The following is a 57,671-nucleotide window of genomic DNA, read 5'->3' on the forward strand; positions in this document are numbered from 1 at the left end:
AGGCGACAACAGAAGATCAAGCGTTGACAGAATTGGAGCGCTTTAGCCAGCAATGGGGTGAACAATATCCGCAAATTGCGAAGTCATGGTCGACCCACTGGGTCAACCTGAGGACGTTATTTGAATACCCACCCGAGATTCGCAAAGCGATTTACACGACAAACGCCATTGAGTCATTGAACAGCGTGATCCGATCCGCAACCAAGCGTAGGAAGTTATTTCCAAGCGATGACTCGGCATTAAAAGTCATCTACCTTGCCATTTCGCAGGCAGCTAAAAAATGGACAATGCCTATTCAAAATTGGCGTATGGCGTTAAATCGTTTTATGATTGAGTTTGGTGACCGCATTCAAAAATACGATCACTAATTTGTTCCGTGGCATTTACACAGAATTTCTTACAGGCTCAGAATTGAAATTAATATTTTTTTCATTTGTACACGCTATCTATTTCATTCTGTTTAATCTCGCCAGATTGAAACTGTTTGAGTGTAGTAGCAAAATTCTTTGCATCATCAGCACTTAATACAAAGCCTGAATCATTAAGGCATGTTCCCATAGCACAAAATTTCAACGCTAAAAAATGATGTGTGGCATTGCCGCTATGAAACGTAAATTGAACATCTGGTCGCCCAAAGCTCCCCCAAACTTCAGCCTTGCCTATGTCTTTTGTGAATGAGTCCCCTCTGGTCGTTGCGAGAGCTTCCCATTCGTTAAACTTGTTGATGAGTACAAGATAGTCATCAACTTTAGTTTTAAGAAAACGAATTTCTGTGTAGTCTAATCCGTACTGGTCACGAACTAACTTTGTAACACGTACCACCAAAACCATCTCATCGCCGCTTCTTTTCTCGATTGAAACAAATGTTGGTCGCTCTAAGTAATCTGAGGCAACCGAGTTAAACATTCTTCCATGAAATGAAACTGAAATTCTGGTTGACTCCTCAGCCTTTACAGGGGCGACTATAGAGATAATGCCAGCAAAGAAAATTGCTAGAACGGAGACTGGTTTTATTAGGCTCATAGCAGTTAATTAAATAATTGATATTGCCTAAATATTACTACAATATTTAATTTTTGACTCTTACGGTTCTCATTTTACTTCTTGAAAATATCAATTGCTTAACAAGCTCCATCAGAGTTATAATGCCAGCCTAGCTTAATTTAACTTAAGCTAAACCAGCCGCTGAAAAGCCCGCACATTGTAAGATTTTCTTACGAGCGGGCTTTTTTGCTTTTGTTTTTTGAATTTGCTTAATCTTTAAGGAGAAACGGCACAAAATAGGAGGGTTAATAATGACATTTATTGCAACAAATGCTCGATTGATCAAAGTAGGACAGGTAGCTGAGATTTTAGGAATTGGTACTTCCACAGTTTGGAAATACTCAAAACAAAATGCAGGATTTCCTCAGCCACTTTCGATATCGGCAAGGAATACAAGATGGCGATTATCAGACGTAGAGAAATTTGTAGATGCGAAAGCAGATTCAATTCATTAAAATAAAAATGCCATTACAAACTTAAATGTAGTGGCATTTTTTTAGTGCATCATTAGTGCAGGAGAACTTAAACTAGGGCGAGATGTTCTGCTAAGTCTTTGATTTTATTGGTCGGGACGGCAAGATTCGAACTTGCGACCCCGTGCACCCCATGCACGTACGCTACCAGGCTGCGCTACGCCCCGACGAGCGAAATATTATAGTGTATAAAAGCCATTTTTGCTATGGTTGGGTATTAAGCTTGCAAGACTTTTCTGCGTTGAAAATATAAATTAATTTATTTTGCAAAATATGACTAAAATATTTTCATATTCTCTCAAAAACAGTGAGAATAGTGGTTCAAGGTCGCAGCGCAAATTCAATGCTATGTAGCGTTAAAAAGCGCTGCGGTACGTACAAAACAAAATACCTTTGGATACTATGACAATTAAAATCAGTCAAAATTTTGATGCGGGTGCTATTGAGGTCGTTAAAGCAGAGCAGGCCGATGCGATCGAATTGAATTTGCGCAAAGACTCTCACGCAGATATCTGGCAATGGTTCTATTTCCGTTTGCAAGGTGCACGTGACCAGGAAACTGTAATGCGTGTTTTGAATGCGGGTAAGGCGACTTATGCTAAAGGGTGGGAAAACTATCGTGCAGTGGCGAGTTATGACCGCGAAACGTGGTTTAGGGTTGAGACCGAATTCGATGGCGAAGTGATGACCATCCGCCATACGCCTGAATCTGATAGTGTCTATTACGCTTACTTTGAACCATATAGCTGGGAACGTCATCTTGCGTTGCTGGGCAGTGTGGAGCATTCGCCATTGGCGCGTGTGGTTGATCTGGGTAATACCGTTGACGGTCGTGATCTGAATATGGTTGTCGTGGGTGACCCGGCTGCTGAAAAGAAAGTCTGGATCATCGCGCGTCAACACCCAGGTGAAACCATGGCTGAGTGGTTGGTCGAAGGTGTGTTGGATGCATTGCTTGCCCCTGCAAATCCGATCGCTCGCAGCATTCTGGATAAAGCGGTGTTGTACATTGTGCCGAATATGAATCCAGATGGCGCTTATCGCGGTAATTTGCGAACCAATGCTGCCGGCGCTAATTTGAATCGGGAATGGATGACGCCGTCATTAGAAACTAGTCCTGAAGTATTTCATGTAAAAAATAAAATTCATGAAACTGGTTGCGATTTGTTCCTCGATATTCATGGTGATGAAGCATTGCCATATGTATTTGTGGCAGGTAGTGAAATGTTGGCTGGCTTTACTGAACAGCAAGCTCGCGATCAACAGGTTTTTGTTGATAGCTTCTGTCTCGCTAGCCCAGATTTCCAGACTAAAGTTGGCTATGCAGCGTCCAAGTACAATGAAGACGTATTGAAACTGGCATCTAAGTACATAGGCCATACCTTTAAATGCGTGTCTTTGACACTAGAATTGCCATTTAAAGATAATGACAACCTGCCTGATGCAGAAGTGGGCTGGGATGGTGCGCGTAGTGTAAAGCTGGGCGAGGCTATGTTGCAACCAATTCTGGCTTCATTGAACGCTAAGTAATTGCAATTGCGGTTTGACTGATTGAAGGTAAGAGGGTGTCAGAAATGACATCCTCTTTTTTCGTCATTTTTTAAGCGTGTAGTTTGATCGCATGTTTATGCGAAGTATCATGTGCGTCTGATATTGGCAAAAGAAGGAATAAAGATGGGTATAGAAATAGAGCGCAAATTCTTGGTGACGAATAATGCCTGGAAGGAGTTCGCTGTTAGCAGTTACCTCAAGCAAGGATATATTAGTTCTGAGCCAGGTCGTATCGTACGTGTGCGTATCGAAGGGCAAGCTGCAATGCTAACAATTAAAGGTCTGAACACCGGCATATCCTGTGGGGAATGGGAATACCCAATTCCTTTAAATGATGCGCAAATGTTGCTCGATACCGTCTGTCAGAAACCACTGATAGAAAAATACCGTTACCGGCTTCCGATGGATGGTTTGACGTGGGAAATTGATGAATTCTTAGGAGACAATGCAGGGCTGGTCGTAGCGGAAATTGAATTGCCTTCAGAGGGGTTCGAATTCCATCGTCCAGAATGGCTGGGTGAAGAAGTCAGCCATGACCGACGTTATGCAAACGCTAATTTGCTCAAACATCCTTATAAATCTTGGTAGGGAATGGTGAAAATTGGGTCTGAGCTTCAATAAAACACAGACCCAAAAAACGGTTACACGGCTTTTACTCCACGATTGGCTGCCTTGCGGTACAAAATTAAAGTCGCAGTCAAACCACACGCAGCAGCAAACGACATCCACATGCCTGGCGCTGCTTTGTCGTGCGTTACTTCAATCAACCACGTAGCAATCGCAGGTGTAAAACCGCCAAAAATCGCCGTCGCCAAACTATAGGCTAGAGAGAAGCCAGCGGTGCGAACTTCTACCGGCATCACCTCCGTCAGCGCCACGACCATCGCACCGTTGTAGCTCGCATATAAGAACGACAGCCACAATTCTGCGATCAACATCTTTTGAAAACTCGGGTCGTTAGTCAGCCAGACCATGACAGGGTAGGCTGTCAGAATCGTTAAAACGGTGAAGGTCAGCAATAAAGGCTTACGACCAATTTTATCTGACAAATTTCCCATGACTGGCAACCAAAAAAAGTTGGAAATACCAATGCATAAAGTCACGATCAGACTGTCTGTTGTAGTTAATTTAAGGACGCTTTTACCAAATGTTGGTGTGTAGACGGTAATCAGGTAAAACGATACCGTCGTCATCGACACCAATAACATCCCGCAAATTACCAGTCCCCAATTTTTAATCATAGACTGGAAGATTTCGCGCGCATCTGGCCTATGTTTGCGCTGCATAAACTCTTCGGTTTCTTGCAAAGAGCGGCGAATGACAAAGAGTACTGGAACGATCATGCAACCAATAAAAAACGGAATACGCCAGCCCCAATCAGATATTTCGTCTCTTGAAAGGAATTTATTAAGTGCATATCCCAAGGCTGCGGCAACGATAATAGCCACTTGCTGGCTCGCGGATTGCCAACTGACGTAAAATCCTTTGCGCCCTGGCGTCGCCATCTCAGCCAGATAGACCGATACGCCACCCAACTCCACGCCTGCAGAAAAACCTTGCAATAATCGTCCAACCAACACCAGAAAAGGTGCAAGATATCCGATGGTGGCGTAACTTGGAACACAGGCGATCAGAATGGTACCCAGTGCCATTAAAGCCAACGTGACAATCAAGCCCTGACGACGTCCAACTCTGTCGACATAAGCACCCAGAAAAATTGCGCCCAATGGACGCATTAAAAAGCCAGCGCCAAAGGTCATAAAGGTCAACATTAATGATGCAAATTCATCACCGGCTGGGAAAAAAGCTTTAGAAATGTAGGTGGCGTAAAAACCGAACAGGAAAAAATCAAACATTTCCATGAAGTTACCACTGGTGACGCGCAGTACGGTCCCGAGTTTAGAGCTGGGTTTGATTGGAGAGTTTGTCATATTTAAATTTATAATAATGATGAAAACTACGCTGAAAAAATGAAGGCTGCGATCATTACTTGCGCAACATTGTTCATCAGGGCGATGTCAAAAACAACACTTTTAAAAATCGCTGTCTTGATCACTTCTGCTTGAAATACTTGTATAGCAGATTTTTTATTTTCTCTGCCGAGGTTTATTGTCTCACGCAAATGAGTTTAGCAGCTCTTAGCTCGATTCAACAATGTGCGGGAGGTAACGAAAGTTTTTGTTTTAATTTCGTGCGCCCATGGGTAACTGAAACTTGTTGCTTTCAGCTACCCATGTGTATCTGGCGAAAATAGGGGAGCCGTTAATAACAACGAGCAATCGATTCAGCAACACATACTGGCTTGTCTGAGCCAGCTCGTTCTATGCTGACTTCCCAGGTCATTTGCGCTCCATCCTTGATGTCTTCAATCGAAAGCAATTTCAAATGGGCGCGCAATTGGCTGCCGACCGGAACCGGCGCGGGGAAGCGAACTTTGTTCAGACCATAATTGACACCCATCTTGACATAGCTGAGATGTATAGCATTTTGCATTAAGGCTGGAAGCAAGGACAAAGTCAGAAAACCATGGGCGATAGGTGCGCCAAAAGGTGACTCACGCTTTGCCCGTTCTACATCTATATGTATCCATTGGTGGTCGCCCGTTGCTTCGGCGAACATATTGACCCGTTCTTGGGCAACCTCCACCCAATCGGAAGTGGCAACTTGTTGCCCGACCATATCTTTGAGCTCTTGTAAGCTTTGAATTTCACGCATCATCTCTCCTTAGTCTTGTGGACGACGACCAAACATACCCATGCCGTCAATCGTGCATACGACTTGTCCGTGCTGATTGACTGCTTTCCAGACGGTATTAACGACGCCACGGTCAGGTTTGGAGGTGGATGCTTTGGCGCCGGTCGTTTCTGCTGTGACTGTTAGTGTGTCACCGGGGCGTACCGGGGCTGTCCAACGGATGTTATCAATACCGGGGGATCCCATACTAGAGGAATCGCCAATAAAACCATCAACCACCATGCGCATCATCATGCTGCAGGTATGCCAGCCGCTGGCAATGACGTCGCCGAAGATGGATTCTTTGGCGGCGACTTTATCGACGTGAAAGGTTTGCGGATCAAATTGCTGTGCGAAGGCGATAATTTCTTCTTCTGTCACGGTACGCTGGCCTAGCTGTATCGATTCGCCTGGGATAAAGTCTTCGAAGTACCATTTAAATCTTTTATTTGTCATCATCAATTTCCTTTCGGTTCGTCCTTCTAATTGAAGCTACATATCTACCTTAAGACCCCAAATTTATGACCAAAAAAATCCCGGTATTAGCCGGGATAATTCAAAAAACTTAGTTGTTATGCGCTGACTTTAAATCCAGGTTGTGCGACAAAACGAGCCAGATGATGATCCGTATCACCCAGCGACAATTCTATTGTCGTCAAACGTTTGAACATATGTGCCACCGGCAACTCGTTCGTGACACCCATCCCACCATGCAATTGCACCGCTTGCTGGCCGATATAGCGCGCTGCTTGCCCGATCCGTGCTTTAGCCGCAGACAGAGTACGGCGACGTTCTTCGACATTGGCTGATGACACCTTCACTGCCGCCAACGTTGCCATCGATCGGGCTTGTTCCATTTCCATAAACATCTCAGCCATGCGATGCTGTAAAACCTGGAATTTGCCAATAGGTACGCCAAACTGTTGCCGGGTTTTTAGATAGTCCAGCGTGGCTGCAGTGATTGCTTCCATGATGCCTATGGCTTCGGAACACAATAAAGAAACGCCATAATCCGCAATTTCATCGATGAGTTCCCAGCCATCGTTTTCTTTACCTAGCATATTGATCGGTGCGACTTGGACCTGATCAAAACGGATATCCGCGGCACGATAGCCATCAATGGTGCGGTAATCCGTTCTATGAATGCCGATGCTGTTGGCATCAACCAGGAACACATGGATGCCCGATTTATCACGCTGGTTTTCATTTGAGCGTGCTGACACGATCAGCATATCGGCTTGTGCGCCATGCAAAACGACGGTCTTGGTCCCATTGAGTACAAAACCATCTTTATTGGGGGTGGCAGTCGTTGCTATATCAAACAAATCGTAACGGGATTGTTTTTCTGCCAGCGCAACGGCGAGTTTTTTCTCGCCAGTGGCAATTTGTTCGAGCACGTCAAAATGTGCTTTGGCTTTTTTCAAAAACTCTGCGGCCAACACCGTTGCGAAATACGGTTCAACCACCAATCCACGCCCCAGCTCTTGCATGACCACCATCATATCGACCGCTGACCCGCTAAATCCTCCCAATTCTTCTGGAATTGGCAGCGCGGTTGCCCCGAGCTCGGCTAATTCAGACCATGCCTTTGAGGATGTACCTTTAGGAGAGCCGATGATGTGCTTGCGCTGCTCAAAGCCGTAATCTTTTTCTGCCCAGCGACGGATTGCTTCAGCAAATTGTTGCTGTTCTTGCGTTAGTTTGAAGTCCATTGCGTTTTCCTCACAGTCCCAAAATCATTTGTGTAATGATGTTTTTCTGAATCTCGTTCGAGCCACCGTAGATGGAGGTCTTGCGGTAGTTGAAGTAATACGAGGCGAGGGCAGCCGCGTCGTCGTCACTGACGAGACTATGTTCAGTTTCACCTTCGAGAAATTGTGGATCAAACGGAAGACCGTAAGGACCGACGGTTTCCAGCATCAATTCAGTCAGTCTTTGTTGAATCTCTGTGCCTTTGATTTTAAGTAAAGACGCTTCAGGACCAGGGCGACCGCTATCTTGTGAGATCACGCGTAAGACGGTGATTTCCAATGCCATCAATTCGATTTCCAGACTGGCGACTTTATGGGCAAAAACAGGGTCATCGATTAAGGGCTTACCGTTCTTTTGATGCTCGCCAGCGATGCGTTTTAAGAACAATAATTCGCGCTTGGCACGTCCAACAGCAGCGATATTGGTACGTTCATGGCCTAAAAGGTACTTTGCATAAGTCCAGCCTTTGTTTTCTTCGCCGATCAGATTTTGTACAGGTACTTTGACGTTGTCGAAGAATACTTCATTCACTTCATGGTCTTCATCGAGCATGATAATAGGGCGCACGGTAATGCCTGGCGTTTTCATGTCGATCAGTAAAAATGAAATGCCTTCCTGCTTCCGTGCCGCTGGATCTGTGCGCACCAGGCAGAAAATCATGTCCGCGTGTTGTGCTAACGTCGTCCAGGTTTTTTGGCCATTGACGATGTAAAAATCACCATCTCGTTCAGCACGGGTTTTGAGTGAGGCAAGATCAGAGCCAGAGCCAGGTTCAGAATAGCCCTGACACCACCAGTCGTCGCAATTCAAGATGCGTGGCAGGTAGTAATCTTTTTGTGCCTGATTGCCAAACGCCATAATCACGGGTGCAACCATGTTCACGCCAAATGGCAAGATCGCAGGTGTGCCAGCGCGGGCGCATTCTTCTTCAAAAATATGTCTTTGCGTTGGCGTCCAACCCGTACCGCCGTATTCCACCTGCCAGCCTGTACCAACCCAGCCTTGTTTGGCAAGAATTTTATGCCAGCGAACAAAGTCTTCTCTGTTCATGCGCTTGTGGTTGCGAACCTTGTGTTGCAAATCAGCCGGAAGGTGCGCTTCTAAGTAGCTGCGCACCTCATCACGAAAAGCCAGGTCTTGCGCGGTGTAGTTCAAATCCATGTTGTCTCCTGAGATAAATGCCCGTTGATTGGCAACCTGAGAGATTCATGCAAGATCATGAGTGATGCCTTGCTATATTTTTTGTATCTCTAAGGGAGTAAAACTAAAAAAGCACGACCGTTCAAAACAATTGTACAACGGATTTAAATTTTAGGCAGAGTATTCAGCTTCGTTGTGTGGCGATTTGAGAAAATGCCCGGATTTGGCTTCTGGGAAGAGCCAAATCCGGGCATTTCAAGCCGTTCTTCACGCTTCGATAAATCAGTGAAAATGCGCTGTACCCGGGGCAGGTGTGTCCTCAGGCATTTCGGGGTGCACCAATTCCGCCTCTCTATCCGCAAACAATGGTGTGCCACAATCATCACAAAATTCCATAGCAAAAATTTCTTCCAGCTGGATGATGTCGGTGATCCCGCATTCGACCAAAATATCCGGGATGTCGCCACTCAGGCTCCCATTTTCATCCGAACCCATCGCGGCTTCCTGATCCTCAGCCTGATACAAGGGCCAGACCACGCCATAAATCACCTCTGGCGCCTGACGCAGGCAGAAACTAATCCGGAATTCATCGATTTGCCCTGGCGTTTCTTGTACACCGCAAGCGGCAATGACAACACTCAACTCAGTTGGCTCTTTACCCAAGGTTTGCGTTAAGTAAAATGCTGCCGAACGTATCGATGCAGGCCGGATTTTGATATCCGCCTCACGACAAGCTGTGTAATACGCCTCTGGTAACAGCAGTTCTACACCACAACCTGGTAACAGATTCTTCACCAAAGGCTCTACCTGTTGCTGCCACTCTTCTAATGCTGCGCTTTTGGCTTTGACGCAATCATACGGCGCATCTAAGGTTTGCCACTGAAATAAGGGTGCGTTCATTGGAACGGTAACGACACCGAGCAAATAGCGGATATCGGCCAGAAACGGTACGGTTTGCGCACGTTCTGCTTCTACCGGATAGGTGCTGTTTTTGAGTAAAGCCATCGCGTGACGCTCCATCAAAGCATAGGTTTCACTGTGATTGCGTGGCAATTGATCGATGGAATACAGATTAGGTAGCAAACGCAATTTGGCTTGATCGACCAATAAATGCTGGTAAAGATGCTTTGAAAGTGACGCAAGTACATCAGCTGGTATTGCACCAGAGGCGATTTCAAAACGTGTCCAGGCAAGGATGGGGGCTGCGATAAACAGGGCGCAATATTTCTGCCCATGAACCTCAAAAATAGCGCTGGTACTGATGGTTTCCAGTGTTTCAACCAACACCTCGTAAGCATTTGCCTGAGCAGAGAATAAATTTTCTGCGGCGGCATCTAAAATCTCCTGATGATGTTGCTTCAGGTTTTTAGCTACATACAAATCCAACTTTTCTTGCCAGGCAAGGTCTTCAAGACGGCTGGCGGACTGGGCGACGGCCAGCGAGAGATTGACCAGTCGTTGACTTTCTGCTGCCAGTTTCAGTCTATTTCGTTTTATAGGACGGCGCATAATTGTATTCGTCAGAGATTGATCAAATGTTGAGCAAGCAATTGTGTACCCAAATGATGTCTGAAAAGTGAGACGCCTGTCGTAAAGCACCAATCAGGGCGGGCTATCTCACACTCCATTTATCCATTCGAGTAGCTAATTTGTCTGACTCGCTTATTTTTTGGCATATTGCGTTTTGCCAAACAATACCTCTTTCGCTTTATCATCAGTCAATGGTTTGCGTAGGTCGGCCAACACGGTGACCCCACGTTGTACAGCAGGACGCGCGCTGATTTCATCAAACCAGCGTTTCGCATGCGGAAAATCAGCCCAATCTATACCCTGATTCGCAAACGAGCGTGTCCATGGGAAGGTGGCGATATCTGCGATTGTGTATTCGTCACCGGCCAGATAAGGTGTATAAGACAATTGTTTATCGATGACGCCATATAAACGCTTGGCTTCATTGCTGTAACGATCAATTGCGTAATCTATTTTGTCTGGTGCATAAATGCGGAAATGATGCGCCTGACCTAACATAGGACCAACGCCGCCCATTTGAAACATCAGCCATTGCAAAGTCGTGTATTTTTCACGATCTGTTTTGCCTAGGAATAAACCCGTTTTACCTGCTAGATACACAAGGATGGCGCCAGACTCAAACAAAGAGATCGGTTTGCCATCCGGTCCATCAGAATCTACGATAGCGGGGATCTTGTTATTCGGAGAAATCGCCAGAAATTCAGCAGAAAATTGGTCGCCAGCACCAATATCAATCGGAATTGCCCGATAATCCAAACCACATTCTTCGAGCATAATGTGTACTTTATGACCGTTTGGGGTAGGCCAGGAATAGACATCTATCATCGCGATCCTCTTCAAAAAGTGAATAAAAATGCAGGATCCCATTATGCAGAGATTTCGGAGATTTTGCAGGTTTTAGTCAATACAAAAAATTATTTCTGGATTTTTATCAATTACTTGACCGGACTTAACGCTTATTTCATTTCCGGAAACCCTTAAAAGACGTATGCAAACCACTATATTTCGCTCTTTGTTATCCTTGCATCTCGCCGTCATGTTATTCGGCGCGGCTGGAGTCATTGGCAAATACATTTCTGTGGGAGCGTTAAGTCTGGTTTTTGGTCGCACATTATTTGCAGCGGTGTCCCTGGCACCTTTAGTCAATTGGCACAGCGTCAAGGCAACTAAAAATCTTGCCGGTACGATAGGAAATGGCGCCTTATTGGCCGTGCATTGGCTTAGCTTCTTTGCCTCGTTACAATATGCGGCGGTTGCCTTTGGTTTGATGGGATTTGCGACGTATCCCATTTTTGTGGCCTTGCTGGAACCGTGGATATTCAAATTGCCTCGCCATCGCAGAGACGCTTGGATGGCCGTGATGGTGGTTGTTGGGCTGCTAGTGATGCTCAGCGACGCACATTGGCAAGGCGGCTCGGTGAAGGCGGTAGGGATGGGCATATTATCTGGCCTGTCCTTTGCATTACTAACCTTGAATACGCGTGATCAAAGCAAAAGCCTATCTGCGACACAAGTCGCGTTTATACAAAATAGCGTCGCGTGTCTCTTGTTGCTGCCGTTGGTGCTGTATCAAGGTGAACTGTATACGATCAACATCAAGACCTGGTTCCTGCTGGCACTATTAGGGAGTGTCTTTACCGCTTTGTCACATAGTCTGTTCGCTTATAGTTTACAGCGGCTACCTGCGACTCTGGTAAGCCTCACTGCTTCGCTAGAACCAGTTTATGGCATGGGTTTGGCTTATATTTTTTTGGGAGAAACTGTTTCTGGCAGGACTTTATGCGGAGCAGCAATTGTGCTTTTGACTACTAGCTTTGCCACCTATGCGCATAGATCAATAACAAACGAATCAAGTTGACTCATCGAAGAACGACGAAATACCATTCGTCGTTCTTCACGAAAAAGCGACTGATGAGGTCAAGAACGGGTAATCGGAAGACCCAGATCTTCATTAAGGCTGATATGTTTTGCCAGCTCCAGTTTAGCAATGGCGTTGCGATGTACTTCGTCCGGTCCGTCGGCGAGGCGTAGGGTACGATTGCCTGCCCATTGTGCAGCAAGAGGAAAATCACCCGAGACACCACCAGCACCGTGTGCCTGAATGGCCCAGTCCAGTACTTGTTGCGTGACGTTAGGTGCCAGCACCTTGATCATCGCGATTTCGGCTTGCGCATGCTTGTTACCGACCGTGTCCATCATATACGCCGCTTTAAGCGTCAATAGGCGAGCGGTGTCGATTTGTATGCGGGATTCGGCAATACGTTCGCGCCAGATGCTTTGTTCAGAGATTTTTTTACCGAAAGCAGTGCGGCTGTTGAGACGTTTGCACATCAATTCTAAAGCGCGTTCAGCAACGCCAATCGCGCGCATGCAATGGTGGATGCGACCAGGCCCTAAACGGCCTTGCGCAATTTCAAAGCCGCGACCTTCGCCTAGCAGTATATTGCTCGCAGGCACGCGCACATTCTCAAACAAAATTTCACAGTGACCGTGTGGCGCATCGTCATAGCCAAAAACTGGCAGAGGACGTTTGACCGTGATGCCGGGTGTTTTGGCATCGACCAAAATCATTGACTGTTGCGAATGGCGTGCGGCATTAAAATCTGTTTTCCCCATCAAGATGTACACGGCGCAACGCGGATCACCAGCGCCTGAAATCCACCATTTATGGCCGTTGATGACGTAATGATCACCGTCACGATCGATTCTGGTTTCGATGTTGGTGGCATCGGACGAGGCGACGCCAGGTTCTGTCATCGCAAAAGCGGAACGAATTTCACCGCGCAATAAGGGTTCTAACCATTGTTTTTTGTGCTCTTCGGTACCGTAACGTTCAATGGTTTCCATATTGCCGGTATCTGGTGCCGAACAGTTGAATACTTCTGGTGCCCAACTGACACGACCCATGATTTCGCATAAAGGGGCGTAATCAAGGTTAGAAAGGCCTTCCGGAGCGCGTACCGATTTAGGTAAAAACAAATTCCATAAGCCTTGTTCGCGCGCTTTGGGTTTGAGGTCTTCTATGATTTGTGTGGCTAACCAACGATTGCCCTTGTCAGTACCATTGCGGTCGATTTCTTCTTTGTATGCTTTTTCGTTTGGATAAATGTGTTCATCCATAAAGCGTAATAACTTTGCTTGCAAGGTCTGGCAGCGTTCTGAGTAGTCGAATTCCATGTTGTCTCCGGTGTGTTTTTATTGCGGTGAAAATCGATTTAATGCTGTGTCAGTTTCTTTAACGCAGGGTTTTGTTCACATAACTCCAACCTAATTCGGCCATCGGTCTTGCCGCTTCGCCGGATTTCTTCGCTTGCGCGCTCGACGCTGTGCCATCGACGTAGCGCTTCATAATGCCTTGCAAAATACCGGCCATACGGAATAGGTTATAGGCAAGGTAAAAATCAAAGTCTTCTGGACGTATGGTTTTGCCTGTGCGTTCACAATACTTGGCGATGTATTCTGCTTCACTTGGAATGCCGAGAGCCTTATGATCCAGACCTTTGATGCCGCGGAACTGTCCCGGTGTGACGTGCCAGCTCATACAATGATAAGAAAAATCTGCCAATGGATGGCCCAATGTCGATAATTCCCAATCTAAAATTGCCAGAATCCGTGGCTCGGTCTTGTGGAACATCATGTTATCAAGGCGATAGTCACCATGCACGATGCTGGTGTCGTCTCCTGCAGGGATATGATGCGGCAACCAGGCAATCAAGTTGTCCATTGCTTCAATTTTTTCTGTCTCCGAAGCACGGTACTGCTTTGTCCAACGATCAATTTGGCGCGCAAAGTAATTACCTGGTTTGCCGTAATCTGAGAGGCCTATGGCAGCGTAGTCTATGGTATGCAATTGCGCGATAACGCGGTTCATTTCATCGTAGATTTCGGCACGTTGGGTCGGCGTCATCTCTGGCAGTGACTGATCCCACAATACTCGACCGTCGACAAATTCCATGATGTAGAAAGCGCGTCCAATCACATCTTCATCGCTACAGAGTGCATATTGTTTGGCGGCGGGGAAACCTGATTTACTCAAAGCGTCCATGACTTTAAATTCACGCTCTATCGCGTGTGCTGAGGGCAGCAATTTAGCTACCGGACCAGGTTTGGCACGCATGACGTAATGCTGTTCGCCAGCGCTGAGTTTGAACGTCGGGTTGGATTGCCCGCCTTTAAACTGTGTGACCACCAATTTGTCAGCCATTGCTGCATCAAAACCAGCGACGTGTTGACGCATATAGTCAGCGAGTGCGCCGATATCAAATTTCTGGCGGTCGGCAACTGGCATGGTGCCCATGAATTCTTCAAACATTGATGTCTCCTCGCTTTTGCGGATTTTGAGTAATGTTATGTTGATTAATCTTAACGCGGCCTTGACCTGTCGAACCAAGAGGGGTTGAAAAGTATTTTAACCCAATAAATCGAACGTCCGTACTATTTTATTTGTATCGTGCTTTTTCTGCTTAACATTACTCATCATTCCTGACAATGCGTAAAAAAACGGCATCAGAGCTAAGTCAAGATGCCGTTTTTTAAACCTTAATCTATAGAGTCTAATGCAAAATATTTAATATGCCGTCTAATCCGACAAAATTCAGCGCCACATTCGCCTGTGCTCTGACCACAGGTTTGGCGCGAAACGCCACCGACATACCCGCAATGCCCATCATTTTTAAATCATTTGCCCCGTCGCCCATGACAATCGCTTGCTGAGGCGTGATTTGTAGTTCCAGACAAACACGTTCGACAGTTCTTTGTTTTTCGTCGGCGTCGACGATCGTTCCTATCACTTTGCCGGTCAGTTTGCCATTGTCAATTTCTAAGACATTCGAATGACTGTAATCGAGATTGAGCATGGCTTTCATCCGATCAGTAAAGAACGTAAATCCGCCAGAAACCAATAAAGTCTTTAACCCCGCCGCCTGAATCGCCTTGAGCATCGGTGCTGCGCCGAGCGACAATTGCAAGCGTTCGTCAAAAACACGATGCAAGGCGGAGGCATCCAAGCCTTTTAACAAAGCGACGCGGCGGATCAGGCTTTCCTGAAACTCAAGCTCACCACGCATGGCGGCTTCTGTAATTTCAGCAACTTGCGGCTTCAAGCCTTGCATATCAGCGATCTCATCTATGCATTCGATGGTGATCAGCGTCGAATCCATGTCCATCGCGACCAGTTTAAAGTCGCTTAAGGGACGTGGCGTCTCAATTGCCGTAACATCCCATGCATTAGAAAAACAATGCTGCTGAATTTCGTTGAAAGTTTGCGGCCCAATGCCGACTCCTTCCAATCGTACAGCATGACTGCTAATGGATGTCATGGCGGCTGCTTGTGTCAGTGCGACGATGGTTTGCAGTTGCGGATGCTGGAGATTAATCTCTTGCAAAGACTGAATAATGAGGCTTGTAGTTGTCATGGATAAAGGCAAACGAATTATTGTAAGGCTTTTAAAGTACTCTTAATTTGGGCCACGCGGCTCGCAAGATCTGGCATGTTTGCAGTAATGCGCAATTTGTCCTGACCATTGAGTTTGATATGCTTATTTTTTTGGATTAACTCAATAATCCGCATGGCATCGATCGGTGGTTGCGGTTCAAATTGCAGATTTGCTGCTTCGCTATGCACATCAATTTTGATGATGCCCAAAGGTTTAGCTGCCACGCGTAAGCGATGCGTTTCAAGCAAAGACTGTACTTGTTCAGGTAACTTGCCAAAACGGTCTATCATTTCTTCTTGCATATCATCAATGGCACTGGCTTTGCTGCAATTCGCCAGACGCTTGTAGATAGAAAGACGTTCATGCACGTCGCCGCAAAAGTCATTCGGCAACAGGGCAGGGATATGCAAATTAATTTCCGTCGTTGTCGACAAAGGTGCTGCGAGATCCGGTTCCTTACCGTTTTTCAGAGAGCGCACAGCCTCGCTGAGCATATCGGAATACATCTGGAAGCCGATTTCATGCATTTCGCCAGATTGATTATCACCCAGAACCTCACCAGCGCCGCGGATTTCAAGGTCATGCATTGCCAGATAAAAGCCGCTACCCAGCTCTTCCATTTGTTGAATCGCTTCCAAACGGCGATTTGCTTGTTTCGTCAAGCCTTGTACATCATGTACCAACAGATAAGCATACGCCTGATGATGAGAGCGACCGACGCGACCGCGTAATTGATGCAACTGCGCCAGACCAAATTTATCCGCTCTATGCATGATAATCGTATTGGCAGTCGGGACGTCAATACCGGTTTCGATGATCGTCGTGCACAACAGAATATTATGGCGCTGGGCGACGAAGTCACGCATGACTTTTTCCAGATCACGTTCGTGCATCTGCCCATGCGCCACCACCACACGTGCCTCTGGGAGCAGAGCCTCCAGCATGGCTTTGCGGTTTTCGATGGTTTCTACTTCGTTATGTAAGAAATAGACTTGGCCACCGCGCTTGAGCTCACGCAGACAAGCCTCGCGAATCACTGAATTATCTTCGCTGCGTACAAAGGTCTTGATCGCCAGACGTTTTTGCGGAGCGGTCGCGATAATGGAAAAATCGCGCAGACCTTCCAGCGCCATGCCCAAAGTACGTGGAATTGGCGTTGCAGTGAGGGTCAGGACATCAACTTCAGCACGAAGTGATTTCAGTGCCTCTTTTTGACGCACTCCAAAACGATGCTCTTCGTCGATAATGACGAGACCTAATCGGGAGAATTTCACATCGTCGGATAAAAGCTTATGCGTGCCGATAACGATATCTACCGTGCCATCGCCCATGCCTTTGATGGCCTGATTGATCTCTTTGCCGGAGCGGAAGCGGGATAATTCAGCGATTTTAACTGGCCAATTGGCAAAGCGATCAGCAAAAGTTTGCGCGTGTTGCTCCGCCAGCAGCGTCGTCGGCGCAAGGATGGCGACTTGCTTGCCGCCCATGACCGCCACAAATGCGGCACGTAAGGCGACTTCAGTCTTACCAAAGCCAACGTCACCGCAGATCAAACGATCCATAGGCTTGCCAGATGTCATATCGCCAATGACGGCAGTAATCGCAGCTGCCTGATCGGGTGTTTCGTCAAAGCCAAAACTTTCCGCAAAGGCTTCATAGTCTTTGCTGGAATATTCAAAAGCATGCCCTTGGCGTAAGGCACGTCGCGCATAGAGATTGAGCAACTCAGCAGCGGTGTCGCGGATTTGTTGCGCGGCTTTTTTCTTGGCTTTTTCCCACTGACCCGAACCCAGGCTATGCAAAGGTGCGTCATCCGGGGAAGCGCCGGAATAGCGCGAGATGACATGCAATTGCGCCACAGGCACATAGAGCTTGGTTTCTTTTGCATATTCCAGATGCAAGAATTCAGTATCGCCTTCGCCCAAATCCATGCTGATCAAGCCCATATAGCGGCCGATACCATGGTTACTATGCACGACAGGGTCGCCAATTTTGAGTTCCGACAAGTCGCGCACCATGTGTTCGACTTGCGTGACTGCTTCTTGTTTTTTCCGACCTATACGTTTGCCGCTGCCTGCATATAACTCGGCTTCCGTCACAAACGCGATACCGTCAGCCAGAATAAAACCAGCGTGCAATGGTGCGACACCCAGCATCAGCTTGGCATTGGACGTTACAAAATCAGTATAGCCCTCGCATAAACTCAGCGAGATTGCATATTCATTGAAATATTGTTGCAGCGTTTCGCGGCGACCTAAGGTTTCAGCACAGATCATCACGCGTTTATCGGTTTGCAACAGGAACGAGCGCAAATTGGTCAGCGGATCATCGGCCCTGCAATTAACTGCGATATCCGGCAAAAAGCTGGAGACTTCGGACGCGCCAGCGGCTTTATCAGCATTCGCAATCACCCAACGTGCTTGCGATTTTAAAGCACCAAAAAAGTCTTCATCGCGTAAAAACACGGTTTCTGGCGCTAACACCGGACGTTCTCTGTCAGATTTTAAGAACTGGTAACGTGAGCGCGTATCCGTCCAGAAGCGTTGTATCGCTTCATCAATATTGCCGACTAACGCGAAATGCGCAGCTGGCGGTAGGTAATCAAACAGAGTCGCAGATTGTTCAAAAAACAGTGGCAAGTAATACTCAATACCAGCCGAAGCAATCCCATTACCTATGTCTTTGTAAATAGAAGAACGGGAAGGATCTCCTTCAAAGGTCTCGCGCCAGCGGCTACGGAAAGCCGCACGCGCGGGTTCGTCCATAGGAAATTCGCGTCCTGGCAGCAAACGTACTTCTGGCACCGGATACAAAGAGCGCTGCGTATCAGCATCAAACGTGCGTATGGTCTCTATCGTGTCGCCAAACAAATCAAGGCGATATGGCAGTGCCGATCCCATCGGAAACAGATCGATCAGGCCGCCTCGTACCGAATATTCACCGGGGGACATGACTTGATTGACATGGCTGTAGCCAGCTAAAGTCAGCTGCGATTTGAGCTTGGCTTCATCCAGCGTATCGCCTTTTTTGAAGAAAAAGGTATAGGCGGCCAGAAATGACGGTGGCGCCATGCGGAGCAGGGCAGTGGTTGCTGGCGCTAGCAGCACATCACAATTACCGTTTTGAATCTCATGCAAACTCGCCAGACGTTCTGAGACCAGATCCTGATGCGGAGAGAAAGCGTCGTAAGGCAATGTTTCCCAATCCGGCAGCAAATGGCAACGTAGCTCGGAATTGAACCAAGGAATTTCATCACGCAAGCGCTGAGCATCGCCAGGATTGGCAACAAACACGGTTAACATGCGTTTTTCAGATTTCAGAGCTGTCGCCGCTTGCGCCAAAGCAAACGCATCGGCAGAGCCGTGCAGGAAAGGGAGTGCCAGTCTATGGCCGGGTTTTGCTAAAGATTTGTTGAAATCGAATGACATTGCGGCTGAAAATTGAAGATACCGTAAAAGCAGCTGAAGGAACCGCGTACAGAATGAAATACGCGGTTAAAATGAAACCTCATTATAAACGAATGGGCAGTTTGGCATCAGACAGCCTAATAAAGATGCATGAAAGATGCATGAAAGATGTATGCAAGAAGAAATTAAACAACAATTGGATACCCAAAAGAACGCGCAAAAGGGTGCACCAAAATACGTCGCTTTAATCCCCGCTGCCGGTGTCGGTAGCCGTATGGGTAAGAATGCACCCAAGCAATATTTAACGATTGCTGGACAGTCGATTTTGCAGCACACCGTCAACGCCTTCTTGAGTTTTGATGGGGTGTCACATACCTACGTGGTGGTGAGTCCGGACGATGCATATGTGGATGATTTTTTACAGCCGTCGTCGCGCTTAAGCGTATTGCGTTGTGGGGGAGAGACCCGACGCGATTCCGTGCGTAATGGTCTGACCGCCATCGCAAAGGAAGCACAAGGCGATGATTGGGTCATGGTGCACGACGCCGCCAGGCCTGGCCTGACTGCCGGGCTATTGAGCAAATTATTAAGCGAAGTTGGAACGAACATGGTTGGCGGATTGCTCGCCTTGCCTGTCGTTGACACGGTTAAGCGCGTCGTTGACGGCAAAGTGCAAACGATATCCCGGGATGGAATGTGGCTGGCACAGACGCCGCAGATGTTTCGCTTCCAGCTCTTGTGCGACGCCTTGGACGCGGCTGATCAGGTGACCGACGAGGCCAGTGCGGTGGAAGCGGCCGGACATATTCCATTGCTCATTGAAGGACATGTCTGTAATTTAAAAGTCACTTTGCCAGCGGACTTGGAGCAGGTAAGCCAGTATTTAAAATAATTTAAAATTACATAATAAAAGTACATAAAAGAAAGAAAATTTGATGAAGAATAATGTTCCTCCTTTTAGAATCGGGCAAGGTTACGACTGTCACGCTTTGGTACCAGGCCGAAAGTTAATTATTGGCGGTGTCGATATTCCGCATAAAACAGGTTTATTGGGTCATTCGGACGCTGATGTCTTGTTGCATGCGATCACTGATGCGATTTTTGGATCGGCTGGTTTGGGGGATATCGGACGCCACTTTCCAGATACGGACGCCAAATTTTCGGGAGCCGACTCACGTGTGTTATTGCGTGAGGCTGTGAAGCGGCTCAACGATGCTGGCTACGCAATCGGGAATTTGGATGCCACCATCATTGCGCAAGCGCCAAAGATGGCACCGCATATCCCAAGCATGGTGCAACATGTGGCTGCTGATTTGCAAGTGGATGTATCGCAAATCAATATCAAGGCAAAGACCAATGAAAAATTAGGTTACCTTGGCAGAGAAGAAGGTATTGCTGCAGAAGCAGTGGTGCTGGTGTATAAGCTAGACAATCAATAATCAAAGATAGCGACATGAAACAGCGTGCGTTGGTGTGCATCACTTTACGTCAACTTTGACATCTACAAAAAACGGAGAAATAAATGAACCAAGAACACGTCAAACAATTACTCACACAATTGCATACTGAATTAGCAGGTACCGAAGAAGTTGATGGCGAATTGAAGTCTTTGCTACAAAATTTAAACAAGGACATTCACCAGGTTTTGAATAGCGATCAACAGCACGATGATCCAGTCTACGCGGCATTGAGTGAGCGCTCTGTGTCTCTGTCAGCCAAATTCGCTGCAGAACACCCTAAGCTAGAACCAGTGTTGCGTGAGCTGGCGTCTATGTTGGCAAAGATTGGCGTTTGATATTTGGCGCTTAAATCAATTTAAAAAGTAAAACGAGATCATTGAAGGTGCCCCACACGGATGCAAGGTGATCGCTTCATGATTTCGTGACGGTTTTGTCTAACTCAAAAAATCAAATCTGAACGATTAATGATGCGCCTACCTACAATGCCATCTCTTGGCGATTCGGGATTCCTACTCAGGCCGATAGAATTGACTGATGTTCAAGCGTGGTATTGCTATTTGTCGATGCCGCACGTCATTGAACATACGAGTTGGAATCTGCATTCTGCAGATGATCTGAAGGCGATCATTACATCATCGAACACAGATGATGCCAATTCACCGCTACGTCTTGCTATCGTTGAAACGGCAACGAATAATTTTGTCGGGACAATCGGCTTTCCTCTTATTTCATCGGTCAATCGTACCGCGGAACTGGCTTATGACCTGCACCCTAACTATTGGGGTAAAGGGATTGCCACCTTATGTGCAAAAGCTTTAGTACATTGGGCATTAACCGAAGGGAAGTTCGTACGTGTACAGGCAACAGTGCTCGATACCAATCTTGCATCGGCCAACGTATTGAAAAAAATCGGATTTGTATTTGAAGGGAAGCTGAAAAACTACCGCATTGTGCGTGGCCAGCCACGCGACTATGCTATGTTTTCCGCGACCTCTTAGAAAATCGCCTCTGGCGTAAGTCTTGTTCAAAACGTATGTGTGCCGATGATATCCAGATAAATGCGTACATACATATTAAAGAAAAGGAAATATTTTGGGCGACCATCACGATCACAAAACGCATGATCATTCGCATGACCACGAACACGAACACGATCATAGCGAAGGTCACGGTCATGAGCATGGACACCATGGTCACTCGCACGCACCCAAAGACTTCGGCAAGATCTTTTTCTTGGGCGTTATACTCAATTCTGGCTTTGTATTGGCTGAATTCTTCTTCGGTATTCTCAGTAATTCAGCCGCTTTGCTGGCAGATGCCGGCCATAACCTGAGTGATGTGCTAGGTCTCTTGCTTGCTTGGGGCGCCAGTATTTTGGTCAAAAAGCAGCCTTCAGGACGTTTTACTTATGGCCTGCGCAGTACTTCAATCTTGGCGGCGCTTGCAAATGCCGTAGTCTTGCTAGTAGTGACTGGTGGTATCGCCTGGGAAGCGATTTTACGTCTACAACATCCTGAACATGTAACTGGCATGACCGTCATTATCGTTGCCGCTATTGGTGTCGTCGTTAATTTGAGTACCGCATTGCTGTTTGTCTCTGGCAGACATGATGATCTGAACTTACGTGCTGCATTTTTGCATATGGCGGGTGATGCTGCGATTTCTCTCGGCGTGGTGATTGCTGGTTTTGTGATGATTTATAGCGGCTGGGATTGGTTAGATCCTGCGGTGAGTCTGGTGATTTCTATATTTGTCGTTGTAGGTACATGGGGATTATTAAGAGATTCCATCAATCTGGCATTGCATGCGGTTCCTGCCAGTATTAATTCGGTCGAAGTTCATGCGTTTTTGACTAAACTGCCTGATGTGACAGAAGTACATGACTTGCATATCTGGGGCATGAGCACGACCGAAGTCGCATTGACTGCGCACCTAGTTGTTTCTGGCACGTACCCTGGCGATGCATTCAGAAAAATGGTTACCGACGAATTATTAAAGCGCTTCAAAATCGGCCATGCGACTCTACAAATAGAACTAAATGATTCGGGCATCCCATGCGACTTAGCGCCAACTGACGTGGTTTAACGTATGACGATCTGTAACGCGGGCACAACCCACAATACAGATTTACGCTACCGGCAAGGTGAACCAGAAGGTACTGCCTTTTCCAGAGGCTGACTCAAATCCAATATTCCCTTGCATTTGCTGTATTAATTTTTTACTTATATTCAATCCCAGACCCGTACCACCTTGTTGACGGGTATTGGAATTATTCGCCTGAGCAAAAGCTTCGAAGATACGGCTGTGAAAATGTTCTGGGATCCCTTCACCCATATCAATCACCGCCACTTTAAAGCAGCTTTCTTCCTTAATCAGGCGAATTTTCACGACATCATCGTTATGAGAAAATTTTGCCGCATTCGATAAAAGATTTGCCAACACTTGTTTGATACGTTCAGGATCGCCTTTAACTAAAGCTACGGCCGACGACCCTGCGTATTCAAAACTAACGTTAAAGGTCGATGCAAAATCTTTATTCTCATCGACCGCTTGTTCAATAATATTACTTACGTTTACGGTCTGAATATCCATCAACATCTTGCCGGACATAAGCTTTTCCATATCCAGAATATCATTCAGCAAGACAATCAAGCGTTGGCTATTTCTATGGGCGACTTTAATTAAATTCAAGGCTTGATCTGGTAGTTTGCCAAGCAACTCACTTTCAAGCAAACCGAGTGCTCCACGGATCGAAGTGACTGGCGTTCGTAATTCGTGACTTACCGTAGAAACAAATTCCGCTTTGAGTTGTTCGATGTTTTTGCGATCTGAAATATCCGTGTGCGTGCCGACCATACGCACAGGCCTACCGTTGTCATCGCGTTTAACGACCATCGCGCGATCATGGATCCAGATATAGCTACCATCCTTGCATCTGAACCGGTATTCGTGCGAAAAAGTGTTCGTCATTCCTTGAAAATTAGCTTCCACTGCAGCCATTAACTCTGCTTCATCTTCTGGATGAATACGGTCAGACCATTCCTTGATGCTATCGCTAATCTCGCTATCATCGTGGCCTAGCATCTTTTTCCATTGCGTTGAATAGATACATTTCTCAGCTGGAATGTCCCAATCCCAGACCCCGTCACCACTTCCTTCTAAGGCAAACTCCCAACGTTCTTCGCTAATTTTCAGCGAGGCAAGGGCTTTTGCCATTTCCTGTTCCAGACGAATTTTTTGAGTTATATCCATGCCGACACCACAAGTGCCTATGATTTCTCCATTAGCATCAAGTAGGGGAGAGCGAATCACCAGATAAATGTGTGGACCATCGTCTCTTTGAACAATGTTTTCGGTGCGTCGCGGTGCGCCTGAGGCAATCATCTCGCTTTCAACTTGATAGACATCATCCGCTAATTCTGGCGGCAAAACCTCGCGATAATGCGTGCCGAAAATTTCATCGTTTCTACACTTAAAAACAGTTTCATACTCTTTATTGACATACAGATAACGGCCGTTTAAGTCGCGGACATGAACGTAAGAAGCGGTGCAGTCAATGACGGTTTTAAGTAGACTATTATTTTCTATCGCATAACGACTATCGTGCGCCTGATTTTGAATTTCAGGTACGATCGACGTTGGTCGCTGGTATTGAGTTACGATTGGCGAAGACAGCTGCAGTTTCTGGAGCAAACTGGCAGTAAGAGAAATACAGCCCCTAGTTTGGCTGACGTGTTTCAGAATTTCCGCTTCAGTCCAACTTGCAAAAGCAAGTAACTGTTGATTATTTATTTCGTTGGGAGTCGATTGCCCGGGGCAGTGGATAATAAGGGCGCCAAGAATTTTACCATCTACCCATTTAATTGGAACGCCAGAAAATGACCCCGTTCCATTTTCTTTTTGCGTTAATTTTGCAGGAATCACAAACTGACGAGTGCGCCATAGAGAGTGACAAAGTTCAATAATCTCTCTTGTCTGATGTTGAGCCTGCAAGCCTAGACATTCACTCACATCAATAGCGAGGTCGGGACGAAAAACAATCAGCACGCGGCAATTGCCAAACACTTTTTCTGCCGTTTGCAGTATCGGCACAAAGCACGATAAAGAAGACAGGCAAACAGAACCGGAGGCGGGTAATTCAACGGCAGTCTGGCTACCTTGCAAGGAAATGTTTTTTTCCATACGCGTTTATCCAAAGGTAGGTGGGCACGTTTGCGTACATCGATAATAAAACATCAATGAAAATAAATATTCACTGACATTTTATATGAGAAACATTTTTATGCGCGACAAATATATCCACGCCTTAACAACGCAGCAAACTCAGCTAGCGCAGATAAGCTAAAGCAGGTAAAAAAGAGCAATCTTAGAACCAAGTCTAAATTAGGGTAAAGAAAAGAAAAATATGGCAATTTCTTAAATTTGGCTGATTTTCATATGTGGAGTAATTTTCGAACATGTCTGCAAAACCCAAATGTTCGAAAATTACTTCCGAGTGCTATTTTCTGCACACTTTCAACGTAAATCGAAAGTAGGACATTTTTGTAAATTTGACTAATTTACTTCCCAAAATGTTCGAACATTAGTTCCGAGCGCTGATTTGGTCACTTGTTGAGCCCTGATTAGAAACAGCTTTATATTCGCATAATTTATATTATGTAAAATACAGTAATAAAAATGAAACCAGAGCCTTGAACTGCACCCCAAATTTAGAGACTATTTAATAACCTAGTGGAAGCCCCGTTGCGCCCTGCGTATCGCAGTGCGCCAAGGTGCACTTGCTCACCCGCTTGGCTTTGTGTGGCTAGTTTGGAGAGCTGTTTTTTCCCTATTAATATCTGTGACGCCTCAGATTAATTCGATACAATATTTATTTTTAAACAATGGAAACGCCATATGAAATTCCTCGCATTGATCGCGTTAGCTGTTTTGGCAATACTTGCCATCGCCATAAACAACCGCATAAAGTCCAAATCTAAAAAAACACCGGGCGACATTTCTAAGAAATTGCCATTGACAAAAAATGAGCAGCCTATGTACTTCCGGTTAGCTGAAGCACTGCCAGAATATGTGGTTCTTGCGCAAGTGGCGTTCTCTGCGTTGTTGCAAACGAAAAATCGCGCTACGCGAAATAAATTTGATAGAAAAGTGGCTGACTTCGTCGTTTGCACAAAGGCATTTGAAGTCTTGGCAATTGTGGAGCTTGACGACTCGAGCCACAAAGGACGAGAAGAACAAGACAGGGCGCGTGACTCTCTATTAACGAATGCCGGATATCGCGTGGCCAGATATGCACGCACGCCAGATGTGGAAACGATAAAGCGGGACATTACTGGCCACCTTCTGAAGCCAAACGCTTCGCTTTCAAACGAAGACAATATTCCCGAACGCGTTTCCCCTCACTTTTAGTGATTTGGAGTGCGTGGGCGCCCTACTTTAAAGGCGTCAAATGTATCGCGCTTAAATTTGTCTCGTAATTGATTCATAAAACCCTCTGATCTTGCCGCCAAGGCGTATATTGTTTTTCAACGAATGCGATAATAGGTCAGACAATCTATGTTGAAAACGATAGGATCCGACTTTTTTAGGATATCTTACGTTTGTCAGGGTGTTGACAATACGATGTAAATATTTCATTGGCGATGGTTAGTTTTTGCAAGGGTATAGACAATGACGAAACAGTTTTTCTTATTTGCCTTATTACCTTTACTACTTATATTGAGCCCATCACGCGCTTGTGATGTCAACGCTCCGGCGGATAATGTGCCTCTGAACACTGATCCAAATCTTCGGGGAGTTGCCGTCTTCTTGCCCTCATTGCTAGAACGGGATGATCAAGGGCCGTTTGTTGATTTGATCAAGGTAATTAATAAGTATTACCCTGAGGGCAAGATCAGCATCACTATTGAGCCAGTAAAAAGAATTTATTCGGATATCAATAACCGGCGCGCGGATTTTGGTATGCCGACAATGAAATTAAATGATGCACAAGAAGCGACGCTGCCCACGCAATTTTCCCATGAATCGTTGGGAAAGGTGACTTTTGTCCTCTACAGCAATAAAAAGAGACCCGTTAGTAAATTGGATATGTCCGCGCGTTCAGTCAATACGTTGAACATTGAAGCGCCGCCGGTCGATTGGGGCTTTCCGGTCCAAGCTGTGGTCGATCTTGAGTTGTCAATGAAAAAGCTCAATGCGGGTCGTATAGACGTGGTTTTATGGGCGCAAGAGGAAGCGGATTACGAAATTAAAAAGCTTCATCTTAATAATATACAACGAGCCTATTTTAATGATTATCCCGATATGTTCTTTATGCCCTGCAGTAAACGAGGTGATTTTGTCAATCAAGCTATCAGTAAAGCAATAAGAGCTGCTGCACTCAGCGGTGAATTACAAAAAGCCCATGACAAGGTGCATCATTCATATGTTGATTGGCAACCGTAAGGCAAACAGGCGCAGATGAATAGTCTGTCAATTTGGGTTCTCCACTGCTCTACTTTCACATTTTTCCAGTTTCTTTGTCCTCTGTACTAAAGCAGGACAAAAAAGATATTCGAACTCCCCTCCTCGCTTTGATGTGCAACAAAACATTTCGCTGGCATTTACTAAGCATACCTTCGTTTTTCGCTTGTTTTTTTACAACAGCGCTTTTTTTGGTGTGGCGAGAAATTCTTGCCACTGTCAATACATTGCGTTACGGTAAGTCACTTAACGTTGCAAAAGATGGTGACGAAGACTATTCTCGCTTTTACTTTTCCGCAGAGTTAAACGAACTAGATTACCGACGCCCACGCCTGCATACGACACCCCGATGCCGGCCTTCAACGTCGGCCTTCCACACGATGGTAGTGCTTATTTGAGGAGACATTATTATGCAAAGTAGTCTGGATTACAGTATGAAAGAATTAGAATCCATCCTTCAGAAAACAAACGAAATTATTTTGAATCAGTATAAACAAAGTAAAGAGCAGCCTGGTTTTCGCTGTGCTAAACAAAAAGAAGTAGAAGCGTGGTTTGATGAACCATTACCCAAACTGGGAATGGATCCGATAAAACTTCTTGAGAAGGTCAAAGAAAAGGTTCTGGAGAATGCGAACGGAAATTTCGGTCCAAATATGTATGGCTACGTGATTTCCGGAGGCAATCAAATATCGACGATTGCAGATTTTTTAGCGTCAACCATCAATCAAAATGTCGCTAAATGGCACATGTCTCCTGTCATGACTGAGATTGAAAAGCGGGTCGTTGCATGGACAGCAGAAATGGTAGGTTTCGTCCCTGAGGCCGGTGGAGTCATGGTTAGCGGTGGCTCAGCGGCTACGCTCACAGGTCTTACAGTGGCGCGGAATATTTTTTTCAGACAGAAAAATATCAATAAACACGGACTCTTTGGTATCAAGCCCTTCACCGTCTATTGCTCAACCGAAACCCATAATTGTACTGACAAAAGTGTCGCCTTGTTAGGCTTGGGTACCGATCATTTGCGGCGCATTCCCGTCAAAGATGATTTCACTATTGATCTCTCCGCATTAGAGTCGAAGATTCTTGCGGATATTGCTGCAGGATATACCCCCTTTTGCGTCATCGGAAATGCGGGAACAGTGAATACGGGGGCGGTTGATGATCTGGTTGGACTTTCCGCCATTGCAAAAAAATATGGACTTTGGTTTCACGTCGATGGTGCATATGGCGGGTTGGTTGTCTCCCTTCCGGGTTTGAAACATAAATATAACGGAATGCAACTCGCAGACTCTATTGGCGTGGATTATCACAAATGGCTGTATCAGCCGTTCGAGGTTGGTTGTACGTTGGTGAAAAACTGGAGTTTGTTACGGGAGGCGTATTTTAAACAGGCAGATTATCTAGACACTTCCTTTGAAAAAGAAGAACAAAGAGTTGAATTTAACGAGCATTATTTTCAACTTTCCAGAAACGCGAAAGCTTTTAAAGTCTGGATGTCACTCAAAGCCTACGGCTTCTCAAAGATACAGGCAATGATGCAAAAAGACATTAACCTCGCCCGCTATCTTGAAAACCTGATTAACACGTCCGATGACTTTGAACTGAAATCTAAGAGCGATTTAGGCATTGTATGCTTCCGCTACATCGGTTCACGGCTGACATCGGCTGAGATAACGGAAATTAATCAAAAACTTATCATCGCGCTCGAGTCGGACGGAAGGATTTTTATCACTGGTACCAGGCTGAACGATGAATTTGTCTTGCGCGCGTGCATTATTAATCACCGCAAATCAGAGGCTTCGATCGAGTATATGCTTGACACGATTCGTGATGTGGCTAAGAGCTTGGTGGGTTCAGAAACACAAGAGTGCTATGCGTGATTTTTTGTACCATTGATAAAAAAAAGCGAGATAGTTTGAACCATCTCGCTTTTCATTTTAAACATATAATTTTTGTGAAAATTCAGTACAACTCAGTACAACCTCAGTACGATGAAGCTCGACAAAAATTAACTGGCCCGCAGCCTAATTATTTACTAACTGCCGCCAGTTTTTGCCATGTATCAACAACAGAGTCAGGATTTAACGAAATTGACTCAATGCCCTCTTTCATCAACCATTCTGCAAAGTCAGGATGATCAGAAGGACCTTGCCCACAAATACCAACGTATTTATTCAACTTAGTACATGCCGCTATAACCTTAGACAACAAAGCACGCACAGCAGGATCGCGCTCATCAAAGTCAGCTGCCAGTAATTCCATGCCGGAATCACGATCCAGACCCAGCGTCAATTGAGTCAGATCATTAGAGCCAATTGAGAAACCATCAAAGAATTGCAAGAACTCTTCTGCCAGAATCGCATTGGATGGCACTTCGCACATCATAATCAGACGCAGGCCATTTTCGCCACGTTTCAAACCATTTTTCGCAAGTAAATTGACGACTTTTTCTGCCTGACCAAGTGTACGAACGAAAGGAACCATGATTTCGACGTTAGTCAGCCCCATGTCGTTACGAACACGCTTCATTGCCTGGCATTCCATTTCGAACGATTCAGCAAAGTCGGCTGCAAGATAACGCGCCGCACCGCGGAAGCCCAGCATTGGGTTTTCTTCGTCAGGTTCGTAGCGAGACCCGCCAATCAGTTTTTTGTATTCATTCGATTTGAAATCAGATAAACGAACGATCACTTTCTTCGGCCAGAAAGCAGCCGCAATCGTTGCGATGCCTTCAGCCAATTTGTCGACGTAGAAAGCACGTGGTGAAGCATGCCCGCGAGCTACGGATTCAACTGCCTTCTTCAAATCAGGATCAATATTTGGGTATTCCAGAATTGCTTTTGGATGCACGCCAATGTTGTTATTGATGATGAATTCCAGACGTGCCAGACCAACGCCATCATTTGGTACCGATTGGAAATCAAATGCCAATTGCGGGTTACCGACATTGAGCATGACTTTCAATGGCAGCTTAGGCAATTCACCGCGCAGTTCTTCGGTGACTTCAGTTTCCAGTAAGCCGTCATAGATCTTGCCTTCGTCGCCTTCGGCACAGGACACAGTCACCAGTGTACCGTCCTTCAGCATATCAGTGGCATCACCGCAGCCAACGACGGCAGGCACGCCCAGTTCACGCGCAATAATCGCAGCGTGGCAAGTACGACCACCTCGGTTAGTCACAATCGCTGCAGCACGTTTCATGACTGGTTCCCAGTTGGGATCGGTCATATCAGCAACCAATACGTCGCCCGGTTGTACGCGTTCCATTTCGGACGGATCATGAATTACACGAACACGACCAGCACCGATTTTTTGACCGATGGCGCGACCAGACGCCAACACTGTACCGCTACCTTTGAGTTTGAAACGCTGTTGCGCATCAGTGGACTTTTGTTGAGACTTAACCGTTTCTGGACGTGCTTGCAAGATGTAGAGTTTACCGTCGCGACCGTCTTTGCCCCATTCAATGTCCATAGGGCGGCCATAATGCTTCTCGATAATGACAGCATACTTAGCCAATTCCACGACTTCAGTATCGGTCAAAGAATAACGGTTGCGCATTTCGACTGGCACATCAACAGTTTTTACAGAGCGCCCTGCTTTGGCTTCACCAGTAAATTCCATCTTGATCAGCTTTGAGCCAATGTTACGGCGAATAACAGGCAATTTACCCAGCTCCAGCATCGGTTTGTGAACGTAAAATTCGTCAGGATTTACCGCACCCTGCACCACTGTTTCGCCCAAACCGTAGCTGGAGGTAATAAATACGACGTCTTTAAAGCCAGACTCCGTATCAATCGTGAACATCACACCAGCTGCGCCCAGATCTGAGCGCACCATGCGTTGTACACCGGCAGACAAAGCAACTTCGGCGTGAGTAAAGCCTTTGTGAACACGGTAGGAAATCGCGCGATCATTGTACAAAGAAGCAAACACGTGCTTCATTGCTTCGAGAACGTTATCAATACCAACCACGTTCAAAAAAGTTTCTTGTTGACCAGCAAAAGATGCATCTGGCAAATCTTCCGCCGTTGCAGAGGAACGCACTGCGAACGACATTTCGGCGCTGGAGTCTGCAACCAGTTTGTTGTAGAACTCTTCGATTTCTTTTTGCAAACGTGGCTGGAACGGTGTATCGATAATCCATTGACGGATTTCCGCACCGGCTCTAGCTAATTCTTTGACGTCATCGATGTTTAAATCGGCAAGACGATCGGCAATACGTTGCGCCAAAGGCAAGCCGCCATTTTCGCTATACGATAAAAAATCGCGGAATGCTTGTGCTGTTGTGGCAAAGCCACCCGGAACACGAACACCTGCAGTGGCGAGCTGACTGATCATTTCGCCTAAAGATGCATTTTTCCCGCCGACGGATTCAACATCCGTCATTCGTAGATGCTCAAATGAGGCAACGTAAGTTGCTTCAGTATTTGCTGCGTTGGACATAACAACCTCTTTTTGATGGTAAGAAATCTTTGCTATTGACTGCGGTACTGCTTCGTCTATCGCTATTTTTTTGTTATTCTTGGTACGAATGACGTGCGTCGTGCTCTTGCAGCATTTTACATTGTGTCCTGCAGAATTTATCTATGCCAAAGAAGAATTTCCCTTCTTTTTTATTTGTTCGATATACAAAAATTTTTCACTTGTATGTTTGTGCTGTGTTAAGAAAACGACATGCGGGCTACAAACAAGCAGGAATTGAAGTAAAACAAAGGAAATGGCTCTCGAATTATTTGATTTCCCTTTTTATTTCCTATTTTATTTCCGACTTTACTAATTACCACAAAGCAAAATAAAAAATGCCAGAATCCCAATCACATGCACTGCCAAAAGCTAATCGTACCGTGTTTTTTGTCTCCGACGGCACAGGTATTACCGCTGAAACCTTCGGACATTCGGTGCTGACCCAGTTTGATCTGAAATTTCGACAAATCCGATTGCCATTTATTGATACTCTGGATAAGGCACATGATGCGGTCAAACGAATAAATGACGCATTCACGCAAGACGGAGTGCGGCCTATTGTTTTTTCTACGCTGGTCAAAGCCGATCTGGCGGGCGTTGTTTTTAAATCCAAAGGATTGCATATGGATTTAATTCAAACATTTGTCTCACCACTTGAACAAGAGTTAGGCGTCAAATCAACGCACACGATAGGTCGTAGCCATAATATTGCAGATTCGGAAGAATACAAGAATCGTATTGAGGCGATTAATTTCTCACTGGCACATGACGATGGTCAATCAAACAAAAACTTGTCGACCGCCGATGTGATTTTGGTTGGTGTCTCGCGCTCTGGTAAAACACCAACCAGTCTGTACCTGGCGATGCAATATGGGATTAAGGCGGCAAATTATCCGTTGATTCCAGACGATTTTGAACGTGGCAAGCTGCCATCTGTACTACCAGAGTTTAAAAGCAAGATGTTCGGCTTGAGTATCGCGCCTGAACGCTTATCGGAAATTCGGAATGAACGCCGTCCAGGTAGTAAATATGCATCAATAGAAAATTGCCGTTATGAAATTAATGAGGCTGAAGCGATGATGAAACGCGAAGGAATTCGCTGGTTATCGTCAACCGCTAAATCTATTGAGGAAATCTCAACCACGATTTTGCAAGAAATTAAAGCGGACATAAAAGTGTATTGACTGACTCACCAGTCAAAGCACTGTTGTAGGGCAGGTGCAATCCGCGCTATGCTTTTGAGTAAAACGACTGGTGAATTACACCTGCCCTACGAAATATCGTCACTGGCTTGAAATCAGGAGATGTTTATTTAAGTTGCTGACGTACTTGCTCAAAAAAACAAATCGCGGCACTGGCCGCCACATTTAAAGACTCGATAGCAGCTTGCTGAGGAATTGTCACTGTGTGTGTTGCCTTTGCCATCAAATTGTCAGACACGCCCTGCCCTTCATGTCCAAATAGCCAGACTACTGCTTGGCTCAAATCTGCCTGATAGATCGTTTTAGTTGTGTGCGAACTAGTCGCCAAAACAGGGATATTCGATTTTGAAAGCACTTCTTCGAGGTCAATATTTTCAAAAATGTTCAACAGGAAATGTGCTCCCATCCCCGCACGCATAACTTTTGGTGACCATGCAAATGCAGTCCCGGGGCTACAAAACACGTTTTTGACACCCGCAGCTGCAGCACTGCGCAAAATTGAACCCAGATTGCCAGGATCTTGCAAATTATCCAGAGCAACCGATGTTTCGCTAATCGTGTTTGGTAATACGGGTTCTGGCGTAGCGATTAAAAACATGATGCCCACGCCGTTCTCAACCTGACTGATCGCTTGATACAACGCCTCAGGCAAACTAATGCAGCGCACATTCTTTTGTTCGCATTGAGAGAGCAGTTGACTCACCTCAAAATCATCAGTTGTCGCGTCGGACACAATGCATAACTCTGGTTGTCCAAGATGCTGTAAATAAGCCTCACACAAATGGACGCCATCAAGCAAGGTCCGGCCCGCTTTGCGACGCGCCTGCGAGCTAGTGGCAATTAATTTAAGTTCTTTGTACTGCGGGTTATCGCGGGAAGTAATTGATTTCATTTCAACAAAGCCTTCACAGGCGCATAGGACTTGCGGTGAAATGGCGCAACACCATGTTCACGTAATCGTTCAAGATGTAAAGCAGTCGGATAGCCCTTATGCTGATCCAACGCGTATTGCGGATATTGTTTGTGCAGCTCGTAGAGCGCATGATCACGCGCGGTTTTGGCTAAAATCGATGCAGCAGAAATCGCAGCCACCTTATCGTCGCCTTTAACTATCGCTTCCGAGCGTATCGCCATAACTGGACAACGATTTCCGTCAATCAAAGCCAGACTTGGGGTTACCGACAACGCCTCAACAGCACGGCGCATGGCCAGCATAGTCGCTTGCAAAATATTGAGTTCATCAATCTCTTGTTCAGAACATTCGGCAATAGCCCAAGCCAGCGCATGCTGCTTAATTTCTATGGCCAAGGCGTCACGTTTTGCTTCGGATAATTTTTTTGAATCTCGCAGACCCGCTATCGGGTGTTTTGGATCAAGTATTACAGCAGCGGCCATCACTGGCCCAGCCAATGGCCCACGACCAGCCTCATCTACACCACAAATGACTTCACCTTCATAATCAAACAAATTTAAGCTTTCTTTCATATCAACCCTGAAAAAATGCCTTCAAGGCAGTGGTATCTAAATAGTAATGGCAAATTTTTTGGCTTGGTTGCCCCGGCTTGTTTCCAACCAAAACCGGAACCAATTCATCATAAAGACTCACCAGTTCGGCATCAGAATCAATGTCAATGACTTCTACCGTAAATTGAAAATCCGGAGTATGCGCTTGCAATTGCTCCAACATATCGTCGCAAAGGTGGCAGTAACTACGAGAATATAGGGTAAAAGATATCATGATTAACACCAATAAAATTTGCAGGGCTCGCACGAAGATGTTTGAGTAGCGGCACGGCTAGATCAACAACTTAAATACTGCCTGTTTCACATTGGCTTTTCAGCATAGCGTGAACGAATCGCAGCGGATGTGTTCATTATAAGTCCTGTGCCGCGCTACAACAAAATTTGTAGACGATAAAAAACCGTATCAGTAAAAACATTACTGATACGGTTCGTTTTGCAACCTATTCCTGAACGGTATGCAAATACCTACAAGTTTATTGCGCCTGAGATTTGACCAAAATAAATTGAGACAGATTGCCACGACGAACAAGCAATGCAACGGCTTTTTTTCCATCCAATTTAGCAACCATTGCACTAAATTGTTTGACGTCTTTTACATCAACATTGTTCAGCGTCAAAATGACATCGCCCGGGAGTAAGCCAGCAGCAGCCGCTGCGCCATCTACTGTCTCAATGACGACACCCCCACCAGGAAAGTCCTTTTTCTGGGCATCGCTCAACTCGGAAGCGTAGACACCTAACACATTGGCCTGGTCTTTCTTGCCCTTCTTATCGGCCTTTTGCGCAGTTTTCTCCGCTTCGATCTCAGCGATGCTCACTCCCAGCTCACGCAGAGCACCTTTGCGCCAAATTGTGACAACGGCTTTTGATCCAGGCTTAATTGCACCAACAATACGTGGCAAATCTGATGACTTGCTAATTGGTTGGCCATTGAACTTCAAAATCACGTCACCATCCTGAATACCGGCTTTTTCAGCGGGTGAGCCTGCCTCGATATGAACGACCAACGCACCTTCTGCTTTGCTCAGACCGATAGATTCAGCAACATCTTTTGATACTTCGCCAATCTGCACGCCAATGCGTCCACGCGTGACTTTACCTGAAGTTTTTAACTGATCAGCTACCCGCATAGCTTCATCGATGGGCACTGCAAACGAGATGCCCATGTAACCGCCAGAGCGGCTATAAATTTGCGAGTTAATACCGATCACCTCGCCACGCATGTTAATCAGCGGACCGCCTGAGTTACCTGGATTGACGGCAACGTCGGTCTGAATTAATGGCAGATATTCGCCAGTATCACGCGCTTTGGCAGAAATAATACCGGCAGTGACAGTATTGTCTAACTCGAATGGTGAGCCGATCGCGATCACCCATTCGCCAGCGCGGATCTTATCTGAATCTCCGATTGTTGCTTTTGGTAATTTGCTGCCTTCGATTTTGATCAAAGCAACATCAGTACGTTTATCGATACCAATCACTTTGGCTTTGAATTCGCGCTTATCAGTCAGCTTGACATAAATATCCGACGCGCCATCCACCACGTGGGCATTGGTCAGCACAAAACCGTCCTGCGAAATGATAAAGCCGGAGCCAACGCCTCTTGGGATTTCTTCTTGTTGCTGTGGAACTTGTTTGCGCCCCCGAGGTGCTGGTGCCTGTTTAGGCATGGGCATTCCAAAAAAACGCTGGAAAAACTCTTGCATTTGCTGATCGTCAGCGCCCATTTCACCCTGCGATTGCTGCGCTTTCTCGGTAGTACGAATATTCACAACAGCAGGTCCCACTTTATCGACCAAATCAGTAAAATCAGGCAATCCTGTAACCACGGGTGCGGCTTGTGGCGCAGAGGTGGCACTGAGTGCCACGGGGCTAGCCATCGATACACAAAGACCAATAATCAAACCAGATAAAATTTTTTCAGTAGGAAAATATTTTTTTTTATTCATGGACTTACTCACTTTTATTGCGTGGACAAAATAAATTCAAGTTTTTACTACCAGCGCTGCATCAATCGATTTATTTGGATTTGAGTTCAATCGAATTGATCACTTGGCGAATTGCTGCTACTGGCACCTCACCTATCACAGTCAGCCAGTAATTTCCTTGTCGTTTAGTCATAATCGCCATCGCTCCTTGTTGCAAACTTCCTTCATTACGGCGCTCCAGATCAGGTTCAATAAACACCGAGATAGTCGCCATGCCGTCGGAAAAGATCATTTGAATCACTTGGTGCGATGGGACTGCCTTTTTGTCACTCAAGCTTGACGCAGGAGAGGAAATCACCCGCTTCATTTCTTTGATCTTGATAAAACCCGCAGGCAAGGATTTGACTACCCAGCCTGACACAATATTGGATTGAACCGTCAGATTTTCAATATTCCATTGATTCAGATTTTGAAAACTCGGCTTTAACTTGTTCTTATCAACGTCACCCAATTTCAATTGAGTAAAAGCAATTTGCTCAATCACCTCATCACGACTATTGACAGTCTGGACACGCAATAACAATCCCGATTGTTTTTCTGCGCAGAGCTTGTATCCGTAGCGACTCCCGTCTTTAGGAGTCAATGTATAGGTCTGACATTCAAGACCAGCAACCCGGTTTGGCTCGCCCTTCTTGAAAGTATAGACATCCGGTAATGATTGCGCGTTATGCGAGAACAAAGCAGGAAACACTTCCTGAGTCACGTTCTTTTCTACTTGTATGGTTTTACTATCAGGCAAATAACAGGATACTTCATCATTTTTGCGGATATATTCACGAGAATTGCCATCGAGAATTTCAAGCTTTTCCAATTCACCATTCGCGTCAGCATGGTGGGTGATCTTCGATGTTCTAATCTGGTTTGCTTGTTGATAAACGAACGTCCCAGAATAGTTCAATTTCTGCGGCGATGATTGAATCATGCGTATAAGACCTTGCACTTCCAGCTTCTCATCTGCTGCGCTAGTTTGCGTGCCTGCCCAAGCTACACTTACCCCAGTGCTAAGATACACCAGCAATAATGAAAATTGAACACGATTAAACCGCATAATGATTATTTCTCCGATGCGGATTTATTGCTATTCGGCCGATTCACGTATTGCGCTGCATTGCTAATGGCGGGAGAAAACCGTTGATGCGCGAGGAGATAACTGTCAATTCTCGGATCGCGAACCATGTCAATTTGATTCTGCGCATCCGCATCTTGAGCAGCAGTTACGAAACGTGGCATATCGTCTGCCGAGGCGACTTCAGTAGATTCAGATCCAACTGACGTCGAGACGAGTTGAATCTGACGCGCAGAACTATCTGCCTTACTTACCTGCCCCGATGAAAAATTATCGCGACCAAAATGGGATAATTGTGGGCCAAATGCGAATGCAAACACCGCTGCCGCAGTCGCACTGGCAATTGCCATATAAGAACGGAAGAACTGGCGTTTGCCTGTAGTCGACTGCTCCGCCTGATACTTAGCGTGCGCTTCCGGAACGAGTAAAACGGGTTCAGATGCAAAACGATCTGCAAAGCGTTGGCTAAAATCGCTACTCATCTTTACTGCCAGATCATCTGAATGCAGAACATCCGCGATCAAATGATAGGTATCCCATGCATCTTTTTCATGCTGAGATAAACTTTGTTTCAGCATGTGTTGCAGTTCGGCGTCGCTTATTTCGCCGTCTTGCATTGCTGATAGGCTTTCGTATTTTGAGATGTCGTTGTTCATTTTATTTGCCATGGTACTGCGAATTCTAATCAATATTTTTGGTGTGACGCGATTACCAGCGATTATCCAAAGTCGTTCCTAAAACTGGCCGCAATCGTTCTGCAATTGCCTCACGCGCTCGAAAAATTCTGCTGCGCACAGTGCCGATCGGACACAGCATCACTTCTGCAATTTCATCGTAGCTCAAACCTTCAATTTCCCTGAGGGTGATGGCATTTCGTAATTCTTCTGGCAATGCAGACATTGCAGCATTCACTGTTGCAGCAATTTGTTTGCTTGCCAATAAAGACTCCGGCGTATTAATATCTCTTAGTCCATCCGCATCGGAAAAAGTTTCGGCTTCTTCTACATCACTTTCCGTCGAAGTAGGCGCCCTACGACCTTGCGTCACCAAGTAATTCTTGGCCGTGTTAATACCAATTCGGTACAGCCAGGTATAAAACGCAGCATCTCCACGAAAATTTGGTAAGGCACGGTACGCCTTAATGAATGCTTCCTGCACCACATCTTCGGCCTCAGCCTGATCATAGACGAGCCTAGACACGAGCCGCAATAATTTCCGTTGATACTTGGAAACCAGAAGCTCAAATGCCTTTTTATCACCACGCTGCACGCGCTCGACCAAAATTTGATCTATCTCGCGCTCTGTCGTCACTCAATCATCCTGTTTTTTTGCAAAAAACTATTCTATAAAAAATTATTCTGCCTTCAAAGCACAATTCATACAAACCATAGAGTCATGTATAAACTTAAAAGTTCCCGCCTATTTGGTTTTTCTGCTTACTCCCGCTCAAATGATGCTGACGCGCCCAAAGCAGACTAACACGCAAATGTTGAAAGCTCAGCGCATCAAGTGAATCCCTCATCACGATCAACGTTCTTTTAGATAAATCATTTTCCAGCATATGCAAAACCATCAAATCATTCCAGATGACGGCACTAGCGCTCAAACTCACGGCGATACTAGCTTTGAAGTGATTTTCTTTAGTGATCTGGCGCAACACCATAGCGCCATCCGAGGCAATATCTAAACGCCAAAATCCAATAAGACGCCACTTGCGCAACACGTAACCACAAAGGAGGCTAAAAAACAGAATAACGAATACTGGAAGGAATACGGAATTAGAAAAAAATGTTAGCTGCTGGTTGAATAGCAATAAGTAGAGAGCAAGACTCGCTAGTGCGCACATGCATAAACTTAACACCAATACAATGCGCGACGGTTTAATAACAACATTGAGGGTAATCGACATACAAAGCAAAAAAGGCACTTCGATTCAAAAGAAACGAAGTGCCTTCTCTTTAATGCCAATGACTTATACTTTGGCGAAAATCAAAGTACCGTTCGTTCCGCCGAAACCGAACGAATTTTTCATCGCATAATCAATCTTCATATCTCTGGCAGTGTTTGCACAATAGTCCAGATCACATTCAGGATCTTGATTAAAGATGTTCATCGTCGGTGGAGAAACTTGATTATACACAGCCAACACTGTAAATAGTGATTCCAGACCACCTGCACCACCGAGCAAGTGCCCGGTCATGGATTTGGTTGAATTCACCGTTAACTTGTATGCAGAATCACCAAATGCGGCTTTAATTGCATCAGTTTCATTTTTGTCACCGAGTGGCGTTGATGTACCATGGGCATTCAAATATTGAATCTGATCAGCACTAATACCCGCATCTTTCAACGCATTGACCATGCTGCGACGTGGGCCATCCATACTTGGTGAAGTAATGTGATAAGCGTCTCCACTCATCCCAAAACCAAGCACTTCAGCATAAATTCTGGCACCGCGCGCTTTAGCATGCTCATACTCTTCCAGCACCATCACACCAGCACCTTCGCCCAGAACAAAACCGTCACGGTCTTTATCCCAAGGGCGAGAAGCTGTAGCGGGATCATCGTTACGAGAAGATAAGGCACGAGCTGAAGCAAAACCACCCAGACCCAAAGGAGAAATCGTCGACTCAGCACCACCGGCAATCATGACATCAGCATCACCGTACTCAATCATCCGGGCGGCAGAGCCCAAACAATGTAAGCCAGTAGTACAGGCAGTCACTATCGCCAGATTCGGCCCTTTCAGACCAAATTTAATCGATAAGTGACCAGAAATCATGTTGATAATCGATGCCGGAACAAAGAAAGGGCTGATGCGACGCGGACCGCGCTCCATCAGCGTTTCTTTCGTTTCCTCGATCAGTGGCAAGCCACCAATACCAGAACCGACGATAACACCGATACGTTCGGAATTTTCTTCGGTAACAGTCAAACCACTATCGTGAAACGCCTGCATCCCGGCAGCGATGCCATAGTGGATGAAGGTATCCATGTTACGAGCTTCTTTTGCCGGCAAGTACTCTTCGACATTAAAGCCCTTCACTTCCCCAGCAAAATGCGTGGAAAAAGAAGTTGCGTCAAATTTGGTGATCGTTGCAATACCAGACTGCCCGGCCTTAATTGCTTCCCATGCAGCAGCAACTGTATTGCCAACTGGTGAAATGCAACCTAATCCGGTTACGACAACACGACGTTTAAGCGAACGACTCAAGCGTTTCTCCTGGATTTGAAAACAAGGTAACTGAATTATGCCTTAACGTGCGCAGTAGCGTAGTCAATCGCTTGTTGCACAGTGGTGATTTTTTCAGCTTGATCGTCAGGGATTTCCATTTCGAATTCGTCTTCGAGAGCCATCACTAATTCAACGGTATCTAAAGAATCTGCACCTAAATCATCAACGAAAGAGGATTCAATTTTGATGTCTGCTTCAGCAACACCCAGTTGTTCAGCAACAATTTTCTTAACGCGTTGTTCGATATCGGACATTTGTATCTCCAGTGAAAAAATCAAAAATAAGGGCCTACAGAAAGTGCGCGCATTTTAGCAGGTTTGTACCTAAAAAAAGCAAGCTCTAAATTTTCAGCGATAACTCCGGCTAATTTCGCCGAAATCACTGACAATTAACAACAAAATAAATTACGCCAAATACATCCCGCCATTGACATGCAATGTAGTACCAGTAATATAACCTGCATCTGGCGAAGCTAAAAACACGGTAGCGGCAGCAATATCTTCCGGACGACCTAGTTTGGCCATAGGAATTTGCGCCAAAATTACCGCTTTTTGTTCATCAGTTAATGCTTTGGTCATATCAGTATCAATAAAGCCAGGTGCAATACAGTTGACAGTGATATTGCGGCTACCGATTTCACGTGCCAGCGCACGACTCATACCAGCGACACCCGCTTTAGCTGCTGCATAGTTCATCTGACCCGGATTGCCCGACGATCCAACCACGGACGTAATATTGATGATGCGGCCATGCTTTGCTTTCATCATGCCACGCAATACTGCGCGTGATAAGCGTGCTACTGAATTCAGATTGGTAGAAATGACATTATCCCACTCATCTTCTTTCATGCGCATCGCCAATTGATCTTGCGTAATCCCGGCATTATTGACAAGAATAGACAGACTTCCAAATTCCTTTTGAATTTCTTCAACCAGAGCACTGCAACGCTCAACATCGTTGACGTTAAATGCAACACCTTTACCAGCATCGGCACCAACTTCAGATAAATAAGCCGAAATCGCCTCTGCACCTGATTCTGTTGTTGCTGTGCCAATTACTTTTGCACCTGCATTTGCCAGAGCAACAGCAATTGCTTTACCAATGCCGCGCGATGCTCCAGTGACCAGCGCTACCTGATTTGCTAATGGTTTCGTCATTTTAAGATTTCCAGTACTTTTTCCAAACTTGCTGCATCAAAAATCGCATCACCCAACAGATCACCATGAATACGCTTCGTCAAACCGGACAATACTTTACCTGGCCCGCATTCAATCAAGTGCGTAATACCGCTCACCTGCATTTCTTTTACAGTCTCAACCCAACGCACCGGACTGGCTGCCTGACGAACCAGAGCGTCTTTGATAGAGGCAGGATCCATCACGATTGCCACATCGACATTGTTGATCAATGGAATTGATGGCGCAGAAAAACTCACGCCTGCGAGATAGTCGCGCAACTTATCTGATGCTGGCTTCAGTAATGAAGAATGGAAAGGCGCGGATACAGGCAAAACTAATGCACGCTTTGCACCTTTAGCCTTAGCCAATTCACACGCGCGCTCAACGGCTGCTTTCGTTCCTGCGATAACAACTTGAGCTGGCGCATTAAAATTCACAGCCTCTACAACACCCACAACAGAAGCCTCGTGGCAGACGGCAGCAACATCTTCGTCGGACAAGCCTAGAATTGCAGCCATACCACCCTGCCCGACAGGAACTGCCTCTTGCATAGCCTGGGCACGGAAGCGGACTAAAGGAACCGCGTCTTTAAATGCGATAACGCCGGCTGCGACGAGTGCTGAGTATTCGCCCAGACTATGTCCAGCAACAACTTTAGGGGCAGCACCACCAGCAGCAATCCAGGCCCGGTAGCATGCAACCGCTGCCGTTAACATCACTGGCTGCGTGTTGGTGGTCAAATCGAGGTCTTCTTTTGGACCTTCGGCAATTAATTTACCAAGGTCAAATTGCAACGCATCAGAAGCTTCGGCAACAGTTTGCTGAACGACGGCATTATCAGCAAAACCATTCAGCATCCCTATCGCCTGCGAACCTTGGCCGGGAAAAACAAATGCAAATTGGGTCATGTTTTATATGTCTCTCTTGGGTTATTTTGATAACTACATTTGAACGATGGCAGCACCCCAGGTAAATCCACCACCGACACCTTCCAACAAAATTTTGTGACCAGGCTGCACGCGCCCGTCACGCACAGCAGCATCTAAAGCAAGCGGAATGGATGCTGCCGATGTATTACCATGTTGATCAACCGTAACAACCAACTTATCCATAGGCAAACGCATCTTTTTTGCAGTGCTTTGCATAATGCGGATATTTGCCTGATGAGGAATCAGCCAGTCGATATCTGCCGCTTTCAGTCCAGCAGCCTCTAAAGCTTCGTTTGCTACTTTTTCCAACACTGATACTGCTAGCTTAAAAACCGCCTGACCGTCCATATGCAAATAGCCGCTACCAGCGATCGCATCATTCTGTACCTGCCCTGGCACGCACAATATGTCAGCATAACTACCATCAGCATGAAGTTTGGTTGCCAAAACGCCCGGCACTTCTGAGCGAGACATGACGACTGCTCCTGCACCATCACCGAATAAGACGCAAGTTGTGCGATCTTCAAAATTCAAAATACGCGAGAAAACTTCAGCACCGATAACCAGAGCATTTTTATGTGAGCCCGACTTGATCATGCTATCTGCAATCGACATCGCATACATAAAGCCACTACACACCGCCTGCACATCCATTGCTGCAGCACCATTCTTAATGCCCAACTTATTTTGAACGATGCACGCGGTGCTTGGAAAGCCGCCGATAAAGTCCGGCGTCGAGGTCGCCAAGATAATCATATCAATATCGTTTGGCTGCATCTTGGCTGCGTCCAGCGCTTGCTTTGCTGCAGCGACCGCCAGGTCACTGGAATTGACGCCCTCTTCAGCATAATGACGGAAAGAAATCCCGCTGCGAGAAACAATCCACTCATCAGACGTCTCAATTCCCTTCGCAGCAAGCTGATCTGTCAAATCTTGATTACTAACTCTTCTGGATGGCAAGTAGCTACCGGTACCAATAATTTTGCTAAAAAATGTCATGCGATCTTCTGTGCCGTTTGGTCGTTGTTGTCTGGCGTCGCCGGGTCTGCCACCGGCATCAGTATTGCCATTGAAGTTGAAATACGCGTTAAAACATCATTTTTTGCAGCATCAAATGCGCGCTGTATCGCCCATTCGTAACTGTATTTATCAGCGCTACCATGACTCTTAAACACGATGCCACGCAGACCAAGTAAGCTGCCGCCATTGTAGTTAGATGGATTCATGGTGCGGGAGATAGACTTCAAAGCGCCACGCGCAATAATTGCGCCCAGAATATTGAGTGGACTACTTTTAAATGCCTCGGTCAAGGTCGTTTTTACAAAGCGCCCCATACCTTCTGCAGCTTTTAAAGTGACATTTCCAACAAAACCATCGCACACAACGATATCTGTCGTGCCTTTAAAAATATCATTACCTTCTACGTTGCCGTAAAAGTTCAATAGGCCGCGCTCATGGTCAGCGCGCAATAATTGCGCTGTTTTTTTAACGACGTCGTTACCTTTAATATCCTCTTCACCGACATTAAGTAAACCTATGCTTGGTTTTTCTCTACCCTCGAGCGCCGAGACCAGAACCGATCCCATAATTGCAAATTGATGTAAATGCAAAGGTTCGCAATCGACGTTTGCGCCAAGATCGAGCATGTATGTTGGCTTATTTTTTTGATTTGGCAACATGCCGAAGATGGCCGGCCTGTCGACGCCCTGCATCGTTTTTAATACGTAGCGCGAAACAGCCATCAGTGCGCCGGTATTGCCAGCCGATACGCAAGCTTGCGCGTTTCCTTCTTTTACCTGGGTGACGGCAACGCGCATGGAAGAATCCTTTTTGCGCCGCAACGCCACTTCGATAGGGTCATCCATTTCCACGGTTTCAGATGCGTGAATGACTTTAATTCTTGGATGCTGGCTAGCGTGATTCTTTTTTAGTTCAGCGTGAATATTTTCCTCAAGCCCAACCAATAGAAATTCGACGTCGGGCTCACGCTTTGCGAAGGCAACCGCCGCCGCCACGGTAACTGCAGGTCCGTGATCGCCGCCCATGCAGTCTATGGAAATTTTTATTGTCATGTGGTGTTACGAAACTTCTGTGCGAAACAGCTAGTGTACCAAATTAGAGGAGTATTTCAGTTATTTTCATTGCCATTTAGTAATGAAATAAGAAAAAAACTGAAATTCTTTAGGTTTAGAACGGGAAACTTCCCCTCTACGAACCGCGATTTACGAATAAAAACCGCTTAAAGACATCTCCCAGCGAAACTTAAAGACGTAAAAAAAGCGGCGCCAAGTCTAAGACTCGTTACGCCGCTTTTTTACTAAAAAACGAGATTACTCGTCGTTTTTAGTTTTCAATACTTTACGACCACGGTAAAAGCCGTTAGGGCTGATGTGGTGACGCAGATGTGTTTCACCAGTTGTTGGCTCGATACCTAACTGTGGTGCAGTCAGGAAATCGTGGGAACGGTGCATGCCACGTTTGGATGGGGATTTTTTATTTTGCTGAACTGCCATGATAACTCCTAATACTTCAAAAAATGTTTCTAAAAATTTACACACCTGGCTGAAGAGTGCGAACATCACCAACCAAGAATCCCTAACAATACTTCGACCTGAGTGTTTTTTCAGAATAATGCCACTAGGTACGCCCACTTATCTTCTTCAGCACAGCAAAAGGAGATACTTTTTCACTGCTTTCTGCGTCAACCCGTGCAGTAGAATCTGCTGAAGCCAATGTTACATCTGGGCATACTGCATGTTTGGGCGATTGGGGTATTGCGAGTAGCGCTTCATCCTCTATCAATGCAAAGACATCGAATGTTTTGCTACCTACTACAACATCGACCTCGTCATCTTCAAGTAATGCGTCTATTTCATCGGCATTTTCTTCGTTTTTGGCGAGTATCAATACTGATTCTGAGTCTATTTCAAATGCAAAAGGTGTTAGACAACGCTGACACATCAAATTCACACTACCTGTCACCGTCAATACCAACTCTGCGTGACCTAATTTGTCTTTTCCACCTAACAAAGTCCAGTTCAACACACCTGCAGTGTTGGCACTTTCCTCTGTAAGACGCGGAAAATCTGCTACCGGAATGCTACCGGACCGCTGCTCTTCGAGCCGACAAAACGTGAAGGCGTCAATCACAAAAGCTTGCATAGGATTATTTGAACCCAGAAAACCTGCGATAATAACAGCACTTGCCATTATTAGTCAAAGGCTTAGGCTCACTTTTTAGGCTAAAACAAGGCAAAATCGCAATTTAAAGCAAAATTAACACGATGACTACGCATCTATCTACGCAACAAGCCAATATCAACAGCAATCCAAGTCTCATTTTAGCATCTAGTTCAGCCTATCGCCGCGAGCTGCTAAGCCGCTTGCAACTGCCATTTGCATCCATGTCGCCAGGCATCGATGAAACACCTCTGGCCGCCGAAACACCACCAGCGACGGCACTGCGACTGGCTCGACAAAAAGCAGAAGCCATTGCCACGCAACTCAATCAACATGAGCCAACTCTGATCATAGGCTCCGATCAGGTCGCAACCTTGGATGACTTGCAAATTGGCAAACCAGGTAATCACGACAACGCGCTAAAGCAGTTGCAACTCATGCGCGGGCGCGAAGTGGTCTTTCATACCGCACTTTGCTTACTCGACACTCGCACCAACGCTACGAACCCACTGCAGATTCGCGATATCGAAACGGTCGTTCGCTTCCGCGATCTGAGCGATGCCGAGCTGGATGCGTATTTACGGATAGAGCAACCGTACGATTGTGCAGGAAGTGCCAAAAATGAAGCACTGGGAATCACCATTTTGTCTTCGATAAAAAGCGACGATCCGAGCGCATTAACTGGTCTGCCATTGATTGCCTTAACAGATATGCTGCGCAACGCTGGTGTTAGCTTTTACAAATAGTGGGGGAGTATCCTTATTTTTCACCAAATTCTCATAAGAATATAGAAGCCGTTGAAAAATACTCCCCACCAGTACTTAAAAATATCACGAATAAACAATAACACAAACGAAAAATACACCATGACAGGCACACTTTTCCTCATTCCAAATACATTGGGATACTCCGAAGGCCAGCAAGAAGGCTTATTGGCAAAAATTATCCCCGATACAGTGCAAGCGATGACTGCACAACTCAACTATTTTGTCGCTGAAAACGCAAAAACCACCCGTGCTTATTTAAAGTTGTTGGGTCAGCACCATCCACTAAAACTTGCAATGCAAGAAATCCAGATTAGCGAATTAAACGTTAATACGCCAACTCAAGCATTAGAAGGCTTGCTTCAGCCTTTATTGCAAGGTCACGATGTCGGCTTGATCTCTGAGGCCGGCGTTCCAGCCGTTGCAGATCCTGGCGCAAACCTGGTGCGATTAGCGCATCAAAACGGCATCAAAGTTCGCCCGCTTGTTGGCCCCTCCTCTCTTTTATTGGGTCTGATGGGCAGCGGCTTGAATGGTCAGAGCTTTGCATTCCATGGCTATCTTCCTACGGATGCTGCCTTGCGCGCGAAACGTATCAAAGAATTGGAAGATCGCTCCAAAAAAGAAAAACAAACGCAATTACTGATTGAAACACCTTATCGCAACGCTGCCATGCTGGAAGCCTTAGCAACACATTGCAATCCCAGCAGCCTGATCTGTGTTGCAACGGACCTGAGCCTACCTACCGAATCAATCATGACACTTACTGCCGCGGATTGGAAAAAGCGCATCTCAAGCAGTCAATTACCGGATTTTCATAAAAAACCAACGGTTTTTTTATTCCTGGCAAATTAAATAACAACCCTCCGAAAATAGCAAAAATCGAACGAACGGTTTGTTTTTTCGATTTGCGCTACTATGTCTTTTTTCGGAGGAAATACCCATGTTGAATTTTGATTTCTACAATCCCACCCACATTCTTTTTGGCAAGGGGCGTATTGCCGATTTGAACAAGGTCATCCCAGAGAACGCCAAAGTACTTTTACTCTACGGTGGCGGCAGCATTAAGCAAAATGGCGTTTTTGACGAGGTCATTGCAGCGTTAGGCACACGTTCTGTTACCGAATTTACTGGAATAGAACCAAACCCCAGTTACGAAACGCTCATGCAAGCGGTGGAAGTCATCAAAAATGGACAAATTGACTTCCTGCTAGCAGTGGGCGGCGGCTCAGTCATTGACGGCACCAAGTTCATCGCTGCAGCGGCCTTATTTGAGGGCGGTGACCCATGGGCAATTCTGGAAAAACGCGGCAGCAACATCACAAAAGCCTTGCCTTTCGGCAGTGTTCTGACCCTACCAGCAACAGGATCGGAAATGAATGCGGGAGCTGTGGTGACACGCAAATCAATCAAAGCAAAAATGGCCTTCTCCAGCCCACATTGCTACCCGAAATTTTCAATACTCGATCCAACCAAAACCTACACCCTGCCAGTTCGCCAGATTGGCAATGGTGCGGTCGATGCTTTTGTACACGTCATGGAACAGTACATGACCTACCCGGTTAATTCACCAGTCCAGGACAGATTTGCTGAAGGTTTATTAAAGACCTTAATCGAAGAAGGTCCCAAAGCACTGAAGAACCCTGAAGATTACGACGTACGTGCCAACCTGATGTGGTGCGCCACGATGGCACTCAATGGCTTGATCTCAGCCGGCGTTCCGCAAGACTGGGCGACCCATATGATTGGCCACGAACTAACCGCCCTACATGGCATTGACCACGCACAAACCCTGGCGATCGTATTGCCAAGCATGCTCAGAGTACGTAAAGAATCAAAACGTGCCAAACTCTTGCAATACGCTGAACGTATCTGGGATTTGCGCGATGGCGATGAAGACACACGCATTGAAACAGCAATTAGCCGCACGCAAGATTTCTTTGAGCAAATGGGCGTCAAAACACGCTTAAGCGATTACGCACTCAATGCAAGCAACATCGATCCTATCGTCGCCGCTCTGGAAACGCATCGCATGGTTGCCTTAGGTGAAAAACGCGATGTGACGTTAAACATCAGTCGTCAGGTGTTAGAACTAAGTCTTTAAACAGCATTCAGAAAAAAAATCCGGCACTTTTGTAATGCCGGATTTTATATAGGGCGGGTATAACCCGCGCAGTCAGGTGGTGATTTAGTGATGTGGGGCTTGGCAAAGAATTGGCGGGTTGAACCCGCCTTACCATCATTACTTGCCGCCTGCTTTTTGCACATGACAATGTAAAGCAAGAAACCGCATTGCGCCGCTATACGTCGTGTCCCAATCATCAAGCAAATAATTATTGGCTTCTTCGATAAAGTTAACCCAATCTTCCAATAAACCCTCTTGCTTTTCATGTGGCGCAGAGTCTTTAATCCACGCCGTCGCCAACTCATGCGGAAAACCATCGTTTCTGAATTGCTTAACAATAGACTTCGCAATCTTTTCCGATATGCTGGTTTTTGGCGTAATCCCTGCAGAAATACAAACGAATAGCGTCATCAGCGAATCAACGTCGGTCTTGCCTTTGGTCAGCCGACTCCATTCTTTCGATACCAAAGCATCGTATTCAGATGTATCTTCAATCTCATGATCACCAAGATAGTATTTATCCTTCAAGGTAAATACCAGGCGATCGAGTGGGGCTTTTTTATCTTGCAACACCGGAATATCGTGCGTCTTAATTTCTTCAACAATACGCTGTACAACTGATAAAAACTGCCCCGGAATCTCAGACAAATCAACATTGGTAATCGCCTTGTTGCGCTTCGCAACCGGCATAGCTCGAATCGCGTCAATCAAAGTCGCAAACTCGAGTTGATTGGCGAGATTATCATCTGGCCCACCAAACATCATCACCAATAATGCAGATCTGACGACACCAACCGCTTCAACATCTTCATCTTTTAAATTTTCGGCAGACAGTCCAAGATATTCTCCAAACCAATAGCCTGCCGCGATTTCCAAGGCATTCAACTGACGATGCTCGAGAGTATTGCGGTATTCATGTGGTTTTTCTTTGAGTGACCATGCTTCCAGAAAGTCTTCCACCCTTCCCTTTGCCTCGCGACCGAGTAAAGCGTATTCTGGTAACGCGAACAGCGTTTTCAGCAGCCCAGAGCCGCCGCGGGATAAGCTCAAAAACGTATTATCGCGGATAAGCTTTGCGGCAATTTCTAAATCACCTCTGGAACTTTCAATCAGATAAAGACTGGCAAGATTAACAATGCGCTTACGTGCCGCTTCAATTTCTGGTCGCAAATATTTACTACCGAATGCATCCGCGATTTGCACTAAGCCTTTTGGCGCTTCTGCTTCAATGGCTGCGATTTTACTGCTAGAAATGATCGCCCGCTGCACACCAAAACGCAAGGCGGATTCAAAAAATGGACGATTATCGATCAGAGCAATATCGTAGGGTGTATCAGACATGGGATCTTTACTCGTGTAAATTTTCAAGGGAGACAAGCAAAAAATGCAGAACGCTGCATGCGTCCTGCATTTCAACCAGCAATCAACTAACAAGCATTACAGCGCTGACTCTTCGTCATCATCCTTATCATCGCCATCATCATTATTTTTCGGACGATCATCCTCCTCTTCGGATTCAGCTTCGCCACCTTCTAGTTCATCCGATTGAAGATTAGCCAGGTAAGCCTTATAACGCGCCCGCAACTTCATTAACACTTCACGGAAAATCTCTGGCAACTCATAGCGTAAGATGTAAGTCACCTGCATCCAGTCGCGATCTTCCAGATTTGCCATATCCAAAGGCGATGCCAAACTTTCGGTATCGCGATCCAGATTCATCAAATCATCTTCTTGCGCCTGCGTTTTAGCACCATCACCATACTCATACAGATCGAACGTTGCATAACGATAGAAATGCTCGACCATTTGTGTACGATCCAGCAAATAATCGACCAAAGCATCGTAGCCGCCGTCGACTTCGGCGATTTCATACAAAAATTCCGCCGGATCAGCACCTTCACGGAAGATCACAGAATTGATCATGCCGCGCAATTGTTCATGGGTCTGGTCGCCATAACGACGCTCCAACACCACCGCTTGAGCAAATTGCTCTGGCGTTACCAACAAGTTCACCAATGATTCTTTTGAGGCATCGTATTCGCGAATAATCGCTAACAAATCCTTCGATGGAAAATCATCCAGCGCGGCTACCAGCGCCTTATCTCCCTGAGTTTCTGCGATATTTGCCAATGCAAATTCAGCACCGGCAATGTCGCCCGCCAGAATCAGATTTTGCGCTTCAATTAATGCAGGTAATGTCATAACTATCCTTAATCTTTGCGATCAAAACCTTGCTCAGCAAGCCAATCAGCACCAGCTTCATCAAGATCATAATCATCGCCATCATCACCGTCGTCACGACCGTGGCGGCCGTAATTGCCATCGAGGTCACCGTTTTCTTTCAGTTCTTCTGCTTCCTCGTTGGCTTCGCTATCCTCATCATCCTCAAGGGTGTTGGTCGCACTATGCTTGCGAGCTTGCTGCCCACGATTCAAATATTCAAGTGCAACAGCAATCACCATAAAACGCTCTCCGCCTTCTGCATTAAGAACAATTTTACTTAATGGCTCAGCCCAAGGTTCCAGCTTAACCGCTGTAGACAAACTCTTCCAGGTTGGCAGCTTAGACTCTTCTTTGGTACTTAAGGTTTCCATGACCAGTGGATTCATAAAAATGAAACCAGAATGGAAAGCAGACGCCAGCATCTCTGGATTACTTCCCATCATTGGCAATAACAAAGGTAATTGCTCTGCTTTTTCGCGCAATCTGGCCTTGAGTATGTTCTTACCCTCGGAATCTGACTTTAAATCTTCAATTTCTGCATTGTAAACCGAGGTCAAGTCTTCAAAAAAACGTGACAATTTCACTTCAATACTCCTGATAAATAGTGCTTCCAGATTTCTGTCGCCGTTTCTAGTGGCGAATCCAGCAAATTCCGGCGACGATTCTCGTCGTAAGCAGTGCGCGCCGCATCGTCCGACAGGATGTCGTAGGCTTCCTTCACTGCATGGAATTTTTCCGGTGCCAATTCCGACGTGTTACGGTCGGGATGAAATTCGGCAGCTTTTTGACGGAAGGCTTTCTTAATATCGGCCAGTGATGCATTCGGCGCGATACCCAGAATGACGTAGTAATCTTTCATAGACTCTTTGAAAAAATTAACGGAATTCTGCGCTACATTGCCGCATTCGCCGCATGTTGAAACAAAAACATTCACGCAAAAAGCGCGACTGCTTTCGCCAGGCTTTGGACTGCATCAACACTTAAATGTCAGCGTTGGTTCAGATGTAACGATATGGATATTTTTTTCAGCAAATACATCACTCCGGCGGCGTATTCGCGGCTCACAACTTCATTCAACACCTGAAACCGCAAAAAAACAAAGGCCGGAGCTATCAAACCATAAATTAATGTTGATGACCGTGCTCACCATGCACATGGCCATGCACGATTTCTTCATCAGATGCTTCACGGATTTCCAATACTTCAGCATCAAAACGGATTGTCATACCAGCTAAAGGATGGTTGCCGTCAACAGTAACCACGCCAGCATCGATCGCTGTTACGCGGAATTGCATGGTTTCTTCTGTTTCTGGATCGCGAGTTTCAAACATCATTCCAACTTCGATATCTGGTGGAAACAAGCCGACATCTTCTTGACGAACATATTGTGCGTCGAATTCACCAAAACCTTCTTCCGGTGTCAAAGTGACAGAAACTTTATCCCCTACGGATTTGCCATCCAATGCAGCTTCAACTGCTGGTAAAATATTATCGTAGCCACCATGCAAATAAACGATAGGGTCGTGATTTTGATCGATGATGTTGCCCTCAGCATTAAACATAGTGTAGTTCAGGCTGACAACAGAATTTGGAGTAATTTGCATAATGATAGATAAAAGATAAAAATAGGTAAATGAAAGAGATCATTGAAATTGAAGCACAAACAAGGCATCAAGTGTTCATGGACAGCGTACAGCAATGCAGCATTTACTTCTTTTTGCAAGCAGAACAAATTACTAATTTGGTGCTTCTCAGGAAATCACGTTCATAACTGGGGGTATATTGTAGCAGAGCGCGCCGTTTCTCTCAGTTTTAGCAATGCAAAGGTGAAATAATTCAGCAGATTCAGTAAGTCACGGAAAAAAGACTAAGCATTAATGGCTAAAACAGAGTATATTCCGCAGCCTTCATAAAATCCTCTAAAGAGACTTTCTCCATGCTAATCATTACAATTAAACAAGGCAAAGAAAAAGCACTCCTGGCGGGTGAACCCTGGGTTTATCTTTCAGCAATATCCAGAATCGATGGTAAGTTTGAAGAACGATTAAAATCCGGTGCGACGACCCTCATCCGATCTTCTTCCGGTCAGTTCTTGGCTCGCGGCGGCTGGAGCCCTAAATCGCAAATTCGGGCAAGAATTTGGACTTTAGATGAAAAAGAGGCAGTTGATCACGCCATGATCAAACGCAGAATCCAGCATGCACTTACAAAACCACGTCCAGTTAAAAATTCAAAGACAGCTGCACAGCGATTGATCAACGCTGAAGCAGATCAATTACCTGGTCTTGTGGTCGATTATTACGGTGAAAATCCAGGTTATCTGGTTTGCCAGTTTCAAGCTGCTTGTGTCGACGCCTGGAAAGTAACCATCGTTAAAGCGTTGATCGCTGAAACCGGATGCCCGAACGTTTATGAGCATGCTGACGAATTGATACGTGCCGGCGAAGGCCTTCCGGCAAATTCCGGCTCACTTGCAGGTGACGAGCTGCCAATAGAATTTCAGTTTGAATAGCGCACGTTACCAGCGGCACCAACAATTTTGCGTGGATTGGAAAAAGCAGAGGTAAGCAATATTCGAGTTATAGCTCTTTTATGGACTTGATTTAGTGAGCAAGCCAGACATGGCATTTTCGGCAAACTGATCGGCCTCCTCAATATATCCCTGAACCGTGCCATCAAACCGCCAACCACCTTGTCGCTTAATATCGCGAAAACTCGCTCCCGCCCGGTATGCACTGGTTGCCATGCCGCGTCGCAAACTATGACTACTTAATTTTAATAGGTGATCCACGCCCGCCTGTTCGGCGCAATCGCTCAAAATGGCATTGACAGATGCAGCATTTAAGCCAGTGTTTGCGACTTGCCCCCATTTATTGATGCCACTAAATAGATAGCCATCACTGATTTCGGCGGAGTCTAGCCATTTTTTTAAGGCCGCACAAGGACAACAGACACCTTTTCCATACGGTATTGCTTTGCTGATCCCCGCGCCAGTTTGGTCAGTTTTGGATTTAGGAAGCAGAATAAGAACACCGTCACGCTCCCACTTAAGATTTTCCAGCTTAAGATTAACCAACTCGGAGCGGCGAAAGCCCCCAAAAAAGCCAATTTGCAACAAAGCATTATCACGCAGGCTTTTCAGAGAGTTGACCGTCTGCAAAAACAGCACGATTTTCTCAAGATCTTCATGAAGCAAAGCACTCGCCTTTTGTTTTGGCCGTCCACACTTGCGTTCAATCCCTAATAATATCTTTCTGAGCTGCGGACTGACGCAAGGATCATTGAACCCCTGATGTTTATGCCACTGCGAGATAGCGGTTATTTTCAAGCTCAATGTGCGCGGATTGAGGGTCTCAGAGAAGTCAATCAAGTAGTTAATTATGGTGCCTTGATCCGAAGGTAGATGACCTCCCCAATTCAAAAAATGCCGCACCGCGGAGCGATATGCGCGACGGGTGTTGTCTGACGTAGCCGCCGCAATAAACTCGCTCTGCAATTCCCGCCTAACGCCAATAGCTACACGAGACATAACGATATCAGCCTCCTCGCTTGCCAACTCTTTGCTATGGGTTTCTATCAGATTTTGCTTTGCCATGGTTTTTCACGCTTTTTTTAAAACTGTAATGCTTATTTGGAAGGTTAAGCTCAATACCAATTTATAACCTTCGATAATATACATTATCACAGGTTATAAACTCACTTTATTTTTAAACTTTATTTAATATTTATAGTGTAATATTACGTAATACGTTTTACGTTATCTAATTGGAGTAAGTCATGGCCCGTTCTGGAGTTTTGTTTTCCGATGTATGTAGAGCCGCCCAAAAAATTCAACAGTCCGGCGCCATTCCAACGGTGGATAGCGTACGTCAGGTAATGGGCAATACCGGCAGCAAAAGTACGATCAGTCCCATGCTAAAGCGCTGGAAAGAAGAAAACCAAGAAGAACTCAAGGCCGTCAGCTCTGGGCTACCTGAAGCAATCCTCAACGCCGTGCGCGGCGTCTATGAACTCACTCAAGCCGAAGCGGCCAATGAAATAAGCGAAATGAGGATTCAACATCAGAAAGAATTGGAAGATGCAAGAACAAACCTCGCCCAACTAAAAGCTGAGGCCGATGACTTATCAAATTGCAATAAGGATCTGGCTCAACAGTTAAAAGATATAGGCGCAGAAAAAAACAAATTAACAGTAGAGCGCCAAAATCTCCAACTCCAACTTGCAACAATGCAAAGTGACAATGTTGGTATGCAGGGCCGCATCTCTGATAGCGAAAATCAACTTAAAGCACTACATCAACAGCTTCACTCCTCCCGCGCACAGTTTGAACATTATCAACAGGCAAGTACAAACCAGCGAAATGAAGAACGCGAGGCCTTTAATTTACGCATCAATCGCTTAGAGCAAGATTTAAAACTAGCCAGAATGAGCAATGCCGAATTGCAAAATCACACTACCAAGCAAACAGCAGAGATCCAACAACTCCTTACCAGCCAGTCCCGGATGAAAGAAATCGCTCAGGTGCAACTGGAAGAATTAAGCAGGATAGAAAATTTGCAGAACAAGACCCAGTTCACGCTCGAAGAAATGCAAGCCGTCAACAACAAATTAGCGCAAACATTAAAGGCCAGTCAGTCAAATTTGCATGAAACACAGATCTCGCTTGCAATCTCGATCGAAAAGCAAGAATTACTCAAGCAACAATTGCACGAGATTCAACTGAAAGATAATAAATTGGAACGAGAACAACTCGAACTGCTTAAAACGATCGTACTTCAGCAACAAATTGCCGCAAACAATAGCAATCCACAAACAATGAATCAAACAGAAATTAAATAGAAATTAAATAGAAATAACGATGAACATGCTGAACGATCGATCAATTAGACTGAGTCGCAACAAGCTAAGTCAGGCTTAAGCTAAATCAACTTAATGACTCAAAATCAAGGATATCAATTGAATGCCGACCCATATTGATATATATTCTCATTATCATTTAGAATCACAAAAATCAATATAGTCTGGCGCCATGAGTAGTCAATCCGCAAACTTTTCCCTCGATACCACACTGAATTGCCTTAAGGTTGGCGAAACAGCATTGGTTAATCATGTCACACCCCAATTCCAAGGTGAATCAGGAGGCGTGAGCGATATTTCGCGTCGATTGAAAGAGCTCGGCTTCGTGCAAGGCGAACAGGTAAAGATCTTGCACAAGGGCTATTTTGGCGGTGAACCACTAGCAGTGCGGGTTGGACAATCAACTTTTGCTTTACGTAACTTTGAGGCAGCTTTAATAGGTGTTACAAAGATAAGCGCAACTGCGATGGGTGCAACGAAGCTTGGATCAATTTAATGACTGTCAATACACTTTTTTCACCTCGAATTGCGCTGGTTGGCAACCCCAACTGTGGTAAAACCGCCCTTTTTAATCGCTTAACAGGCGCCAGACAAAAAGTTGCCAATTACGCTGGTGTAACAATAGAACGCAAAGAGGGAAAATTTACGTCGGCAAGTGGAAGGCACTGGCACGTGCTCGATCTTCCTGGCACCTATAGCCTTCAAGCAATTACGCCAGACGAAAAAATTACGGAAGAAGTGATCACCGGCCAAAGGGCGAATGAAGCCTTACCCGATGCCATTCTTTGCGTCGTGGATGCTACAAACCTAAAACGCGGCTTACGTCTTGCCTTAGAGTTAAAAAATCTAGGCTTACCGTTGGTTCTTGCAATCAATATGATGGACGTCGCCAGAAAACGCGCTATTCATATCGATGTTCAGGCTATGCAAGCAGCCTTAGGCATTCCCGTCGTCGAGACCGTTGCGGTCGACACCAAAGGCGTGGACACGTTACTGTCTGAACTTGAATCTCTGGCGAAAACACTCAAGCAAAGCAATGACACCCATACCATCGAGCTACCCCAACATTCGCCCGAGGAAATTCAGGCTGCAGCAAATGCGATTTTAAAAGCCTGCGTGCAATCAACCATTTCTGACGGCGATCAATTGCCGTTAAGTTTTCGCATCGATAACTGGGTTTTACATCCAGTTATCGGACCATTAATTTTTGCCAGTTTAATGTTTCTCGTGTTTCAGGCGGTATTTGCCTGGGCTCAACCACCGATGGACTTTATTAAAGGCTCAATGGAGTATATCGGCGCGCTGGTCGAGAGTTCACTGCCAGAAGGTATGCTGCAGGGCTTACTGGTGAAGGGTGTCATTGGCGGCGCGGGCAGTGTGCTGGTGTTTTTACCGCAAATTGTTATTTTATTTTTCTTTATCCTAGTGATGGAAGATTCAGGCTATTTGCCGCGTGCGGCGTTTTTACTGGATCGCATAATGGGAAAAGTTGGATTATCTGGCCGAGCATTCATTCCGCTACTGTCTAGTTTCGCCTGTGCGATTCCTGGCATTATGGCGACCCGGACGATACAAAATCCGCGCGACCGCCTGGTCACAATTATGATTGCTCCGCTGATGACCTGCTCAGCCCGTCTGCCAGTGTATGCACTAATTATTGCCGCTTTTATTCCGGAACGTACCGTATTTGGCATCCTGAGTTTACAAGGCGTGGTGCTGTTTGTTCTATATGTTGCTGGTATTGTTTCAGCAATGCTGGTGGCACTCGTGTTTAAGCGCTTGTGGGGCAAGGCTGAACAACATCCTTTAATGCTGGAACTGCCTGATTACCGCTGGCCTAACTTGCGCAATCTGACAATCGGCTTATGGGAACGAATTAAAATTTTTACCACCAGGGTTGGCACAATTATTCTGGCACTAATGATATTGCTATGGTTTTTGAGCAG

The 57,671-nt window shown here is 45.8% G+C and carries 57 protein-coding genes and 1 tRNA gene (1 of these 58 running past the window's edge); 21 read left to right on the plus strand and 37 right to left on the minus strand.

Going from position 1 to position 57,671, the window contains the following annotated elements; genetic code table 11:
- Positions 1-368: transposase (locus tag H8K32_RS08700; RefSeq protein ID WP_186912103.1), on the plus strand; the 368-nt coding region annotated here is incomplete at its 5' end.
- Positions 369-429: 61 nt separating this feature from the next.
- Here the strand turns inward: H8K32_RS08700 and H8K32_RS08705 are convergent.
- On the minus strand, positions 430-1,023 hold the full coding sequence (locus H8K32_RS08705; protein ID WP_186912104.1) for a hypothetical protein: 594 nt from the start codon (positions 1,021-1,023) through the stop codon (positions 430-432).
- A gap of 272 nt (positions 1,024-1,295) precedes the next feature.
- Between H8K32_RS08705 and H8K32_RS08710 the strand changes: the two genes are divergently transcribed.
- Positions 1,296-1,499 carry a helix-turn-helix transcriptional regulator gene (locus tag H8K32_RS08710; protein WP_186912105.1) on the plus strand — a complete coding sequence of 68 codons (204 nt, stop codon included), beginning with the start codon at positions 1,296-1,298 and terminating at the stop codon, positions 1,497-1,499.
- Positions 1,500-1,607: 108 nt separating this feature from the next.
- Here the strand turns inward: H8K32_RS08710 and H8K32_RS08715 are convergent.
- A tRNA-Pro gene (locus H8K32_RS08715) sits at positions 1,608-1,684 on the minus strand.
- A 235-nt stretch (positions 1,685-1,919) separates the two neighbouring features.
- Here H8K32_RS08715 and H8K32_RS08720 point away from each other — a divergent pair.
- Together H8K32_RS08720 and H8K32_RS08725 are read left to right on the plus strand one after the other, a co-directional pair.
- Positions 1,920-3,047 (plus strand): M14 family metallopeptidase, encoded by a 1,128-nt coding sequence (locus H8K32_RS08720; protein ID WP_186912106.1) that lies wholly within the window; start codon positions 1,920-1,922, stop codon positions 3,045-3,047.
- Positions 3,048-3,191: 144 nt separating this feature from the next.
- Positions 3,192-3,656: a CYTH domain-containing protein gene (locus H8K32_RS08725; RefSeq protein WP_186912107.1), complete on the plus strand. Its 465-nt coding sequence runs from the start codon at positions 3,192-3,194 to the stop codon at positions 3,654-3,656.
- A 53-nt stretch (positions 3,657-3,709) separates the two neighbouring features.
- Here H8K32_RS08725 and tcuC read toward each other — a convergent pair whose 3' ends face one another.
- The 7 genes from tcuC to H8K32_RS08760 all read right to left on the minus strand — a co-directional run bounded on the left by tcuC (position 3,710) and on the right by H8K32_RS08760 (position 11,048).
- Positions 3,710-4,999: an MFS transporter gene (gene tcuC, locus H8K32_RS08730; RefSeq protein ID WP_186912108.1), complete on the minus strand. Its 1,290-nt coding sequence runs from the start codon at positions 4,997-4,999 to the stop codon at positions 3,710-3,712.
- Between the two features lie 331 nt (positions 5,000-5,330).
- Positions 5,331-5,783, minus strand: a complete 453-nt coding sequence (locus H8K32_RS08735; RefSeq protein ID WP_186912109.1) for a MaoC family dehydratase — start codon at positions 5,781-5,783, stop codon at positions 5,331-5,333.
- A gap of 9 nt (positions 5,784-5,792) precedes the next feature.
- Complete coding sequence (locus H8K32_RS08740) at positions 5,793-6,260, minus strand: MaoC family dehydratase (protein ID WP_390311964.1); 468 nt, start codon at positions 6,258-6,260, stop codon at positions 5,793-5,795.
- A gap of 113 nt (positions 6,261-6,373) precedes the next feature.
- Entirely contained in the window at positions 6,374-7,513 is a 1,140-nt protein-coding gene (locus H8K32_RS08745) for an acyl-CoA dehydrogenase family protein (protein WP_186912111.1), read from the minus strand.
- A gap of 10 nt (positions 7,514-7,523) precedes the next feature.
- The gene (locus H8K32_RS08750) at positions 7,524-8,714 is read right to left on the minus strand and encodes an acyl-CoA dehydrogenase family protein (RefSeq protein ID WP_186912112.1); all 1,191 of its coding nucleotides are present in this window, start codon (positions 8,712-8,714) and stop codon (positions 7,524-7,526) included.
- Between the two features lie 261 nt (positions 8,715-8,975).
- Positions 8,976-10,202: a DUF2863 family protein gene (locus H8K32_RS08755; protein ID WP_186912113.1), complete on the minus strand. Its 1,227-nt coding sequence runs from the start codon at positions 10,200-10,202 to the stop codon at positions 8,976-8,978.
- A gap of 153 nt (positions 10,203-10,355) precedes the next feature.
- A complete protein-coding gene (locus H8K32_RS08760) occupies positions 10,356-11,048 on the minus strand; it encodes a glutathione binding-like protein (RefSeq protein ID WP_186912114.1) in 693 nt (230 codons plus the stop codon).
- 163 nt (positions 11,049-11,211) lie between these two features.
- Between H8K32_RS08760 and H8K32_RS08765 the strand changes: the two genes are divergently transcribed.
- Complete coding sequence (locus tag H8K32_RS08765) at positions 11,212-12,081, plus strand: DMT family transporter (RefSeq protein WP_186912115.1); 870 nt, start codon at positions 11,212-11,214, stop codon at positions 12,079-12,081.
- 59 nt (positions 12,082-12,140) lie between these two features.
- Here the strand turns inward: H8K32_RS08765 and H8K32_RS08770 are convergent, their stop codons facing one another.
- The 4 genes from H8K32_RS08770 to mfd all read right to left on the minus strand — a co-directional run bounded on the left by H8K32_RS08770 (position 12,141) and on the right by mfd (position 19,086).
- On the minus strand, positions 12,141-13,400 hold the full coding sequence (locus H8K32_RS08770) for an acyl-CoA dehydrogenase family protein (RefSeq protein WP_186912116.1): 1,260 nt from the start codon (positions 13,398-13,400) through the stop codon (positions 12,141-12,143).
- 58 nt (positions 13,401-13,458) lie between these two features.
- Positions 13,459-14,535, minus strand: coding sequence for a phosphotransferase family protein (locus tag H8K32_RS08775; protein WP_186912117.1), 1,077 nt, complete (start codon positions 14,533-14,535; stop codon positions 13,459-13,461).
- Between the two features lie 241 nt (positions 14,536-14,776).
- The gene (gene serB, locus H8K32_RS08780; RefSeq protein ID WP_186912118.1) at positions 14,777-15,637 is read right to left on the minus strand and encodes a phosphoserine phosphatase SerB; all 861 of its coding nucleotides are present in this window, start codon (positions 15,635-15,637) and stop codon (positions 14,777-14,779) included.
- 17 nt (positions 15,638-15,654) lie between these two features.
- Entirely contained in the window at positions 15,655-19,086 is a 3,432-nt protein-coding gene (gene mfd, locus H8K32_RS08785) for a transcription-repair coupling factor (RefSeq protein WP_186912119.1), read from the minus strand.
- Between the two features lie 151 nt (positions 19,087-19,237).
- Here mfd and ispD point away from each other — a divergent pair, with 151 nt between their 5' ends.
- From ispD to H8K32_RS08810, 5 genes are all read left to right on the plus strand, one after another.
- Complete coding sequence (ispD, locus tag H8K32_RS08790) at positions 19,238-19,957, plus strand: 2-C-methyl-D-erythritol 4-phosphate cytidylyltransferase (protein WP_186912120.1); 720 nt, start codon at positions 19,238-19,240, stop codon at positions 19,955-19,957.
- Between the two features lie 43 nt (positions 19,958-20,000).
- Positions 20,001-20,504 carry a 2-C-methyl-D-erythritol 2,4-cyclodiphosphate synthase gene (ispF, locus tag H8K32_RS08795; RefSeq protein ID WP_186912121.1) on the plus strand — a complete coding sequence of 168 codons (504 nt, stop codon included), beginning with the start codon at positions 20,001-20,003 and terminating at the stop codon, positions 20,502-20,504.
- Positions 20,505-20,587: 83 nt separating this feature from the next.
- Positions 20,588-20,860 carry a DUF4404 family protein gene (locus H8K32_RS08800; RefSeq protein ID WP_186912122.1) on the plus strand — a complete coding sequence of 91 codons (273 nt, stop codon included), beginning with the start codon at positions 20,588-20,590 and terminating at the stop codon, positions 20,858-20,860.
- Positions 20,861-20,989: 129 nt separating this feature from the next.
- Positions 20,990-21,523 carry a GNAT family N-acetyltransferase gene (locus tag H8K32_RS08805; RefSeq protein ID WP_246447232.1) on the plus strand — a complete coding sequence of 178 codons (534 nt, stop codon included), beginning with the start codon at positions 20,990-20,992 and terminating at the stop codon, positions 21,521-21,523.
- Between the two features lie 94 nt (positions 21,524-21,617).
- Positions 21,618-22,610 (plus strand): cation diffusion facilitator family transporter, encoded by a 993-nt coding sequence (locus tag H8K32_RS08810; RefSeq protein ID WP_186912124.1) that lies wholly within the window; start codon positions 21,618-21,620, stop codon positions 22,608-22,610.
- Positions 22,611-22,652: 42 nt separating this feature from the next.
- Here H8K32_RS08810 and H8K32_RS08815 read toward each other — a convergent pair whose 3' ends face one another.
- The gene (locus H8K32_RS08815) at positions 22,653-24,707 is read right to left on the minus strand and encodes a PAS domain-containing protein (RefSeq protein ID WP_186912125.1); all 2,055 of its coding nucleotides are present in this window, start codon (positions 24,705-24,707) and stop codon (positions 22,653-22,655) included.
- Positions 24,708-25,421: 714 nt separating this feature from the next.
- On the opposite strand from H8K32_RS08815, the gene H8K32_RS08820 reads away from it, so the two are divergent.
- The 3 genes from H8K32_RS08820 to H8K32_RS08830 all read left to right on the plus strand — a co-directional run bounded on the left by H8K32_RS08820 (position 25,422) and on the right by H8K32_RS08830 (position 28,867).
- Positions 25,422-25,934 (plus strand): DUF2726 domain-containing protein, encoded by a 513-nt coding sequence (locus H8K32_RS08820; RefSeq protein WP_186912126.1) that lies wholly within the window; start codon positions 25,422-25,424, stop codon positions 25,932-25,934.
- 261 nt (positions 25,935-26,195) lie between these two features.
- Positions 26,196-26,969 carry an ABC transporter substrate-binding protein gene (locus H8K32_RS08825; protein WP_186912127.1) on the plus strand — a complete coding sequence of 258 codons (774 nt, stop codon included), beginning with the start codon at positions 26,196-26,198 and terminating at the stop codon, positions 26,967-26,969.
- Between the two features lie 452 nt (positions 26,970-27,421).
- Entirely contained in the window at positions 27,422-28,867 is a 1,446-nt protein-coding gene (locus H8K32_RS08830) for a pyridoxal phosphate-dependent decarboxylase family protein (RefSeq protein WP_222613062.1), read from the plus strand.
- A gap of 148 nt (positions 28,868-29,015) precedes the next feature.
- Here H8K32_RS08830 and ppsA read toward each other — a convergent pair whose 3' ends face one another.
- On the minus strand, positions 29,016-31,433 hold the full coding sequence (gene ppsA, locus H8K32_RS08835; RefSeq protein ID WP_186912128.1) for a phosphoenolpyruvate synthase: 2,418 nt from the start codon (positions 31,431-31,433) through the stop codon (positions 29,016-29,018).
- 356 nt (positions 31,434-31,789) lie between these two features.
- Here ppsA and ppsR point away from each other — a divergent pair, with 356 nt between their 5' ends.
- Complete coding sequence (ppsR, locus tag H8K32_RS08840; protein ID WP_186912129.1) at positions 31,790-32,638, plus strand: posphoenolpyruvate synthetase regulatory kinase/phosphorylase PpsR; 849 nt, start codon at positions 31,790-31,792, stop codon at positions 32,636-32,638.
- Positions 32,639-32,762: 124 nt separating this feature from the next.
- On the opposite strand, the gene H8K32_RS08845 is transcribed toward ppsR, so the two are convergent.
- The 16 genes from H8K32_RS08845 to H8K32_RS08920 all read right to left on the minus strand — a co-directional run bounded on the left by H8K32_RS08845 (position 32,763) and on the right by H8K32_RS08920 (position 45,786).
- Entirely contained in the window at positions 32,763-33,548 is a 786-nt protein-coding gene (locus H8K32_RS08845; protein ID WP_186912130.1) for a TrmH family RNA methyltransferase, read from the minus strand.
- On the minus strand, positions 33,545-34,141 hold the full coding sequence (gene rnhB / locus H8K32_RS08850) for a ribonuclease HII (protein WP_186912131.1): 597 nt from the start codon (positions 34,139-34,141) through the stop codon (positions 33,545-33,547). The genes H8K32_RS08845 and rnhB overlap by 4 nt, the downstream gene beginning before the upstream one ends.
- A gap of 1 nt (position 34,142) precedes the next feature.
- Positions 34,143-34,394 (minus strand): glutaredoxin family protein, encoded by a 252-nt coding sequence (locus H8K32_RS08855; protein ID WP_186912132.1) that lies wholly within the window; start codon positions 34,392-34,394, stop codon positions 34,143-34,145.
- Between the two features lie 259 nt (positions 34,395-34,653).
- A complete protein-coding gene (locus H8K32_RS08860) occupies positions 34,654-36,129 on the minus strand; it encodes a DegQ family serine endoprotease (protein WP_390311975.1) in 1,476 nt (491 codons plus the stop codon).
- 70 nt (positions 36,130-36,199) lie between these two features.
- Entirely contained in the window at positions 36,200-37,216 is a 1,017-nt protein-coding gene (locus H8K32_RS08865) for a MucB/RseB C-terminal domain-containing protein (protein WP_186912133.1), read from the minus strand.
- 5 nt (positions 37,217-37,221) lie between these two features.
- Positions 37,222-37,890 (minus strand): sigma-E factor negative regulatory protein, encoded by a 669-nt coding sequence (locus tag H8K32_RS08870; RefSeq protein ID WP_186912134.1) that lies wholly within the window; start codon positions 37,888-37,890, stop codon positions 37,222-37,224.
- 52 nt (positions 37,891-37,942) lie between these two features.
- A complete protein-coding gene (rpoE, locus tag H8K32_RS08875; RefSeq protein ID WP_186912135.1) occupies positions 37,943-38,545 on the minus strand; it encodes an RNA polymerase sigma factor RpoE in 603 nt (200 codons plus the stop codon).
- A gap of 94 nt (positions 38,546-38,639) precedes the next feature.
- Entirely contained in the window at positions 38,640-39,143 is a 504-nt protein-coding gene (locus tag H8K32_RS08880) for a protein YgfX (protein ID WP_186912136.1), read from the minus strand.
- Positions 39,144-39,206: 63 nt separating this feature from the next.
- Entirely contained in the window at positions 39,207-40,448 is a 1,242-nt protein-coding gene (gene fabF, locus H8K32_RS08885) for a beta-ketoacyl-ACP synthase II (protein WP_186912137.1), read from the minus strand.
- A gap of 35 nt (positions 40,449-40,483) precedes the next feature.
- Positions 40,484-40,723, minus strand: a complete 240-nt coding sequence (gene acpP, locus H8K32_RS08890; RefSeq protein WP_186912138.1) for an acyl carrier protein — start codon at positions 40,721-40,723, stop codon at positions 40,484-40,486.
- Positions 40,724-40,873: 150 nt separating this feature from the next.
- A complete protein-coding gene (gene fabG / locus H8K32_RS08895; protein WP_186912139.1) occupies positions 40,874-41,626 on the minus strand; it encodes a 3-oxoacyl-ACP reductase FabG in 753 nt (250 codons plus the stop codon).
- Positions 41,623-42,555, minus strand: a complete 933-nt coding sequence (gene fabD / locus H8K32_RS08900) for an ACP S-malonyltransferase (protein ID WP_186912140.1) — start codon at positions 42,553-42,555, stop codon at positions 41,623-41,625. The genes fabG and fabD overlap by 4 nt, the downstream gene beginning before the upstream one ends.
- 33 nt (positions 42,556-42,588) lie before the next feature.
- A complete protein-coding gene (locus H8K32_RS08905; RefSeq protein WP_186912141.1) occupies positions 42,589-43,575 on the minus strand; it encodes a beta-ketoacyl-ACP synthase III in 987 nt (328 codons plus the stop codon).
- The gene (plsX, locus tag H8K32_RS08910; RefSeq protein ID WP_186912142.1) at positions 43,572-44,648 is read right to left on the minus strand and encodes a phosphate acyltransferase PlsX; all 1,077 of its coding nucleotides are present in this window, start codon (positions 44,646-44,648) and stop codon (positions 43,572-43,574) included. The genes H8K32_RS08905 and plsX overlap by 4 nt, the downstream gene beginning before the upstream one ends.
- A gap of 258 nt (positions 44,649-44,906) precedes the next feature.
- Positions 44,907-45,089, minus strand: a complete 183-nt coding sequence (gene rpmF / locus H8K32_RS08915) for a 50S ribosomal protein L32 (protein WP_162018712.1) — start codon at positions 45,087-45,089, stop codon at positions 44,907-44,909.
- Positions 45,090-45,213: 124 nt separating this feature from the next.
- The gene (locus H8K32_RS08920) at positions 45,214-45,786 is read right to left on the minus strand and encodes a YceD family protein (protein WP_390311981.1); all 573 of its coding nucleotides are present in this window, start codon (positions 45,784-45,786) and stop codon (positions 45,214-45,216) included.
- A 74-nt stretch (positions 45,787-45,860) separates the two neighbouring features.
- Here H8K32_RS08920 and H8K32_RS08925 point away from each other — a divergent pair, with 74 nt between their 5' ends.
- The 3 genes from H8K32_RS08925 to H8K32_RS08935 all read left to right on the plus strand — a co-directional run bounded on the left by H8K32_RS08925 (position 45,861) and on the right by H8K32_RS08935 (position 48,624).
- Positions 45,861-46,502: a Maf-like protein gene (locus H8K32_RS08925; RefSeq protein WP_186912143.1), complete on the plus strand. Its 642-nt coding sequence runs from the start codon at positions 45,861-45,863 to the stop codon at positions 46,500-46,502.
- A gap of 120 nt (positions 46,503-46,622) precedes the next feature.
- Positions 46,623-47,375: an SAM-dependent methyltransferase gene (locus tag H8K32_RS08930; RefSeq protein WP_186912144.1), complete on the plus strand. Its 753-nt coding sequence runs from the start codon at positions 46,623-46,625 to the stop codon at positions 47,373-47,375.
- An 88-nt stretch (positions 47,376-47,463) separates the two neighbouring features.
- Positions 47,464-48,624 carry an iron-containing alcohol dehydrogenase gene (locus H8K32_RS08935; RefSeq protein ID WP_186912145.1) on the plus strand — a complete coding sequence of 387 codons (1,161 nt, stop codon included), beginning with the start codon at positions 47,464-47,466 and terminating at the stop codon, positions 48,622-48,624.
- A gap of 138 nt (positions 48,625-48,762) precedes the next feature.
- Here the strand turns inward: H8K32_RS08935 and H8K32_RS08940 are convergent, their stop codons facing one another.
- From H8K32_RS08940 to H8K32_RS08960, 5 genes are all read right to left on the minus strand, one after another.
- On the minus strand, positions 48,763-49,986 hold the full coding sequence (locus tag H8K32_RS08940) for a hypothetical protein (protein WP_186912146.1): 1,224 nt from the start codon (positions 49,984-49,986) through the stop codon (positions 48,763-48,765).
- 96 nt (positions 49,987-50,082) lie between these two features.
- Positions 50,083-50,847 (minus strand): hypothetical protein, encoded by a 765-nt coding sequence (locus H8K32_RS08945; protein WP_186912147.1) that lies wholly within the window; start codon positions 50,845-50,847, stop codon positions 50,083-50,085.
- Between the two features lie 8 nt (positions 50,848-50,855).
- Positions 50,856-51,452, minus strand: a complete 597-nt coding sequence (locus H8K32_RS08950; RefSeq protein ID WP_186912148.1) for a hypothetical protein — start codon at positions 51,450-51,452, stop codon at positions 50,856-50,858.
- Positions 51,449-51,727 carry a DnaJ domain-containing protein gene (locus H8K32_RS08955; protein WP_186912149.1) on the minus strand — a complete coding sequence of 93 codons (279 nt, stop codon included), beginning with the start codon at positions 51,725-51,727 and terminating at the stop codon, positions 51,449-51,451. Before H8K32_RS08955 ends, H8K32_RS08950 begins: the two co-directional genes overlap by 4 nt.
- A 265-nt stretch (positions 51,728-51,992) precedes the next feature.
- Complete coding sequence (locus H8K32_RS08960) at positions 51,993-52,472, minus strand: FKBP-type peptidyl-prolyl cis-trans isomerase (RefSeq protein ID WP_186912150.1); 480 nt, start codon at positions 52,470-52,472, stop codon at positions 51,993-51,995.
- Positions 52,473-52,804: 332 nt separating this feature from the next.
- On the opposite strand from H8K32_RS08960, the gene H8K32_RS08965 reads away from it, so the two are divergent.
- Positions 52,805-53,380, plus strand: coding sequence for an SAM-dependent methyltransferase (locus H8K32_RS08965; RefSeq protein WP_186912151.1), 576 nt, complete (start codon positions 52,805-52,807; stop codon positions 53,378-53,380).
- Positions 53,381-53,458: 78 nt separating this feature from the next.
- On the opposite strand, the gene H8K32_RS08970 is transcribed toward H8K32_RS08965, so the two are convergent.
- Positions 53,459-54,463, minus strand: a complete 1,005-nt coding sequence (locus tag H8K32_RS08970; protein WP_246447233.1) for a site-specific integrase — start codon at positions 54,461-54,463, stop codon at positions 53,459-53,461.
- A gap of 182 nt (positions 54,464-54,645) precedes the next feature.
- Here H8K32_RS08970 and H8K32_RS08975 point away from each other — a divergent pair, with 182 nt between their 5' ends.
- From H8K32_RS08975 to feoB, 3 genes are all read left to right on the plus strand, one after another.
- Entirely contained in the window at positions 54,646-55,707 is a 1,062-nt protein-coding gene (locus H8K32_RS08975) for a DNA-binding protein (RefSeq protein ID WP_186912152.1), read from the plus strand.
- 190 nt (positions 55,708-55,897) lie between these two features.
- Positions 55,898-56,221 carry a FeoA family protein gene (locus H8K32_RS08980; RefSeq protein WP_186912153.1) on the plus strand — a complete coding sequence of 108 codons (324 nt, stop codon included), beginning with the start codon at positions 55,898-55,900 and terminating at the stop codon, positions 56,219-56,221.
- Positions 56,221-57,671, plus strand: partial view of a ferrous iron transport protein B gene (feoB, locus tag H8K32_RS08985; protein ID WP_186912154.1) — the 5' portion only. It continues 436 nt past the right edge of the window; only the first 1,451 of its 1,887 coding nucleotides appear in the window; it begins with the start codon at positions 56,221-56,223; its stop codon lies off the right edge, out of view. The genes H8K32_RS08980 and feoB overlap by 1 nt, the downstream gene beginning before the upstream one ends.

Source organism: Cognatundibacterium jejuense, from assembly GCF_014284255.1.
Taxonomy (GTDB): Bacteria; Pseudomonadota; Gammaproteobacteria; order Burkholderiales; family Burkholderiaceae_D; genus Undibacterium; species Undibacterium jejuense.

What these genes read in the sequence shown, in the direction of transcription:
- ispF (WP_186912121.1), top strand. Translation starts at nt 20,001, where the DNA reads ATGAAGAATAATGTTCCTCCTTTTAGAATCGGGCAAGGTTACGACTGT.
- H8K32_RS08855 (WP_186912132.1), bottom strand. Translation starts at nt 34,394, where the DNA reads ATGATATCTTTTACCCTATATTCTCGTAGTTACTGCCACCTTTGCGAC.
- acpP (WP_186912138.1), bottom strand. Translation starts at nt 40,723, where the DNA reads ATGTCCGATATCGAACAACGCGTTAAGAAAATTGTTGCTGAACAACTG.
- tcuC (WP_186912108.1), bottom strand. Translation starts at nt 4,999, where the DNA reads ATGACAAACTCTCCAATCAAACCCAGCTCTAAACTCGGGACCGTACTG.
- H8K32_RS08800 (WP_186912122.1), top strand. Translation starts at nt 20,588, where the DNA reads ATGAACCAAGAACACGTCAAACAATTACTCACACAATTGCATACTGAA.
- H8K32_RS08825 (WP_186912127.1), top strand. Translation starts at nt 26,196, where the DNA reads ATGACGAAACAGTTTTTCTTATTTGCCTTATTACCTTTACTACTTATA.
- H8K32_RS08960 (WP_186912150.1), bottom strand. Translation starts at nt 52,472, where the DNA reads ATGCAAATTACTCCAAATTCTGTTGTCAGCCTGAACTACACTATGTTT.
- H8K32_RS08865 (WP_186912133.1), bottom strand. Translation starts at nt 37,216, where the DNA reads ATGCGGTTTAATCGTGTTCAATTTTCATTATTGCTGGTGTATCTTAGC.
- H8K32_RS08920 (WP_390311981.1), bottom strand. Translation starts at nt 45,786, where the DNA reads ATGGCAAGTGCTGTTATTATCGCAGGTTTTCTGGGTTCAAATAATCCT.
- H8K32_RS08750 (WP_186912112.1), bottom strand. Translation starts at nt 8,714, where the DNA reads ATGGATTTGAACTACACCGCGCAAGACCTGGCTTTTCGTGATGAGGTG.
- rpmF (WP_162018712.1), bottom strand. Translation starts at nt 45,089, where the DNA reads ATGGCAGTTCAGCAAAATAAAAAATCCCCATCCAAACGTGGCATGCAC.
- H8K32_RS08945 (WP_186912147.1), bottom strand. Translation starts at nt 50,847, where the DNA reads ATGACATTACCTGCATTAATTGAAGCGCAAAATCTGATTCTGGCGGGC.
- mfd (WP_186912119.1), bottom strand. Translation starts at nt 19,086, where the DNA reads ATGTCATTCGATTTCAACAAATCTTTAGCAAAACCCGGCCATAGACTG.
- H8K32_RS08905 (WP_186912141.1), bottom strand. Translation starts at nt 43,575, where the DNA reads ATGACATTTTTTAGCAAAATTATTGGTACCGGTAGCTACTTGCCATCC.
- H8K32_RS08965 (WP_186912151.1), top strand. Translation starts at nt 52,805, where the DNA reads ATGCTAATCATTACAATTAAACAAGGCAAAGAAAAAGCACTCCTGGCG.
- H8K32_RS08760 (WP_186912114.1), bottom strand. Translation starts at nt 11,048, where the DNA reads ATGATAGATGTCTATTCCTGGCCTACCCCAAACGGTCATAAAGTACAC.
- H8K32_RS08820 (WP_186912126.1), top strand. Translation starts at nt 25,422, where the DNA reads ATGAAATTCCTCGCATTGATCGCGTTAGCTGTTTTGGCAATACTTGCC.
- fabG (WP_186912139.1), bottom strand. Translation starts at nt 41,626, where the DNA reads ATGACGAAACCATTAGCAAATCAGGTAGCGCTGGTCACTGGAGCATCG.
- H8K32_RS08975 (WP_186912152.1), top strand. Translation starts at nt 54,646, where the DNA reads ATGGCCCGTTCTGGAGTTTTGTTTTCCGATGTATGTAGAGCCGCCCAA.
- H8K32_RS08720 (WP_186912106.1), top strand. Translation starts at nt 1,920, where the DNA reads ATGACAATTAAAATCAGTCAAAATTTTGATGCGGGTGCTATTGAGGTC.
- H8K32_RS08745 (WP_186912111.1), bottom strand. Translation starts at nt 7,513, where the DNA reads ATGGACTTCAAACTAACGCAAGAACAGCAACAATTTGCTGAAGCAATC.
- H8K32_RS08980 (WP_186912153.1), top strand. Translation starts at nt 55,898, where the DNA reads ATGAGTAGTCAATCCGCAAACTTTTCCCTCGATACCACACTGAATTGC.
- H8K32_RS08830 (WP_222613062.1), top strand. Translation starts at nt 27,422, where the DNA reads ATGAAAGAATTAGAATCCATCCTTCAGAAAACAAACGAAATTATTTTG.
- H8K32_RS08935 (WP_186912145.1), top strand. Translation starts at nt 47,464, where the DNA reads ATGTTGAATTTTGATTTCTACAATCCCACCCACATTCTTTTTGGCAAG.
- H8K32_RS08765 (WP_186912115.1), top strand. Translation starts at nt 11,212, where the DNA reads ATGCAAACCACTATATTTCGCTCTTTGTTATCCTTGCATCTCGCCGTC.
- H8K32_RS08970 (WP_246447233.1), bottom strand. Translation starts at nt 54,463, where the DNA reads ATGGCAAAGCAAAATCTGATAGAAACCCATAGCAAAGAGTTGGCAAGC.
- fabD (WP_186912140.1), bottom strand. Translation starts at nt 42,555, where the DNA reads ATGACCCAATTTGCATTTGTTTTTCCCGGCCAAGGTTCGCAGGCGATA.
- H8K32_RS08940 (WP_186912146.1), bottom strand. Translation starts at nt 49,986, where the DNA reads ATGTCTGATACACCCTACGATATTGCTCTGATCGATAATCGTCCATTT.
- H8K32_RS08815 (WP_186912125.1), bottom strand. Translation starts at nt 24,707, where the DNA reads ATGGAAAAAAACATTTCCTTGCAAGGTAGCCAGACTGCCGTTGAATTA.
- plsX (WP_186912142.1), bottom strand. Translation starts at nt 44,648, where the DNA reads ATGACAATAAAAATTTCCATAGACTGCATGGGCGGCGATCACGGACCT.
- ispD (WP_186912120.1), top strand. Translation starts at nt 19,238, where the DNA reads ATGCAAGAAGAAATTAAACAACAATTGGATACCCAAAAGAACGCGCAA.
- ppsA (WP_186912128.1), bottom strand. Translation starts at nt 31,433, where the DNA reads ATGTCCAACGCAGCAAATACTGAAGCAACTTACGTTGCCTCATTTGAG.
- H8K32_RS08930 (WP_186912144.1), top strand. Translation starts at nt 46,623, where the DNA reads ATGACAGGCACACTTTTCCTCATTCCAAATACATTGGGATACTCCGAA.
- H8K32_RS08770 (WP_186912116.1), bottom strand. Translation starts at nt 13,400, where the DNA reads ATGGAATTCGACTACTCAGAACGCTGCCAGACCTTGCAAGCAAAGTTA.
- H8K32_RS08870 (WP_186912134.1), bottom strand. Translation starts at nt 37,890, where the DNA reads ATGAACAACGACATCTCAAAATACGAAAGCCTATCAGCAATGCAAGAC.
- H8K32_RS08735 (WP_186912109.1), bottom strand. Translation starts at nt 5,783, where the DNA reads ATGCGTGAAATTCAAAGCTTACAAGAGCTCAAAGATATGGTCGGGCAA.
- H8K32_RS08845 (WP_186912130.1), bottom strand. Translation starts at nt 33,548, where the DNA reads ATGAAATCAATTACTTCCCGCGATAACCCGCAGTACAAAGAACTTAAA.
- serB (WP_186912118.1), bottom strand. Translation starts at nt 15,637, where the DNA reads ATGACAACTACAAGCCTCATTATTCAGTCTTTGCAAGAGATTAATCTC.
- H8K32_RS08880 (WP_186912136.1), bottom strand. Translation starts at nt 39,143, where the DNA reads ATGTCGATTACCCTCAATGTTGTTATTAAACCGTCGCGCATTGTATTG.
- H8K32_RS08705 (WP_186912104.1), bottom strand. Translation starts at nt 1,023, where the DNA reads ATGAGCCTAATAAAACCAGTCTCCGTTCTAGCAATTTTCTTTGCTGGC.
- H8K32_RS08710 (WP_186912105.1), top strand. Translation starts at nt 1,296, where the DNA reads ATGACATTTATTGCAACAAATGCTCGATTGATCAAAGTAGGACAGGTA.
- H8K32_RS08805 (WP_246447232.1), top strand. Translation starts at nt 20,990, where the DNA reads ATGATGCGCCTACCTACAATGCCATCTCTTGGCGATTCGGGATTCCTA.
- H8K32_RS08775 (WP_186912117.1), bottom strand. Translation starts at nt 14,535, where the DNA reads ATGTTTGAAGAATTCATGGGCACCATGCCAGTTGCCGACCGCCAGAAA.
- H8K32_RS08725 (WP_186912107.1), top strand. Translation starts at nt 3,192, where the DNA reads ATGGGTATAGAAATAGAGCGCAAATTCTTGGTGACGAATAATGCCTGG.
- H8K32_RS08955 (WP_186912149.1), bottom strand. Translation starts at nt 51,727, where the DNA reads ATGAAAGATTACTACGTCATTCTGGGTATCGCGCCGAATGCATCACTG.
- H8K32_RS08860 (WP_390311975.1), bottom strand. Translation starts at nt 36,129, where the DNA reads ATGAATAAAAAAAAATATTTTCCTACTGAAAAAATTTTATCTGGTTTG.
- ppsR (WP_186912129.1), top strand. Translation starts at nt 31,790, where the DNA reads ATGCCAGAATCCCAATCACATGCACTGCCAAAAGCTAATCGTACCGTG.
- H8K32_RS08925 (WP_186912143.1), top strand. Translation starts at nt 45,861, where the DNA reads ATGACTACGCATCTATCTACGCAACAAGCCAATATCAACAGCAATCCA.
- H8K32_RS08755 (WP_186912113.1), bottom strand. Translation starts at nt 10,202, where the DNA reads ATGCGCCGTCCTATAAAACGAAATAGACTGAAACTGGCAGCAGAAAGT.
- rnhB (WP_186912131.1), bottom strand. Translation starts at nt 34,141, where the DNA reads ATGAAAGAAAGCTTAAATTTGTTTGATTATGAAGGTGAAGTCATTTGT.
- H8K32_RS08740 (WP_390311964.1), bottom strand. Translation starts at nt 6,260, where the DNA reads ATGATGACAAATAAAAGATTTAAATGGTACTTCGAAGACTTTATCCCA.